Origin of the sequence: Janthinobacterium sp. JC611, from assembly GCF_018682595.1 — a bacterium.
Lineage (GTDB): Bacteria > Pseudomonadota > Gammaproteobacteria > Burkholderiales > Burkholderiaceae_D > Janthinobacterium.
In genome coordinates this window covers 1-55,817 of record NZ_JAFLJN010000085.1, presented here as the reverse complement: position 1 = coordinate 55,817, position 55,817 = coordinate 1, and the positions used below count along the sequence as shown (strand labels likewise).

Genomic DNA, 55,817 nt, shown 5'->3' with positions numbered 1-55,817 from the left:
GGCCTTTTGCAGGCGCTCGCCATGGCGCACGGCGTCATACGGATAGGCCGTGTAGCCGACTTGCCGCACGGCTTGCAGGATGTCGCCCGGCTCGCACTGGGCGCGGCTCCAGCGCACGTACAGGCGTTCCGTGGCGACGTTCAGGCTGGCCGCCTGCACGCCGGGCAGGCGCGTCAGTTGGCGCTCGATCAGCCAGACGCAGGCGGCGCAGCGGATGCCTTCGACGGAGAGCGTTGCTTCGCAACTGCTGGCGTCGCGCGCGAATTGCGCATCGTCATTGCTGTACAGGCGCAGCTCGGGCGGCACCATGGTGGCGCCGGCCGCGTTGACGGCATACTCATCGCGCTCGCGGTAGTAGGCGCTCTGGCCGATGTCGACGATGGTTTGCGCCACCGCTTCGCAGCCGGGGCAGCACATGGCGCGCGGCACGTCGTCGATGGTGACGTGCCAGCTGGAGCCGCCGGGGACGGGCAAGCCGCAATGGAAGCAGGCGGAGGGTTGTAAAACAGCATTCATAGGTTTGATTTCATGCGTCTTTTCATGGATGGCCCGTGACGCACAGGGCGTCGAGCCAGCCCAGCGACACGCCATTGGCGGCACGCAGCAGGCCCAGCAGGCCAAAGCCCAGCACCAGCAAGCCGCTGGCGATGCGCACGGGACGACGCTGCATCTGCGCGCGCAGGCGCGTGCCCAGCAAGCCCATGCCCAGCAGGGTGGGCAGGGTGCCCAGGCCGAAGGCGCCCATGGCGGCCGCGCCGTGCAGGGCCGAACCTTGCATCATGGCCGTCAGCAGCGCGCTGTAGACCATGCCGCACGGCACCCAGCCCCACAGGCCGCCCACGGCCAGCGCCTTGAACGGCGTATCCATCGGCATCAGCGGTTTCAACAGGGGGCGCACGCGGCGCCAGACGACGTTGCCGGCCGCTTCCAGGCGGGCCAGGCCGCGCCAGGCATCCATCAGGTACAGGCCCAGGGCGACGAGCATCAGGTTGGCCAGCCAGTAGCCGGCCACTTGCAGGGACGCCAGGTGCAGCATGCCGGCGCCCGCCAGGCTGCCGGCCAGGGCGCCGGCCAGCATGTAGCTGGCGATGCGCCCGCCGTTGTAGGCCAGCACGCGCAGCACGTTCGATTGCACGCTTGTCTGCAATGCGGGGCGCGCCACGGCGATGGCGATCACGGGGCGGGCGGGCGCAGTGCCGCCGCTGATCGACAGGGCGCCGACGATGCCGCCGCACATGCCGATGCAGTGCACGCTGCCGGCCAGGCCGACCAGGAACATGGGCACGAGGCTGAGGGCGTTCATCGGGCGCGATTACACCGTTTTCGAGTAGCGCAGCGGCTGCACGGCGTCCGGCGCCGCATTGGCGCGGGCCATGGTCAGGTAGCGGTCGAAAACCATGCAGATATTGCGGATCAGCAAGCGCCCTTTCGGCGTCACCGTCAGCCAGTCTTCCTCGATGACGAGCAAGCCATCGCGCGCCAGTTCGCGCAGCTTTTCCAGCTCGGCGGCGAAATAGCTGCGGAATTTGACGGGGTGCGCCTGCTCGATGGTGGCGATCGACAATTCGAAATTGCACATCAACATCTGGATGATGATACGGCGCAACAAATCATCGGTATCGAGCTTGATGCCGCGCGCGATCGGCAGCACGCCTTCGTCGAGCTTTTCGTAGTAGGCGTCGAGCGTCTTTTCATTCTGGCTGTAGACGGCGCCGACGGAACTGATGGCCGACACGCCGCAGGCGATCAGGTCCGCCTCCGCGCGCGTCGAATAGCCCTGGAAGTTGCGGTGCAAACGGCCTTGCCGCTGCGCCACGGCCAGGTCGTCCGTGGGCTTGGCGAAATGGTCCATGCCGATGTAGACGTAGCCGGCGGCCGTCAGGCGCGCGATGCACAGGCCCAGCATGGCCAGCTTGCTGGCGCTGTCGGGCATGTCGGCGTCGAGGATGCGGCGCTGCGGCTTGAACAGGTGCGGCATGTGCGCGTAGTGGTACAGGGCGATGCGGTCCGGGCTGGCGGAAATCACCTTGCGCAGGGTTTCCGTCATCGTGTCCAGGCTTTGCTTGGGCAAGCCATAGATCAGGTCGATGCTGATCGAGCGGAAACCGGCGTCGCGCGCCGCCTGCATGATGGCCACCGTTTCCGCTTCCGGCTGGATGCGGTTGACGGCCTTCTGTACGTCGGCGTCGAAATCCTGCACGCCCAGGCTGATGCGATTAAACCCTTGCGCGCGCAGCGAAAACACGCGTTCGCGCGACACGGTGCGCGGGTCGATCTCGATCGAATATTCGCCGTCTTCATCGGCCGCGAACTCGAAATGCTGGCGCAGGTGCGCCATCAGTTCGTCCATCTGCTTTTCGCTCAGGTAAGTCGGCGTGCCGCCGCCGAAATGCAGCTGCTCGATCTGGTTCATGCCGGCAAACAGCTTGCCCTGCATGGCGATTTCCTGTTTCAGATAGCTGAGATAGGTGGCGGCCTTGCTGCGGTCTTTCGTGATGATCTTGTTGCAGGCGCAGTAGTAGCACAGGGTGTCGCAGAACGGCACGTGCACGTACAGCGACAGCGGACGACGGCCGCCGCGCATGCGCAATGCGGCCAGCGCTTCGAGGAAGTTGCCATAGCCAAAGTCGGCATTGAAACGGTCGGCGGTCGGATAGGACGTGTAGCGGGGGCCGGACTGGCTCATCTTGCCGATGATGACCGGGTCGAATTCGACGACGGCGTCCAGGTCGGCGGAAGCACTGCTGAGTAGTGTAGGCATGATGTGTGTAAAGTCTTGAAAGGTGTTAGGCGGCCAGGCGTTTCAGAGCGGGCTTACCGGCGTTCGCGGCGCCCGCAGCGCCTGATTTGCCGCCGGGCATGGCGACGCGGCGCGGTGGCGGCATCTTGCCGAAATTGAACAGGCTCACGGCCTGCGACAGGCTGGCCGCTTCTTCCGCCAGGCGCGTGGCGGCCGCGGCCGCTTCTTCCACCAGGGCCGCGTTCTGCTGCGTCACCTGGTCCATGTGGGCGATGGCCTGGTTGACCTGGTCGACGCCGATGCTCTGTTCGCGCGAGGCGATGGAAATTTCCTGCATGATGGCCGTCACCTGCTTGACCGAGCTGACCACCTGTTCCATGGTGGCGCCGGCGCGGTTCACCTGCAGCATGCCGGCGCCCACCTTGCCGACGGAAATTTCAATCAGTTGCTTGATATCCTTGGCCGCCACGGACGAGCGCTGCGCCAGGTTGCGCACCTCGCCCGCCACGACGGCGAAGCCGCGGCCCTGCTCGCCGGCGCGCGCCGCCTCCACGGCCGCGTTCAGGGCCAGGATGTTGGTCTGGAAGGCGATGCCTTCGATCAGGCCGATGATGTCGACGATCTTCTTCGACGAGGTGTTGATGTCATCCATGGTGGTGATCACGTCGGCGACGATCTCGCCGCCCTGCACGGCCACTTTCGAGGCGGCCACGGCCAGTTCGTTCGCCTGCACCGAATTGTCCGCGTTCTGTTTCACGGTCGACGAGAATTCCTCGATGCTCGAGGCCGTTTCTTCCAGGCTGGCCGCCTGCGATTCCGTGCGGCCCGACAGGTCCATATTGCCGACGGCGATTTGCTTGGTGGCCACGGCCATGGTTTCCACGTTGATGCGCACGTCGCGGATGGTGGCGATCAGGTTGCTGTTCATCTGTTGCAGCGCGCGCAGCAATTGCCCCACTTCATCCGTGCTGTCCGTCTCAAAACTGCCCGACAGGTCGCCGGCGGCAATCGCGCGCGCGCCGTTCAGGGCCTTGCCCAGCGGCTTGAGCACGGACATGCGCAAGGTGTACCAGAGGAAAACGTTGATCAGGAAGCCGAACAGGGTGGCGCCGAAGATGGCGTAGTTGGTGATCTTGCCGCCGCTGGCGAACAGGCTGATGATGCACACCAGCAGTTGCAAACAGTTGACGATGGAGGTGGCGGCCCAGATGCGCAGGTTGAGCGACATGTGCGTCAGGTTGTGCAGCAGGTGCGCCAGGCCCGGGCGCACGATCTGCCCGTTCTTGATGACGATGTTGCCGCCTTCCTTGTTGCGGATGGCCGCGTAGGCTTCCTCGGCCGCTTTCACTTGATCCTTGTCGGCCTTCACGCGCACCGACATGTAGCCGATGGTCTTGCCCGCTTCGCGGATGGGCGTGACGTTGGCGCGCACCCAGTAAAAGTCGCCGTTCTTGCAGCGGTTCTTGACCAGGCCCGTCCACGGCGTGCCGGCCTGGATCGAGGCCCACAGGTCGGCGAACGCTTCGGCCGGCATGTCCGGGTGGCGCACGATGTTCTGGGGCGAACCGAGCAGCTCTGCCTCGCTGAAGCCGCTGACCTGGCTGAAGTAGGGGTTCACATACACGATATTGCCGTTCATATCCGTTTTCGACACGATGGCCTGATCGTCCAAGACGAGGACTTCACGGTTAGTCACTGGCAAATTTTGGCGCATGGTCGCGGCTTCCTGATCGGTTAAATGAGCAATTGGTGGGTAAGACTTGCACGATTGCAAGAATGGAGATCAGTGTAAGGATTCGCCTGCGCAAATTTATTGATGTAGATCAAAATCCTCCAGATTGGTCGTGCTTGCACGCATTTAATCCACGCCCGCCGTCAGCGGACGCAGCTTGCCCACGGCGTAGCCTTGCGCGTAGTCGATGCCCAGTTCGCGGATGACGGCCAGGGTGGCGTCGTCTTCCACGTATTCGGCCACCGTTTTCAAGCCCATCACGTGGCCCACTTCATTGATGGCCTTGACCATGGCGCGGTTGATGGCGTTGCTGGCGATGTCGCGCACGAAGACGCCGTCGATTTTCAGGTAGTCGACGGGCAGCGCTTTCAGGTAGCCGAACGAGGAAAAGCCGCTGCCGAAGTCGTCGAGCGAGAAGCGGCAGCCCATGGTCTTGAGCTGGCGCATGAACACTTGCGCCTTCGGCAGGTTGGCGATGACGGCCGTTTCCGTGATTTCAAAGCAGATTTGCTCGGGCGCGATGGCAAATTGCACGAACTGTTCGGTGATGTAGTCGTGCAAGCCGGCATCGGCCAGCGACAGGCCCGACAGGTTGACGGAATACAGGGCCGGTGTGCGGCGCCGGCTTTCCGCCAGCGCTTCGATTGGCGGCAGGCTGTCGCGCACGCTCTGGATATGCGCGCAGACGGCGCGGATGACCCAGCGGTCGATGGACAGCATCATGTCGTAGCGTTCGGCGGCCGGGATGAAGGCGCCGGGCAGTATCAGATCGCCCTTGCTGTTGCGGATGCGGATCAGCACTTCGTCGTGGTGTTCCGGGCCGTCGTGCAGGTGCACGATGGGCATGGCGTACAGGCGGAAATAGTCGTGTGTGAACGCTTCGTTCAGGCGCGAGATCCACAGCATTTCGCCATGCCGCTGCGCCAGCATGACGTCGGACTCCTGATACACGTGCAGGCGGTTGCGGCCCTGTTCCTTGGCCAGGTAGCAGGCCTGGTCGGCGGCGCTCAGCAGCTCGCTCATGGACTTGCTGTCCTGGTTGATTTCCACGATGCCGATGCTCACGCCCAGCTCGAAGCTGCGTTCGTCCCAGGCGAAACGGAATTCGCGCACGGACTGGCGCAGCTGGTCGCCGATCTGGCGCGCATGCTCGAGCGCACAGTGGGGCAGCAGCACGCCCAGTTCGTCGCCGCCGAGGCGCGCCAGGATGTCGCTGTCGCGCATCCGCCCCTGCAGCATCTTGGCCAGCAGCTGCAGCAGCACGTCGCCGGCGCCGTGGCCGCAGGTGTCGTTGATGACCTTGAACTGGTCCAGGTCCAGGTACAGCAGCGCATGGACGTGGCCGGCCTGCTTGGCCGTGTGCAGGGCGCCGGCCACCAGGTGTTCGAATTCGCGCCGGTTGATCAGGCCCGTCAGGGTGTCGTGCGTGGCTTGCCACGACAATTGCTGGCTCAGCTTGCGTTCATGGCTGACGTCGCGGAACACGACGACGGCGCCGAGGATGTCGCCGTCGCGCGACCAGATGGGCGCGGCCGATTCCTCGATGGCGATGCGCCGCCCTTCGCGCGTGAGCAGTTGCGAGTGGGGGGAAATGCCGATGGCCTGGCGCTGTTGCAGGCAGCGCATGGCCACGTGTTCAAGCGCTGCGCCCGTGCGTTCATCGGCCAGCGGCATGGTCAGGCCGATGTCCAGGCCTTGCGCCATGTCGTTGCTCCAGCCCGTCAATTGCTCGGCCACCCGGTTCAGGTAGCGCGTCTTGCCGTGCGGATCGGTGGTGATGACGCCGTCGGCGATGGAGCTGAGCGTCACTTCGGCCAGTTCCTTGCGCTCGGCGATCATGAGCTCGCGCGCCATGTGCTCGGTCACATCCCAGATCACGCCCAGGGTCCGCTCGGGGCGGCCGGCCGCGTCCGTGAAGACCTGCGCCTTGGCCGACAGCCAGTGCTCGCTGCCGTCGGGCCAGACGACGCGGTATTGCAGCGCATAGCCGTCGCCGTGCCGCATGCCTTCCTGCAGCACGGCCACCACCTTGTCGCGGTCATCCGCATGCACGCAGTCGAGAAAACTGTGGAACGGCTGCGTCAGGGCGCGTTCTTCCAGGCCCAGCAGGGCGGCGCCCTTGGCCGACCAGCTGACGCTGCCGTCGATGACCTGGCCATCGACGATGCGCGAATCCCAGATCGCCATGTGCGCCGCTTCCAGCGCCATCTGTAACCGTCTCTGCAGATCGCTCATCGCCGTTCCCCCGCACGCATACTCGGATAGACACGCGCCCAGCGCTTAGGTTCCCGGCGCCTCGGCAGGCGTGGCGGCCGTGGCGCGCGCCACGTCGCGCACGTTCTTTTGCACGGCCACGGCGGCGAACAGGCTGAGCAAGAACGCCATGGCATAAAACCCTTTCTCGCTGTTTTGCAGGGTGGCGTTCCACAGGCCGACCGTCAGCAGCAGCAAGGCCAGCAGCACGGAGATCCAGCACAGGCCGAAATAGATGCCGGTGACGGCGATGCCCTCGCTGCGGTCGCGCACGGACTTCTGCAGCGAGATGGCGGCGAACAGGCCATACATGAGGATGGTGAAGTAATAGCCCTTCTCGTTGAGCGCCATGGTGGCGTTCCACAGGCCGGACAGGTAAGTAAGGATGCCGATAAGCAATGCCGCCCAGGAAGCGCCGATGAAGGCGCTGCTGGGGCGTGGGGCGGGGGAAGTCTGCATAGGGTCTCCATGGACAGCGGGCGCCGCCGGCATGGCCGGGGCGGCAGGCACGGATGCGCCTGCCGCCCCATCAGACCAGAAAGCTTATTTGGGTGATTTGACCATGCGCAATAAAGCCGACACGGCCGTGACGCCGGCCAGCACCAGGCCACCGGCGATGAGGCCGGCCACCGCGTTGATCAGGCTGGGCGTGACGGCCGCCAGCACGGGGCCGATGGCGGCCACGCCGCCGACGGCTGCTACCGCGTGGTGCAGCATGGCGCTGGCCCATGGCCAGCCATGCGTCAAGATGCCGCCGCCGACCATGAACATGGCCAGGGTGCCGACCACGGAGAGAAACTTCATCAGTTTCGGCGCCGCCGAGACGAGCATGCGGCCAAAGCCGCGCACGCCGTCCATCAGCGCGCCCGCGCCCTTGCGCGCCGCCAGATAAAAGCCCGCGTCATCGAGCTTGACGATGCCGGCCACCAGGCCGTACACGCCCACCGTCATGATGAGGGCGATGCCGACCACGACGGCCACCTGCTCGGCAAAGGTGGCCGTGGCCACCGTGCCCAGGGCGATGACGATGATTTCCGCCGACAGGATGAAATCGGTGCGGATGGCGCCCTTGATCTTGTCCTTTTCCAGCGCCACCAGGTCGACCTGCGGGTCGCGCAGCGCCTGCGCCAGCTCGGCCTTGTGGCTGTCGTCGGGGTGCAGGTATTTGTGGGCGATCTTTTCGAAGCCCTCGAAGCACAGGTAGGCGCCGCCCACCATCAGCAGCGGCGTGATGGCCCACGGCGCAAACGCGCTGATGGCCAGCGCGGCGGGCACGAGGATGGCCTTGTTCTTCAGCGAACCGACGGCGACGGCCCACACGACGGGCAGTTCGCGCTCGGCGCGCACGCCGGCCACCTGCTGCGCGTTCAGGGCCAGGTCGTCACCGAGCACGCCGGCCGTCTTCTTGGCGGCCACCTTGGTCATCAGGGAAACGTCGTCGAGGATGCTGGCGATGTCGTCGAGCAGGGCCAGCAGGCTGGAGCCGGCCATCTCAGCGCGCTCCCGCGGTGGTGGCAGGGAATCGTGGAACGAGGAAAGTGTTGTTTTTCATGATGTTATTCTTGGTTGTACGGCAAGGGGTGACGTGGGTCAGGCATGACCGCGATCTTACCTCAGGCGGGGCCGGCAGGGCCGCACGGGCCGGGTTAAAATTGCCTCTCGTCCCCATTTTTGGAAACCGCATGCCCTTTGCCACCTGGATCACCTTTGTCGTCGCCGCCTCCATCATCGCCGTCTCGCCCGGCTCGGGCGCCGTGCTGTCGATGTCGCATGGCCTGTCGTACGGGGTGAAAAAGGCCAGCGCCACCATTCTCGGCCTGCAACTGGGCCTGCTGGTGGTGCTGGGCATCGCCGGCGCCGGCGTCGGGTCCCTGCTGCTCGCCTCCGAAGTGGCCTTCAGTATCGTCAAGACGGTGGGCGCGCTGTACCTGATCTACCTGGGCCTGTCGCAATGGCGCGCCAAGGTGGCCGTGGCGGGCGACCTGCATGCCGACGCCGTGGCGCCGTCCATGGGCCGGCGCGTGCTGACGGGTTTTCTCACCAATGTGACGAATCCGAAGGGCATCATCTTCATGGTGGCGGTGTTGCCGCAATTCATCAGCCCGACGTCTCCGCTGCTGCCGCAATTGCTGATCCTGGCCGTCACCATGTGCACGATCGACCAGATCGTCATGCACGGCTACGCTTTTCTCGCTTCCTCGATGCAGCGCTTCTTCCGCGACGCGCGCGCCGTGAAAAAGCAGAACCGCTTCTTTGGCGGCTTGCTGATGGCCGTCGGCGCCGCCCTGTTCTTCGTCAAGCGCGGCGGCCAGGCGGCCTCCTGAAAGAAGTCAATATGCAAACATTTGTAAGCCCGCTTGCGATGTCCGCACTATGCGGATGTAATCGATAGCAATCATTGTTGTCAGTCCTGCCTGGAGCGCTGCCATGCGTCCGACCCTGTCCTCCCCTTTTCTCAACACCGTGTGCGCCGTGCTGCTGTCGTCGGCCTGCTCCCTGGCCCTGGCGCAGGATCCGCCCGCCCGCGTGGGGCGCATTTCCACCGTCGAAGGGCAGGTGCTGGTGCGCGCCGGCGATGGCGACGCGCAAAACGCGCTGCTGAACTGGCCCGTCACGACGGATAACCGCCTGACTACCCGGCGCGGCGCGCTGGCGGAGTTGCGCGTGGGCGCGGCCGCCGTGCGCCTCGATGGCGATTCCGAGCTGGAAGTGAGCGAGCTCGATGACGACAGTTTCAAATTGCACCTCGGCTATGGCACGGTCAGCGTGCGCGTGCGCAATCCCGATGCGCTGCGCGGCGTCGAGCTGACCACCGCCCAGGCCCGCGTGATTCTGACCCAGCCGGGCTGGGTGCGCATCGAGGCGGGGCGCCAGCCCGGCACCAGCGTCGTCAGCGTGCTCGACGGCGCGGCCGCCGTGGATGGCGCGACGGGCAGCGTGACCTTGCGCGCCGGCAAGCGCGCCGAGTTGACGGACGAGCAATTGCGCACGGGCGCCTTGCAGAGGATCGCCTTCGACAACTGGCCCGAAGCCTTGCCCGCCGCCGCGCCGGCCTTGCGCTATGTCACGGACGATACCACCGGCTATGAAGAGCTGGACCGCTACGGCGCCTGGCAGGACGATGCGGAATATGGCCCCCTGTGGCTGCCCGCCAGCGTGCCGCCGGGCTGGGCGCCGTACAGCGACGGGCGCTGGACGTGGATCGCGCCGTGGGGCTGGACCTGGGTCGACAATGCGCCGTGGGGCTATGCGCCCTCGCATTACGGCCGCTGGGTGCTGCTGGGCCAGCGCTGGGGCTGGGCCCCGGGCCGTGAGCGCGGCCGCGTGCCCTGGGCGCCGGCGCTGGTGGGCTGGGTGGGCGGCAATCACGGGACTGGCCACGGCCAGCATCCCGGCGTGGGCTGGTTCCCCCTGTCGCCGCACGAGCGCTACGTGCCTGGCTACCGCGCCAGCGCGGACTATGAGCGCCGCATCAACCGCGTGGCCGAAGGGCACCGCCCCGTGGCGGGCGAGCGCGAGCGCCGCAACCGCACCATCATGCCGGCCCCCGTGCTGCAAAGCATGCCCTTGAGCACGCCACCTGCGCCGGCGGGCAACTGGCAGCGTCCCGTTGATGCGCCGCGCCAGCAAGATGGTTTCCGGCGCGACTGGGGCAACCGCCCTGGCCGCTTGCAGACGGACGATGGCCAGACGCACCTGGCGCCGCGTCCCATGCAGCCGAACCGGCCGCCCGTGCCTGCCCAGCCGCAACAGCCGCCGATGCCGCCGATGCCGGCTCAGCCCCGGATGCCGGCGGTGCCGGCCTTGCCGCCCGTGCAAGACCAGGTGGCCCGTCCCGGCTGGCGCGGCGAGGAGCGTTCCCGCGCCGAGCGGCCAATGCCGCGCGAGCGCAACAACGAGCGCGGCGCTCCCGGGCGCAATGGCCGGATGCAGGAAGCGGAGCGCTGACGGCCGTGCCGTCTGTCGCGCCGTATCGACGTTCAAGCCGCAAAATGCGCAGTTCGTCACATACGGGAGGTAAAACTGCCGTGGTTTGTCTACAGTACGACCACTGCTTATCCTCCAAGTGACAGCATCGACTTTTCCGGCTATTTTGTCTCAACGAAATAGTTTTCCGCCAGCTTACCCAGCTGGCTTTTTTTTTGCCTTGCCGCCTGCGCCATGGCGGCGGGCGCGCCCGCCCTTAAAGTTGGCTACAATACGCTTTTATGCAGCCGTCGCGCGATGTACGCTGCGCCGCCTGTTCTGACCGGCACTGATTGGATTTCCCATGCAAACCACCCCTCCAAGCGAACACATCATTCCACCCAGCGAATCGCTGATCGAATATCCGAGCGATTTTCCCATCAAGATCATGGGTCCGACGCACGTCGATTTCGCCCCGACCATGCTGGAACTGGTGATCAGCCACGATCCGACCTTTCACGCGGGCCGCATGGAAGAGCGCCCGTCGGGCAAGGGCAACTACACGGGCCTGACCGTCACCGTGCGCGCCATCAGCCGCGAGCAGCTCGACGCCCTGTACACGGCGCTGTCGGGCCATCCGATGGTGAAGATCGTCATGTAAGCAATGTGGGCGCTTCGCGTGCCTGGAAGGCGGCGATTTCTTCGCCCAGCCAGGCACGGAAGGCGCGCACGGGCTCGCGCTGCGCCGCAGCGGGCGGGCTGACCAGGTAATACGAGTCGGCGCAGGGCACGGCCGTATCGAACAGGCGCACCAGCCGCCCCGCAGCCACCTCCTGCAGCGCCACCACATGGCGCACCAGCGCCACGCCGTCGCCGTCGATGGCCGAGCGGATCAGCATCGACAAATCCTCGTACAGTACGCCGCCCACTGGCTCGGCCAATGGCAAGCCAGCCGCCGCCAGCCACGGCCGCCACGGTTCGAGCGAGCGCAGCAAGGTCGCTTGCGCCAGTTCGTCCGGCGTGGCCGGCAAGCTGCCGCCCCGGTAGCGGGGACTGCAGACGGGGTAATACACATCGCCCATCAGCGGCTCTACCAGCAGGCCCGGATAATGGCCGCGGCCGAAGCGGATGCCCACGTCGATGCCTTCACCTTCCAGGTCCTGCAAGGCGCCGCTCGTCTGCAGCACCACTTCGATGCCGGGGTGGCGTTCGATGAAATGCCCGAGGCGCGGCGCCAGCCAGCGCGCCGCAAACGAGGGAATCGCCGTGATCGTCAGCCGCGCATTGGCGGGCGCAGGCCGCAGGGCTTGCGCCGCCGTGGCGATCTCGCTAAACGCCTTGCCCAGCACCAACGCAAATTGCCGCCCCTGCGGCGTGACTGTCACATGGCGGCCGTTGCGCAGGAACAGCAGCAAGCCCAGTTCTTCTTCCAGCTTGCGCACCTGGTGGCTGATGGCGCCGTGCGTCAGGTGCAGCTCCTCGGCCGCGCGCGAGAAATTGTCGTGGCGGGCCGCCGCCTCGAAGGCGCGCAGTGCTGAGAAATTCGGCAATCTGGACATGAGATTTAATGTGAATAAAAGTAACCAAAAAGCCGAATATAACTCGTTTTGACGGCAGTGAGCTGCACTTTATGATGAATCCTGTTCACTTATCCACAGAAAGGCCCGCCATGTCCCTCATTTTGTATGTCGACCGTAACCGCATCAGCCCATACACCCTGTCCGCCTTTGTCGCCTTGAGCGAAAAGCAGCTGCCCTTCGCCGTGCGGGACGTCGACCTGGACGCGGGCGCGGCGCGCCGGCCGCCGTTCGGTACCCTGAGCCTGACGCAGCGCGTGCCGGCCATCGAGCATGCCGGCTTTATCCTGACGGAATCGAATGCCATCGCCGACTACCTCGACGACGCCTTTGCCGCGCCCGATTATCCGTCCGTCCTGCCGCGCGACATGCGCCAGCGGGCGCGGGCGCGGCAGGTACAGGCGTGGCTGCGCAGCGATTTGCTGGCGCTGCGCAACGAGCGCGATTCCACCGTCGTGTTCCACCCGCCCCGCGCGGCGCCTGCGCCGCTGTCGCCGGCGGCGCAGGCCGCTGCCGCCAAGCTGCTGCAGATCGCGGGCGAACTGGTGCACGGTGAGCACCTGTTTGGCGCCTGGAGCATCGCCGACACGGATCTGGCCCTGATGTTGTTGCGTTTGATCAAGAGCGGCGCGCCGGTGCCGCCTGCCTTGCGCGACTATGCGCTGGCCCAGTGGCAACGCCCTGCCGTGCAGCAGTGGCTGGCGAAGGTGCCGCAGCCGTCCTAGTCAGCCGCCACACGAGGGCAAAGGCCGCGCTGGCCGCCGCCGTCACCCACAGCAACGGCTTTGCGCTGCCGTCCGTGATGGCCGCGATGACGGCGCCGCAGGCGGCCGTGATGAGCATTTGCACGAAGAAGAACAGGCCCGAGGCGCTGCCCGCTTGGTCGCCATACGGCTGCAGCACAGCCAGCTGGCAGGCGGGGATGGCCATGCCCACCGACACCATCACCAGCAGCATGGGCGCCACCAGCGACGCCACGTGTTGCGGCGCCAAACTCCCCGCCAGCAACAGGCTGGCCGCCCCCGCCACATTGATCAGCACCGCCACGCCCAGCATGTGATCGGCGCCCAGGCGCGGTCCCAGCGCGCGGAACAGGCTCGATCCCGCCACATAGCCGCTGACCGTCAGCGCGAACACCAGCGCATACGCGTGCGGCGACAGATGCATGCCCCTTTGCAATAGCACGGACGATTCCGCGATGAAGGGGAAATACGTGCAATACACGCAGCCGATGGCCAGCGCATAGCGCAGGAAATACGCGTCGCCCAGCAGGCGGCGGTACAGGGCCAGGGTATTTCCCTGTGGTATGACGCTGGCCGGTCTGGTTTCCGGCACCCAGGCGGCGATCAGCCCCAGCGACAGCGCGCCCAGCGCACACAGCACGCCAAACACGGCGCGCCAGCCGAACGCCGCGTCAATCATGCTGCCCGCCAGCGGCGCCAGGATGGGCGACAGGCCCATCACCATCGAGATTTTCCCCAGCATGCGCGCCTGCGTGGCGGGATCGAAGCGGTCGCGCACCATGACGCGGCCGATGATGGTGCCGCTGCAACCGCCGAACGCCTGCAGCACGCGCGCGGCGATCAGCACGTGGACGTCGCAGGTCACGGCGCAGACGATGCTGGCGAGCACATAAATGCCCGTGCCGGCCAGCAGCACGGGCCGGCGTCCGTAACGGTCGGCCAGCGGCCCGCAGGCGAGCATCGAGGCGGCCGAGCCGGCCATGAACAGGCTCAGGGTCAGTTGCAACTGTGCATCGCTGGCATGCAGGGCATCGGCCATGGCCGGCAGCGAAGGCAAATAGATGTCGATGCTGATGCGCGACAGGCAGACCAGCAGCAGCACGATGCCGCCCCAGGCCCATAAAGCGAGTTGTTTCTGCATGGTTTGACACGATCTCTGCAAGCGTGCGCCCCGCTGGCGCACCGGAACGGTAAGAGTAGGACGGTTGTGGTGTAATGCGAAGTGCCAGTCATCAGAAAACTCATTGGACCACTTGGACGATTATCATGCCGCGAGGAAAATCACCGCACGCCCTGGACTTGCCTCGCCCCACCAGCTGGCTAGCCAAGGCGGGCGTCAACAAGCAGGATGGCGCGTATGAAGCGCTGCGCTCGGCCATCCTGACGAAGATGCTGCCGGCGGGCAGCCGCTTGCCGTCCAGCCGCACCCTGGCCGAACGGTGGGAGCTGTCGCGCGGCACCATCGAAACCGTGTTCGACCGCCTGCACGCGGAAGCGTACGTGACGCGCGTGCCCGGTTCCGGCACGCGCGTGTGCGCCGTCGTGCCGGAGCGCTTCCTGATGGCGGGATTTGCAGATGCCACCCCGGTCGGGTCATTTTCCGAGCCGGTAGCTGTGTCCGATACGGGCGTGCGCGACGGCTTGCCGTTCGTGGCGCGGCGCGCCGACGCCAGCCTGTTTCCCATGGCCGCCTGGTCCAAGTGCGCCACGCGGGCACTGGCGGCCGCCACGCCGGAGCAGCTGTGCAGCGCCGATCCGGCCGGCTTGCCCCAGCTGCGCCAGCAGATCGCCGATTTTCTCGCCAAGTACCGCGGCATCCGCTGCGACCCGCACGACATCGTCGTCACGACCGGCATCCGTCACGCGATCGACTTGCTGGCGCGCAGCATCGTGCGCGATGGCGACAAGGTCTGCCTGGAAGAGCCCGGCTACCCGGCCGCGCGCGCCCTGTTCGCCCTGGCGGGCGCCGTGCCGGTCGACATCGCCGTCGACGCCGAGGGCATCGATTGCGCCGCCCTGGCCGCGCACGCCAACGCCTGCCTCGCCTATGTGACGCCGGCGCACCAGTCGCCGCTGGGCGTGACCATGTCCGTCACGCGCCGCCTGGCCCTGCTGGAGTGGGCGAGCGACCACGGCGCGTGGGTGGTGGAAGACGATTACGATAGCGAATTCAATTACCAGAGCGCGCCGCTGGCGGCCCTGAAGGCGCTGGACCAGTGCCAGCGCGTGATTTATTGCGGCAGCTTTAACAAGACCCTGTTTGCCGGCCTGCGCGTGGGCTTCATGGTGCTGCCGCCCGCCTTGCGTCCGCAGTTGCTGCGCACCCTGCAGTTGACGGGCCGCTCCGTGGGCGTGACGGAGCAGCTGGCGCTGTCCGCCTGGATGGAGGATGGCGCCTTCGTGCGCCATTTGCGCCAGGCGCGGCAGGCCTACAAGGAGCGGCGCGACCTGCTGCTGGCCTGCCTCGAGCAGACGGCGCCCGGACGCTATACGCTCACCGGCCAGCAGGCGGGTTTCCATTGCGTGCTGTGGCTGCCGCCGGACAGCGACGAGCGGGCGTTTTGCGCGCGCGCGGCGCAAGAGGGGCTGGCGCTGCAGCCGCTCGGCGACTTTTGTCACAGCGTAAGATTGGCGCCGGCCGTGCTGCTGGGCTACACGGCCCTGAGCCTGGCCCAGGTGCGCCATGCTGCACAAAAATTGGGCAGGCTGCTGCTGCCTGCCGACAACGACGAGGCCGCCCCGGCTGAATGAAACGCCGGTCTGGCTTATAATCACGGCTTCGCCGCAGCGTCCCCAGGGCGCCGGCAGCTGATTACAGAATCTGTCATGACCACCACCCGAACCGAAGCGGCGCTGATCCGCGAGCTGGGCCGCGTCGATTACGAGCCGACCTTTGCCGCCATGCGCGCCTTCACCGACGCGCGCGCGACGGACACGCGCGACGAACTGTGGATCGTCGAGCATCCGCCCGTGTTCACCCTGGGCCTGGCGGCCGACCGCGGCCACCTGCTGGCCGGCGCGGAGAACGTGCCCGTGGTGCAGACGGACCGTGGCGGCGAAGTGACGTTCCACGGCCCCGGCCAGGTGGTGATTTACCTGTTGATGGACTTGCGCCGCAACAAGCCGGGCGGCAAGCTGTATGCGCGCCAGTTCGTGCATAAAATCGAGCAAGCCATCATCAACGTGCTGGCGGCGTATAATCTCGCTGGCGAGCGCATCGATGGCGCGCCCGGCATCTATATTGCCGGTGGGCCAGACAAGGGTGCGAAGATCGCCGCGCTGGGCTTGAAAGTGCGCGGCAACGGCTGCACCTACCATGGCGTGTCGCTCAACGTGGCGATGGACCTGGCGCCGTTTTCCTGGATTAACCCCTGCGGCTATTCCGGACTGAAGACGGTGGACATGCGCAGCATGGGCGTGTCGGCGCCGCTGGCCGAGGTGCAGCGTGCCCTGGCCCATGAATTGACCGTATTACTCGATGTAAGCGAAGTACACAGCGCCGCAGGCGCGCCTCAGGCAGCGGATGCCTGAGCAAACAAACCAACATGCCCCTCAAGGGCTTGCAGCCATGACTTCTGAGACCATTTCCAGCACCGCCCCCGCCGCTCCCGCCTACAACCCGAGCGAAAAGCAAAAAGGCGCCAGCAAGACTTCGCGCATCCCGATCAAGATCGTGCCGATCGAACAGATCGAGCGCCTGAAAAAGCCGGACTGGATCCGCGTCAAGGCCGCCTCGGCATCGACCCGTTTCTATGAAATCAAGGACATCCTGCGCGAAAACAAGCTCGTGACCGTGTGCGAGGAAGCCAGCTGCCCGAACATCGGCGAATGCTTCGGCAAGGGTACGGCCACCTTCATGATCATGGGCGACAAGTGCACGCGCCGCTGCCCGTTCTGCGACGTCGGCCATGGCCGTCCTGATCCGCTGGACAAGGAAGAGCCAGCCAACCTGTCGAAAACCATCGCCAAGCTGCGTTTGAACTACGTCGTCATCACTTCCGTCGACCGCGATGACTTGCGCGACGGCGGCGCCGGCCATTTCGTCGAGTGCATCCAGCAAACGCGCGCGCTGTCGCCGAACACCCGCATCGAAGTGCTGGTGCCCGATTTCCGCGGCCGCCTGGAAAAAGCGTTGCTGTTGTTCAAGGATGGCTTGCCTGACGTCATGAACCACAATCTGGAAACGGCGCCGCGCCTGTACAAGGAAGCCCGTCCCGGCTCCGACTACCTGCACTCGCTGAAATTGCTGAAAGACTTCAAGGCCATGTACCCGGACGTGAAAACCAAGTCCGGCATCATGGTGGGCCTGGGCGAGACGGACGAGGAAATCCTGCAAGTGATGCGCGACATGCGCGAACACGACATCGACATGCTGACCATCGGCCAGTACCTGGCGCCGTCGAACAGCCACCTGCCGGTGCGCCGCTACGTGCACCCGGACGTGTTCAAAATGTTCGAAGAGGAAGCGTATAAAATGGGCTTCACCCACGCCGCCGTGGGCGCCATGGTGCGCAGCTCGTACCACGCGGATGAACAGGCGCACAGCGCCGGCGTGGAATCGGCGCTGAATTTCTAAGTACCTTGCGCCGTATCAAAAACCGTCCGCTTTAGCCGGACGGTTTTTTTTGCCTGATTGAGGTGATGTACAACATCCTGTACAATTATCCGCATGTACTTTCAATGCGGGCGGTGGCACGGCATGAATATCCTGACTTTCAGCGAGGCGCGCGCGGGCCTGAAAAGCGTGATGGACGACGTCTGCAACGACCACACGCCCACGGTGATCACGCGCGTGAATGGCGAACACGTGGTGATGTTGTCCTTGTCCGACTACAACAGCATCGAGGAAACCCTGTACTTGCTGGGCACGGCCAAGAATGCCAGCCGGCTGATGGCGTCCGTGGCGCAGATCAAGGCGGGCAAGGCCAAGCCCAGGGAATTGGCGCAACATGAAAAACCGGAAGGCTGAAAACAATCAGCAGGCGCGCGCCGCCGTGCTGGCCTGGACCGATCATGCCTGGGAAGATTATCTGTTCTGGCAAGAGAACGATCTGAAATTCCTGCAAAAAATCAATGACTTGCTCGATGAATGCCTGGCTGACCCGTTCAAGGGCACGGGCAAGCCGGAACCGCTGAAAGGCGAGCTGACGGGTTTCTGGTCGCGCCGCATCGACCGCCAGCACCGGCTCGTCTACCTTCCTGACGGGGGCTGCATCTATGTGGCCGCGTGCCGCTATCACTACGACGACAAATAGGCATTGCCCGGCCGTACCGTAACGCGGTGCGGGCCATGACGCGGCTATACTGATCGATGATGTTTTAAAAACATGATTGACGGAGAAGCCATGGACGTACGCATCGACGCATCGTGGAAGGCGCGGCTGGAGGGGGAATTCGCCGCACCCTACTGGGAACGCCTGGCCGCCTTCGTGAAGGCGGAATATGCGGCGGGGCCGTGTTGTCCACCCGGTAAAACTATCTTCCGCGCCTTCGACCTGACGCCGTTCGGGCAGGTGAAAGTCGTGATCCTGGGGCAAGACCCGTATCACACGCCGGGCGCGGCCATGGGCCTGTGTTTTTCCATGCCCGAAGGCACGCCACCGCAGCCGAGCCTGCAGAATATCTTCAAGGAATTACAGAGCGACGTGGGCGTGATGCGCACGCGCACGGATTTGACCGACTGGGCGCAGCAAGGGGTATTTTTGCTCAACAGCGTGCTGACCGTGCGCGCCGGCGCCGCCGGTTCGCACGCGGCCAAGGGCTGGGAGACGTTGACGGACAGTGCGATCCGCCACCTGTCGGCCGAGCGCGAACACCTCGTGTTCATCCTGTGGGGCGGCTACGCGCAAGCCAAGCGCACCTTGATCGACCCCGGCAAGCACCTGGTGCTGACGGCGCCGCATCCGTCCCCCTTGTCTGCCAGCAAAGGTTTCTTCGGCAGCAAGCCGTTCAGCCTGGCGAATGCGTATTTGCAGGCGCATGGCCAGGCGCCCATCGCCTGGGGCGATACTTGATACATGACGGCAACCGACAGCGGCAGGCGTTGCACCCTGCCGCTGTCTTCGCGCGTAACTCTTAAAAACTCGTCGACAGGCCGGCATAGAGGCTGCGGCGGGCGCCATACTGCGGCGCCCCCACACCGACGCCGGAACCGTCGCGCAGCAGATACGACTTGTCGAACAGGTTGATCAGGGCCAAGCGTCCTTCCACTTTGCCGACGGGCGTGTTCTTCCACGTGTGCGTGAGCGCCGTGTTGACGGTGAAGTAACTCGGCAAATGGCCGGAATTGGGCGCGCCGCCGTCCGGTGTCATGCGCAGGCCGCTGCCGTAGAGGAAGTCAGCGCTCACTTGCGAATCGCCGAAGTGATAATGGCCGCCGCCCGACAGCGTGTACTTCTGGTCATGATCGAGGTAGACATAGTGGCTGCTGATGTAGTTCAACTCATCGGCGCCAAACAGGGCCTGGCCCGAGTTGATGTTGCGCCCTTGCGCCTTTTGCGTGCTGGCGTTGAGGAACAGGCCCCAGTTTTTCTCGCTGTAGATGGCGGACAATTCCAGGCCCTTGGCGTAGCCGTCCGCATAGTTGAACGGCGTCAAAATCAATGCCTGGCCGAACTGGCCTTCGTCGAGCAGGTTGCTGATTTTTTTATAATACACGTCCGCCGTCACGGTCAGCTTCGGACTCACCTGGTGGCTGATGCCCACGTCGTAGTAATGCGTGCGTTCGGCCTTGACGTTGTCCGACTGGCCGATTTCCGGCGCGTTCGTCGTGTTCGCGTACAGGTCGATGCTGGCCTGCGCCGCCAGTTCCTGCGGCGGCGGCGTGAAGTAGCGCGAATAGCCCGCGTGCAGGGCCGTGCCCGGCGCCAGCTGGTACGCCAGGTTGATGCGCGGACTCCATTGCTGCTCGCTCGTGTAGGCGGACACCTTGTCGAAGCGCGCGCCATAGTTCAGGGTCAGCGGCTTGCTGATATGCCATTCATCCTGCAGGTAGACACTGGCCAGGGTGCCCGTCTTGCCGCTGTTGTCGATGATGGAAACCGGCGTGGTGGCGCTTTGCACCCCGTCAATACTTGGGAAGACGGCCACCGTGTTGTCGCTGGTCGTCTTTTGCCGCGTGTAGGCCAGGCCGGCGCGCAGCGTGTGGTCCGGGTGCAGCTTGTAGCTGATGTCGAACTGGGCACCGGAAGCGCTGTTCGCGCGGCGCGAATCCGAGGCCACGCCGTTGTAGATCAGGTCGCCGATGGCGTCCGGCGTGAAGTGCAATTCCGAATACTGGTGGAAGGCGGACACCTGGTAATTGACGTCGCCCAGGCTTTTTTGCAGCGACAGCACGAGGAAGCGGTTCACTTCGCGCTGGTTTTCATTCAGCTGCGACGACGGCAGACTGGACGTGCCCGCCTGCGCATCGCTGTGGCCGGCCAGCGAGAAGGCGGGCGCCTGCTCCGGGTTGTTCGGGATCTGGAAGCGGCCGTTATACGTGCCGAACATGGCGCCCAGGCGCGTGTTGTCATCGAGGAAATACGACAGGCTGCCGAACGATTTGTTCTGGCGCGTCTTGTCGTGCAGGGCGCTGCGCGTATCCTGCGGGTTTTCCACGCCCAGCGAGTTGCCCAGGTAGCTGCCGGACAGGTAGTAATTGAACTTGCCGACGCTGCCGAAAAATTCGGCGCTTGGCTCCACGTGGTCGTGGCTGCCGACCATGACGCCGATGCGCCCACCCGGCGTCAAGCCGCCCTCCTTCGTTTCGATGTCGACGATGCCGGCCGTGCGCAGGCCGAACTGGGCCGGCAAGGCGCCCGTCATGAAATCCGTCTTGTCGATCAGGCGCGTGTCGATGGACTGGCCGAAGCCGCTGATGCTTTCCGGCAGCTGCACGCCATTGATGCGGTATTGCACGTTGGCATGATCATCGCGCACGTGTAGGGCGCCCGAGCCTTTCGAATCCTGCGACACGCCCGGCAGGCGCAGCAGCACTTCATTGAAGGGCGTGTTGTCGCCCTGGCCCAGCATGTCGACCATGTGGCTGTCGATGCTGTAGATGGTGGTGCCGACTTTGGGCGACAGCTCGATGCGCGCGCTTTTCAGGTGGGCGGACGTGACTTCCACCTTTTGCATCTCTTGTGGTGGGGCGTCCGTCGCAGCGGCGGCGTCGGCGGCATGCGCGGAAGCGGTAAACAGGCTGGCAAGGGCGAGCGACAGCGCGCTCAGGCGTGGAGTGTGTTGCATGATAAACCTCGAAAATAGTCAACGCCAGGCGGCCCGGCGCGCATGAAAGCGCGGCAAGGGGCAGCCTGAAAAAGGAAAAACGGCGTGGGAACTACAGCGAGGCGGCAGGCGGTCCGCGCACGGGCGGCAGGACGAGGGCGGCGACGGGCGCCAAGGTGGCGGGCGCCATGGCCAGCAGGCGGTACGGCAATAACTGGGGCGGCGGCTCGGTGATGGCCGGTGGCACGGCGATGTCGGCCACCTTGTCGATGACGGTGGCGCACAGCGCGCACTCTTCCGCGTCGAGCGTGGTCTTGTGCAGGTGCGAAGCGGCCGTCGACAGCAGGAGCACGAGGGCCAGCGCACTGAACAGCGCCACGCACAGGCGCCACGGCGTGCGCGCGAGGGCGGACACCGGGTGGTGGGCAGGCTTGCCGTAAGGCTTGCCATAAGGCTTGCGGGTGGGCTGGCGAAAAGACATGGGCGCATAGTAGCAAGAAAATCGCCCCGCTGTCAGCGCTTGTTGCGTCATTTGCGCTACGCCGGCCTGGCAGGATGCCAGTTGATAATGATTTTCACTCCGCCTCTTTCATGCTATCGTTCCGCAGCCCAATTTCCCCGAGTTTCCATGTCTCCACGCCCGATCAAGTGGTTGTTTGCCAAGCTGCACCTGTATGCGGGCCTGTGGTTCGGCGCCCTGTTCGTCTTGCTGGGCTTGACGGGGTCCGCCATCGCCTGGATGCCGGAACTCGACGCCTACCTGAATCCCAACCTGTTGCAGGCCAGCGCACCCGCGCCTGGCCAGGTGTTCCAGGTGACGCCGCGCACGCTGCAAGCGGTGGTGGACCAGCTGACTGCCGACCCCGCTTATGGCAAGCCGAACCAGCTCAATCCGCCCGCCGACGCGCGCGACGTGTACGTGGCCTCGTACCGCCAGGCCGGCAAGCCGTCCGCCTTCAGCCAGTCCATCGTGCGCCAGGTGATGGTCGACCCTTACACCTTGCAAGTGAAGGGCGAGCGCGACTGGGGACGCTTCGGCTTCTCGCGCCCCCTGTTGATGTCGGGCATGTTTCATTTGCACCGCTATCTGCTGTCGGGCGACGTGGGCAAGACCATTACCGGCATTTCCGGCGTGATGCTGCTGCTGATGGCGCTCACCGGCATCTATCTGTGGTGGCCGCGCCTGCAATGGATGGCGATCAGGCGCGCCCTGACGGTGTCGCACGGCGGCTCCTGGCCGCGTTTTAATTATACGTTGCACAAGGCGGCCGGCTTCCTGGCCGCCCCCGTGCTGGCGGTGCTCGCCTTTTCCGGCATCTATTTCAATTTACCGCAATTGATCGTGCCGCTGGTGGAGCTCGTATCGACGGTGCCGGACACGGCAAAATTGAAAAATGTGGCGCGGGATGGCGCCGTGCTCGACGCGGGCCAGGCCATGGCCGCCGCGCAACGGCTGTATCCGCAGGCGCGCGTGTCGCGCATCGTGCTGCCGGCGAAACCGGAGCAGCCGTATGACATCCGCGTACGCCAGCCGGATGAAATCGCCGACGGCGACGGCGCCACGCGCATCACCCTGGACGCGCGCAGCGGCTTGCCCCTGCGCATACGCGACCCGCTGACGGCGCCATCTGGCGAGCGTTTCCTGGGCTGGCAATTCCCCCTGCATTCGGGCCAGGCGTTCGGCGTGGCCGGGCGCGCCTTCATCACGGCCTTCGGCTTGATGCCCTTGCTGTTCCTGCTGACGGGCAGTTTGGTGTGGTGGAAACGGCGGCGCGGCCGGAAATAGGCGGCCGTCAAACCGCTGCGGGGAAAGTTGCTATCATCATAGTATTTTCCGGCGTATCCCGGATTCACCCGCACAAGGACCCGCATGAGCCATCCCGAGATTACCGTAGCAATGTTGAATGAACGCGGCACCGGCCGCCTGCCTGGCCACCTGGGCATCGTCATCACGGCAGTGGGCGACGGCCAGCTGACGGCGGAATTGCCCGTGCTGCCGCACCTGCTGGCGCCGAATGGCTATCTGCACGCGGGCAGCGTGGTGACCCTGGCCGACACGGCGTCCGGCTACGGCTGCATCGTCAACCTGCCCGCAGGCGCGACGAACTTCACCACCATCGAGCTGAAATCGAACCACCTGGGCACGGCCCGCGAAGGCACGCTCACCTGCACGGCGAAAGTCGAGCACAAGGGCCGCAACACGCAAGTGTGGGATGCCGTGGTGAAAAGCAAGGAAACGGGCAAGACGATTGCCCTGTTCCGCTGCACGCAGATGATTCTGTATCCCAAGTAAGACTATATTTTTACCCAGTTACCCTTGTACAAGATTGGTCCCGTCGGTCCGTTCGGATTCGGCGAACCGCCTTTCGGTTCCAGGGTGACGGCCAGCAGGGCCACGTCGCTGCCGATGGCGCGCTGCGACAACGCCAGTTTCACGTTGCCCTTGTCTGCCAGCAAGCCAAGTGAACGGGGGTTGCCGCTCTTCGGCACGGCCCACAGTTCCAGATCGCGATCAGCAGGCACGGGCGCGTTGCCCACCATGCGCACCTCGAGCGCGCCGTGGCGGCTGTCGGCCGTCAGCAGCAGCGCCGTTTGCGCTTTCTCGTCCGTCAGGCTGGCGACATAGCTGATCTGCGGCGCATCCAGCACGCGCGTGGCCACGACGATCACCAGCAAGGCGGCGATGGCGCTCGAAGCCATGCCCAGGCCACGCCAGAACGACAGCGAATCGCGCAACCAGGACCAGCCGCCCTGCGGCGCCAGGTGCAGGCGTTGCTCGATCTGCTGCCACACGCGCTTGGGCGGCGCCACGGGCGTGGCGAATTCGGCCATCGGTTCCAGCCGCTGGCGCCATTCGGCCGTGATATTGCGCAAGTCGGCATCGCTGTGCAGCCAGCCTTCGAAACGCCGTCGCGCGCCGCCTTTCAGGGTGCCCAGCACGTATTCGGACGCCAGCTTCTGGCGCAGCGCGTCATTGCCGCGGATATTCATGATGCCTCCCGTTTCGCCAGGCACGTGCGCAGCCGTTCCAGGCTGCGGCGTATCCACGTCTTCACGGTGCCGATCGGCAGCGACATCTGCTGCGCCACTTCGCTGTGCGACAGGTCGTGATAAAACGCCAGGGCGACCACCTGCCGGTGCAGCCCTTCCAGGGCCGACATGCAAAACGCCAGCGCCTTGGCGTCACCGCTCAGCTGCAGTGATTCGATCGGCGTGGCCTGGGGGTCTCGGAGTGCATTCATGACTTCGCTATCAAACTGTTCGGCATCGATTTCCACGGTATCGTCGCTGCGCCGCAGCACGTCGAACGCCTTGTTGCGCACGATGGTGGCCATCCAGGTCATCGGCGCGGCCAGATGGCTCTGGTAAGCGGCGGCGTTGTTCCAGATGGCGACGAAACCCTCTTGCAAGGCTTCTTCAGCGAGCTCTTGCTTATGCAATATACGCAGCGCAAAGCCAAACAGTTTCGATGAGGTGGCGTTATAGAGCTGGCGGAACGCCGTGGCGTCCTTGTTCCCGGCGGCAAGCAGCCAGGTTTTCAGTTGTTGCGGGTCGAGCGACTGGGCGGCTGGGGACACGGCTGGCCTTCACAAGGTGAGTGGGATCACGCCTGTAAAGGTTATAACAAGTTGGCAACCTTTAGCAACCAGCTTTTGTACGGTGTCAACCGGCGATAGCAGATTCGAGCAGCTTGTGCAGTTCCGCGAATTCCGGCTTGCCCACGTAGCGCTTGAGGATCTTGCCCTGCTTGTCGAGCACGAAGGTGGTGGGCGTGAGGGCCACGTCGCCGTAGGCCTTGGCCGCCTCGCCCGTCACGTCGAGCGCCACCTTGAACGGCAGCTGGCGCGTCTCGGCGAAGTTCAGCACGTAGTTGGCCGGATCGTATTTCATGGCCACGGCCACGAATTCCAGTCCCTGCCCCTTGTACTTGTTGTAGGTGTCGACCATGTCCGGCATTTCCGCCACGCAGGTCGTGCACGAGGTGGCCCAGAAATTGACCATCACCACCTTGCCGCGCAGGCTGTTTGACGTGATTTTCTCGCCATGGATGCCGTGGAACGTCACATCCGGCGCGCTTTGCTTGTCATTCAGCGACAGATAGCCTGCCGCCGCCACGCCCGCCACGAAGACGGCGATCAGGGCTGGCTTGATCCAGGACTTGCTTGCGGAGGGCGAAGTTGACATGGCGAAGTTGAAATGAGTCGCTTGAAAAGCGCGACGATGCGTCCATTATAGACGCATCGTCAGTCCGGCGCCGTAGGCCGGATGGGGGAGAACGCCTACTGCTGTACCGTGTCGCTGACCGTGTTTGTGGTGCGCTGCTGCGGCGGATCGGGCTGCAATTGCTTCAGTTCCGCTTCCGAGATGTAGTCGAACAGCTTGACCACTTTCTGCACGCCGCCCACGCCGCGCGCCACGTCGGCCGCGACCGTGCCTTCGCGCTGGGTCACGCGCCCCATCAGGAAGACGGTGGCGTTTTCCGTGACGACCTTGAACGAGGCCGCCGAGATGGTTTTCATGTCGACCAGGCTGGCCTTGACCTTGGTGGTGATCAGCGCGTCGTTCGAGCGCGAGGTGTAGCTGGCCGGGCCGGCGATGATCAATTCATTGGCCACAGATTCCACGCCTTCGATATTGCGCACTTCGCGCTCGACGGCATTTTTCATCGCCTCGTCGCGCACTTCGCCCGTCAGCAGGACGCGGCGGTTGAAGCTGGTGACGTTCACGTGGCCCACGTCGCCGACGATGGAGGGGATGCGCGACTCGCCTTTCAGGGCGATCGACTTGTCTTCGGTCTGGGCGCCCAGGGTGCGGCGGTCCGCCGCGGCAACACCGCCCATCACGGCGCCGCCGACCATCAATTCGATGCAGCCGGTGAGCGAAGTGAGCATGGCGCCGCACAGGAGTGCGGTGGCCAGCGGGCGTTGTACGCGTTTCCAGCCTGGGCCAGTACCGAATTTAGTCATTCACGTCTCCTCCGAATAGCGCGACGTCGATGCCGTCGCAGATGCAATGTATGGTGGTCAGATGGACTTCCTGGATGCGCGCCGTGCGCTCGGCCGGCACGCAGATATGCACGTCGGCGTCCGTCAGCATCTTGCCGATGGCGCCGCCGTCCTTGCCCGTCAGCGCCACGACGCGCATTTCGCGCTCGAGCGCCGCTTCCACGGCGGCCATCACGTTGGCCGAATTGCCCGACGTGGAGATGGCCAGCAGGATGTCGCCGGCCTGGCCGAAGGCCTGCACCTGCTTCGAGAAGATCTCGCGGTAGCTGTAGTCGTTCGCCACGGCCGTCAGGATGGACGTATCCGTCGTCAGCGCCAGGGCCGGCAGCGGAAAGCGCTCGCGTTCGAAGCGCCCGACCAGCTCGGCTGCGAAATGCTGGCAGTCGGCGGCGGAACCGCCATTGCCGCAGGCGAGGATCTTGTTGCCGTTGGACAATGCATAAAACATCAGGTCGATCGCCTGCGCAATCGGTTGCGCCAGTACGGTGGCGGCCTGGATCTTGAGTTCGGCACTTTCGTGGAAGTGCGAGAGGATGCGTTGATTATTCATAGTCTGCCGATTATAGTGCAGGCGCGCGGCATGGCGGACAAGCACTGTTAAAAATGCTTACATATCGAGGATGTTCTTCAGCCAGCTGATGCGCCCGCCATCGATGGCCAGTGCGTCGAAGCGGCATGGCGGCAGCGTTTTTTGCCCCAGCAGCCAGGTTTGCGCCGCCACCGCCATGCGCCGCTGCTTGGCTGGCGTGATGCTGGCCAGGGCGCCGCCGAACGCGGCGCTGCTGCGTAGCCGCACTTCCACGAAGACGACCGAGGTGCCATCGCGCATGATCAGGTCCAGCTCGCCGCCCTTGCACAGGTAATTGCGTTCCAGCAGCACCAGGCCTTGCAGCAGCAGATACGCGAGCGCATCGTCTTCCCCCTGCCGTCCCCGTTCCCGTTTGTTCCAGAAAGCGAAGGGCGGCATGGCCGTTCCTTATTGTAGCGGCGGCGTGGCCGGCGCGGCCGGCGGCCAGGTGCCCAGCACGCCCTGCTGGTAGGTGGCGGCTTGTTCCGTGCGTTCGAACACGCTTTGATCGTCGTCGAAGCGCACGGCCAGGCGGCCCGTCACGCCATCGAGGGTGAATGGCGCGTTCGGCCGCAGCGCCACTTCGCGCGCCACGCGGAAGGCATCGATGCCCAGCGCGTACAGGCGTTCCATGTCGGGCGTCAGGCGGACGTCGCCCGGCTGCGGCGGCTGCGGATACACCATCACTTGCGGATGGTCGCGCTGCACCTGCCACGGCAAGTCCAGCAGGCGCGCGCCGTCGAGCTCGGGGCCGCTGGCGCCGCGCCCGGCGCCGGGATTCAATGACGAGGTGCCATACAGCGGTAAATCGCTGCCGATGGCCACGCGCAGCTGGCGCGCCTGGTCGGCGTCGAGCGCGGCGAACAGCAGGCCTGGCGGCGTGGCGGCCAGGCGCGCGCGCAGCTGCACCAGCTCGGCGTCGCTCAGGTAGCCATTCGTGGCCGTCAAGTCCATCGTCTCGATCTTGCCGCCCTGGCGCAGCCATTCTTGCTTGAAGGCGGCGCTGATGCGGCGCTGCGAAGGCGAACCGGCCGACAGCACCAGCGCGCTGGCGCCCGGCTGTTCGCTGGCGGCCCAGGCGGCGACCTGGCGCGCTTCCGCCTCGATCGACAGGCCCATCACCAGCAGCTTGGCCGGCAAGCGCGCTTCGCCGCGGTTGTCCGGGTGGTTCAGGGCGATCGTTGGCTTACGCACCAGGTCGCTGTTCGCCACGGCCGTCACGGCCGAGCGCGACAACGGCCCCACGACGACATCCTGTTCCTCTTGTGCTTGCGCAAACTTGTTCAGCACGTCGCCGCTGCCGTCGCCCGTGTCGATCACCGTCACTTCGAAGCCGCTGCGGTCGCGTTCGTATGCGGCCATGAAGCCGGCGCGCAGCAGTTCGGCGGCCGGACCCAGGGACGCCGAGCGCAGCGGCAGCAGCAGGCCGATGTGGTGGACCTTGCCGTCGGACGGCGCCGGCGCCGTGGCGGCCGGCATGTCGAGTGGCGTGCCCGTCGCCTGCTTGGTGTTGATGGGCGCCAGCGGGGCGCCGTTCCCGTCGTATGCGGTGATATCGGGTACGGCCACGGCAAAGGTCACCGGTTCGGGCGCGGGCGGTTTCGGCGGCACGGGCGGTGGCAGCGGCTTCGGTGGCGGCAGCGCCCTTGTGTTAGATTCAATAGGCGCGCACAATTGCCCGGGCGCGTCGCAAGGCGTGCTGCAAGCGCTCAGCATGCCGGTCGCGGCACAAACAAGCAGTAACTTCACACTATTAGCAAGCATTTAACCTCCAAAATGACCGTACAAGAAATCAGTTCCATCGCCAGCCTGCCCATCATGACAGAGGCGGCGCACCAGGTCTATCCTATCGCAACATTGTATATAGTGGCCACGCCGATCGGTAATGTGACCGATATCAGCCTGCGCGCGCTGCATTTGCTGAGCCTTGCCGATGCCGTCGCCTGTGAAGATACGCGCAACACGGCGCACCTGCTGACGCGCTTTGGCTTGAACAAGCCATTGATTGCGGCGCATCAACATAATGAGCGCGAAGTGGCGCAAACCCTGATTGCCCGCCTGCACGCCGGCGAGCGCATCGCCCTCGTCTCCGACGCCGGCACGCCCGCCGTGTCCGACCCGGGCGCGCGCATCGTCGACGCCGTGCGCGCGGCCGGCCTGCGCGTGCTGCCCCTGCCCGGCCCGTCGGCGGCGATCACGGCCATTTCCGCCAGCGGCCTGCTGAATGACCAGTTTTATTTCGTCGGCTTCCTGCCGGCCAAGGCCAAGCAGCGCGAAAACATGCTGCACAGCCTGCGCGGCGTGACGGCCACCATGGTGTTTTACGAGGCGCCACACCGCATCCTCGATTGCGCCACGGCCCTGGCGGCAGCGTTCGAGCCCACGCGCCAGGTGGTGTTCGCGCGCGAACTGACGAAACTGTTCGAGGAAATCCACCGCTGCCCCCTGTCCGAAGCGGAAAGCTGGATCCGTGCCGACGCGCACCGCGAAAAGGGAGAATTCGTCGTCCTGCTCGAAGGCGCCACGGAAGCGCAGGATGCGGAAGAGGTGGAAGCGGAACGCATCCTGAACATTCTATTGGCCGAATGCAGCGTCAAGCAGGCGGCGAATTTGACGGCGCAGATCACGGGCCGCAAGAAGAACGCCCTGTATGAGCGGGCGTTGCAGTTGAAGGGGCAGGAATAAGGAAATCAGGAGGGCGGCTGGATATCCAGCGCCTGTGCCGCCGCGAGCAGCTGTTGCACATGCTCGATCAATTCGTCGACAAAGCCTGCCGTGACATCGAGCTCGCCCTCGTATTCGGCCAGGTTGCGCTTCTTGTGCGCCTGGTTGAACAGCAGCCATTGCTGCGGCGTGAAACCCAGCGTGTGTTCCAGGCTTTGGAAGACGAGATAGCGATTGTCGCTGCGATAACCATGTTGACGCAGCGCGGACAAGGCGGCCGCATGCGCCGCGTTATACGCCTGGTCGAAGCGGCTTTCCAGCGACAGTATCGCCTGCCTGGCATCGTGCAGGCGCACGGTGGCCGAACGCAGCAAGCCGGCCCGTTCGCGCGCGTCCGGTGGCTCAGCTTTGAGCTGGCCGATGCGTGCCAGGTTCGCCAGCGCCGGTGAGCTTGATGAGGTCATCATTGGCTCCTTTGACAAAAATCTTGGGCTGGTCGAGGATGCGCACGGCGAATGACTTGCCCTCGTCTATTCTGTGCCGCCATTCTTCTGGCGTGTACAAGGTTGGGTTGATGCTGCGTCCCAGTTGCTGCTGCGCTGGCTGCAGTGCTGCCAGCAACTGAGTGTTCGATGCCATGCTGCCGATCACCATCAGGTCGATATCGCTGTGCCCCTGTTCCGTTCCCTTGGCCATCGAACCGTACACGAAGGCCAGGTCGATTTCCTGCCAATGCGGTTGCAGCGCGACGCGCAGCACGTCGGCCACGCCAAAGGTTTTCAGCACGATGCTGCGCAGCTCGTCGAATATCGGCGCAGCGTGATTTGCCTGGTAATGTTTTTGATTGCCCACTTTTTTGACGGTTACGAGGGCCGATTTCACCAGCTTGGCCAGTTCGCGTTGCACGGCGCCGGAGCCGATGGCCGCGAAGGCGATGATTTCATTCGCATAGAAAGACCGTTGCGCTTGGCCAAAGAGCAAGGCCAGCACGCGTTGCTGTGTCTTGGAAAACAATGTGTCCGCATAAATACCCATATTGGGCATCTTAGTACCCAATATGGGTATAGTCAAGCATGCCCTCACCACTTGCAGCCGCTATCCTTCTTGTCGAGCAGCATCAGCACGGGCGCCAGCAAGCCTGCGCCGGCATAGGCGGTGCGGCAATCGCCGCGTTTGCCCTGCGCGATGTCGCGCGCCAGCTGGCTTTCCGTTTGCAGCGGCTTGTCGGGGATTTGCCCCACGGCCGTGCCCACCCTGGACGGATCGCGCTCGCCAGCCATCTTGCGCGCCGTCTTCCTGGCCGCTTCCATGTCGAATGTCGGTGTTTCCGGGTTTTCTTGCCTGAAGGTATCGGCACTGGCCGCCGGCGTGGCCGGTGCTGCCGGCACGACCGTGATGGCTTGCGGACCTGGCACGGGCGCCGTGGCCGCCGCCGGCGTTTCCCGGGCCGCGGCGAGTTTCGGCTTGCTGATGGGCTTGGGTTCGCGTTTCGGCTTGACGGCGTCGACGGGCGGCGGTGGCGGGGGAGGCTTGGCGGCCAGCGGACGTATCCACACGGCGATCGATTCCACGCGCGGTGCCGTGTCTGGCCGTGCGGCTGGCTGCACATGGCGCCACAGAGTGATCAAGGCGCCATGCAGCAGCAGGGACACGGCGATGCCCAGCACCATGCCGCGGCCCTTCGGCAGGGGCCGGCCGCCGTCGCTTTTTTCTATCCTGAACTCCATTGCCGTCGTCGCCTTCATGTCTGATCGGGAAAACTTGCCAGGCCAGTGTCGCATATTTCTTGCATGTTGAAAAATACATGAGCCACTATGTCGCGCGTAAATAATTTACACAGAGTTTCACCTGACCCTTGACCGAAGTCGATACGGCCTGTATTATCTTGGTCTTCGGAGTGTGGCGCAGCCCGGTAGCGCACCTGGTTTGGGACCAGGGGGTCCAAGGTTCGAATCCTTGTACTCCGACCAAATTTGTAGAAAAAAACCCAAGAGTTCAGGCTCTTGGGTTTTTTTTCGTCCGTAGCGCCTGCAGCAAAAAGGGGCCGCAGCCCCTTTGCATTTACCCCAGGCGTTTCGCCGCGATGGCGTTGCCGGCGCGGCTGGAACCCTTGCGCCCCAGTTGCTGCGCAATGAACTGCCCCGCGTCCACCACCAGGTCCAGGTCGATGCCGGTGGCGATGCCCAGTCCCTGCATCATGTACAGCACGTCCTCGGTGGCCACGTTGCCGGTGGCGCCCTTGGCGTAGGGGCAGCCGCCCAGGCCGGAGACGGACGAGTGATAGATCGCGATGCCCGTTTCCAGGCTGGCGTAGATGTTCGCCAGCGCCTGTCCATACGTGTCGTGGAAGTGGCCGGACAGGCCTTGCACATGGAAGGCCGCAATCGCGCGCTGCATCACCGCCTGCGTCTTGCGCGGCGTGGCCACGCCGATGGTGTCGGCGATGTCGATCTCGTCGCAACCGAGGTCGCGCATGCGGCCCACCACGTCGGCCACGGCGTCCAGCGGCACTTCTCCCTGGTAGGGACAGCCGAAGGCGCAGCTGATGCTGCCGCGCAGGCGCAGGCCATGTTCCTTGGCCGCCTTGGCCACGCCTTCGAAGCGGGCGATCGATTCGGCGATCGAGCAGTTGATGTTCTTTTGCGAGAACGCCTCGGACGCGGAGCCGAAGATCACCACTTCGTCGGCCTGCGCCGCCAGGGCCGCCTCGAAACCCTGCATGTTCGGCGTCAGCGCTGAATATATCGTGCCGGGGCGGCGCGCGATTTTCTCCATCACTTCCGCGCTGGTGGCCATTTGCGGCACCCATTTCGGCGACACGAACGACGCCGCCTCGATGTTGGCGAAGCCGGCCAGGGTCAGGCGGTCGACCAGTTCGATCTTGACGGCGGCGCTGATGGTGTCCTTCTCGTTTTGCAGGCCGTCGCGCGGACCCACTTCGACGATCTTGACCTGCTTGGGCAGACTGGTAGTAGGGTTCATTTCAATATCCTTGCGAACGGTTGACGATGCCGGCGACCACTTCTCCGGCGTGCAGGCGGCGCATCTTGGCGGCGATCTGCGCCACGCTTTCGCGGCGCAGGGTGGCCGCCGAAATATGCGGCGTGATGGTGATGCGCGGTTCTTGCCAGAACGGGTGCTGCAGCGGCAGCGGCTCGTTGCGGAACACGTCCAGTGTCGCTCCGGCGATATGCCCGGAGCGGATCAGGGTCAGCAGATCCGGTTCGGCGATATGCGCGCCGCGCGCCACGTTGATGACGTAGGCGCCCGGCAGCAGCATGGACAGGCGCGCGCGGTCGAGCAGGTTGTGCGTGTCGGGCGTCAGCGGCAGCATGCACACCAGCAGGCGCGTGCCGCGCAGGAATGCTTCGAGTTCCTCCTCGCCCGCGTAGCATTGCACGCCGTCGAGCTGCTTGCGGCCGCGGCTCCAGCCGCGCAGCGGGAATTCAAACTGCGCCAGCGCCTGCAGCACGCGCGTGCCCAGCACTCCCATGCCCAGCACGCCGACGGGAAAATCCGCCTTGTCGAACGCGGGCAGCGGCTGCCAGATGCCGGCCCTTCCCTGCGCCTCGTAGTCGTCGAAACGGCGGAAGTGGCGCAGCACTGCATGGCTCACATACTCGGCCATCTGCACGCCCATGCCCGCGTCGTCCAGGCGCACCAGCGGCACGTGCGCGGGCAGCGCCTCGCCGAATTTCAATAGCGCGTCGACGCCGGCGCCCGTGTTGAAGATGGCGTTGACCTTGGCCAGTTCGGGCAGCATGGCGGCGGGCGGCTGCCACACGACGGCGTAGTCGCATGGCGCCACGGTGTCGCCTTCGCGCCAGAAATGGATGTCGGCTTCGGGCAGCAAGTCGCGGAAGTCGCTGATCCACGCCGCTTCCTTGCCGTCCGAACGTTGTAAAAGGATGCGCATCGTGCCAGCCTCTATGCGGCAGCCTTGAAGGCCAGCAGCGGCGCGCCATCGGCCACCTGGTCGCCGACCGCGTACAGCACGTCTTCCACCAGGCCGTCGTGTGGCGCGGCGATCGTGTGCTCCATCTTCATCGCTTCCATGATGACCAGAGGCTCGCCCTTCTTGACGTCCTGGCCCTTGTTGACCAGCACGGCGACAACCTTGCCCGGCATCGGCGCCGTCAGGCGCCCGCCTTCCGCTTCCACCTCGCCCGCATGCGCCATCGGGTCGCTGTAATGCAGCGTATGATGCAAGCCCTTGCTGAACACGTGGAACTGTTCGCCATCGCGCAGCACCGTGCCGTGCACGGCACGTTCGCCCAGCTTGATGTGCAGCTCTCCGTCCTTGCGCGCCGTCAGGCTCAAGGGCTGGCCGTTGAACAGCCAGCCATCGGTCTGGTAGGCGATGCGCGCGGCATAGGCCCCGCTGTCGCCAGCCTGCGTAAATTCGTCGGCAAACGCCAGCGTGCGTCCCAGGGTGCTGTTCAAGCGCCAGCCCAGGGCGTTGCCCCACGGGTCGGCGCGGTGGGCCGACTGCGTTTCGGCCGCCGTTTTTTCTTCCAGCAGCAGGGCGACGGACGCCAGCGCCAGGGCCGTGTCGGGCGCCGCCTGCAAGGCGGGAAACAGCGACGCTTGATTGCGCTCGATCAGACCCGTGTCGAGGTCCGCGCTGGCGAATGCCTGGCCTTCGACCAGGCGTTTCAGGAAGGCGATATTGCTGGCCAGGCCCACGATCTGGTATTCCGCCAGCGCTTGCGCCATGCGCGCCAGCGCTTCGCGGCGATCCGCGCCCCAGACGATCAGCTTGGCGATCATCGGGTCGTAGAACGGCGAGATGGCGTCGCCTTCGCGCACGCCCGAATCGATGCGTACGGCGGCGGGCACCACCGCACCGCCCAGCTCGAACGTGACGGCCGACGGCGACTGCATGTGGCGCAGGGTGCCGATCGACGGCAGGAAGCCCTTTTCCGGATTTTCCGCGTAGATGCGCGCTTCGATGGCGTGGCCATGGATGGTCAATTCGCTCTGTTTTTTCGGCAGCGGCTCGCCAAAGGCGACGCGCAACTGCCATTCCACCAGGTCGGTGCCCGTGATCATTTCTGTCACCGGGTGCTCGACCTGCAGGCGCGTGTTCATCTCCATGAAGTAGAACGAACCATCCTGGTTGGCGATGAATTCCACCGTGCCCGCGCCCACGTAGCCGACGGCCTTGGCGGCGGCGACGGCCGCCTCGCCCATGGCCGCGCGGCGCTCCGCAGGCATGCCCGGCGCCGGCGCTTCTTCCAGCACCTTCTGGTGGCGTCGCTGCACCGAGCAATCGCGCTCGAACAGATAAATGCAGTTGCCGAGCGTGTCGGCGAACACCTGGATTTCGATATGCCGCGGGCGTGACAGGTATTTTTCCGCCAGCACCTTGTCGTCGCCGAAAGAGCTGATCGCTTCCCGTTTGCACGAGGCCAGCGCGGCCTTGAAGTCGGCGCTGTTGTCGATGACGCGCATGCCCTTGCCGCCGCCGCCGGCGGAGGCCTTCAGCAGGACGGGGTAGCCGATCTTGTCGGCCTGTCCGTGCAAAAAGTCCGCATCCTGATTCTCGCCGTGGTAGCCGGGCACCAGCGGCACGTTGGCCTTTTCCATCAGCGACTTGGCGGCCGACTTGGAGCCCATGGCGCGCATGGCGGACGCCGGCGGGCCGATGAAGACCAGGCCCGCATTGGCGCAGGCGTCGGCGAAGTCGGCGTTTTCGGACAGGAAGCCGTAGCCGGGGTGGATCGCCTGCGCGCCAGTGGCCAGCGCCACGGCGATGATCTTGTCGCCGCACAGATAGCTTTCCTTGGCCGGCGCGGGGCCGATCAGGACGGCTTCGTCGCATACGGCGACGTGCTTGGCGTTGGCGTCCGCTTCCGAATACACGGCGACGGTCTGGATGCCCATGCGGCGCGCGGTAGCGGCGACACGGCAAGCGATTTCGCCGCGGTTGGCGATCAGGATTTTAGTGAACATGGTCTCTCTCTTTGCAGCTCGTGGCTGGAAGTTTTTTTTGGGGGTCTGACCCGACAGGTCAGACCCCAGCCTTCTTTTGTGTAAGCTGCGGCTATTGCTGGATCAGCAGCCGCACTTCTCTTTCTGCACCGATTCCAGCATGGCGCCGCGCGTCTGCAAGCCCAGTTTGCCCAGCAAGGTACGGTCGTCTTCCGCTTCCGGATTGTCGGTGGTGAGCAGCTTGTCGCCGTAGAAGATGGAATTGGCGCCCGCCAGGAAGCACATCGCTTGCACGGCTTCGCCCATCTGGCGCCGGCCCGCCGACAAGCGCACGCGCGCCTTCGGCATGGTGATGCGGGCCACGGCGATGGTGCGCACGAATTCGAACGGGTCCAGCGCTTCCAGGCCATACAAAGGCGTGCCTTCCACCTGCACCAGGTGGTTGACGGGCACCGATTCCGGATACGGATTCAAATTGGCCAGCTGGGCGATCAGGCCCGCGCGCTGCAATCGCGTCTCGCCCATGCCGACGATGCCGCCGCAGCATACTTTCAAGCCCGCTTCGCGCACGCGGCCCAGGGTGTCCAGGCGGTCCTGGTATTCGCGCGTCGAGATGACGTTGTCGTAGAACTCGGGCGCTGTATCGAGATTATGGTTGTAGAAGTCGAGGCCCGCGTTTTTCAGGCGGTCCGCTTGTCCCTCTTCCAGCATGCCCAGGGTGGCGCAGGTTTCCAGGCCCAGCGCTTTTACTTTGCTGACCATTTCTTCGACTTTGTCCATGTCGCGGTCCTTCGGGCCGCGCCAGGCGGCGCCCATGCAGAAGCGCGTGGCGCCGTTGGCTTTCGCCTGGCGCGCCGCATCGAGCACCGTGTCGATGTCGAGGATTTTTTTCGCTTCCACGCCCGTGTCGTAGCGGGCCGCCTGCGGGCAGTAGCCGCAGTCTTCCTCGCAGCCGCCCGTCTTGATCGACAACAGGGTCGCCAGTTCCACGTCGCCATCGGGGAAGTTGGCGCGGTGGGTTTGCTGGGCCTGGAACATCAGGTCATTGAACGGCAGGTCGAACAGGGCCAGCACATCGGCGACGGGCCAGGTGGCCGCTTCCGGCACGGTGATGCGCGCCGCAGGGCGGTGCAGTTCGACGGTTTTTGCTGCTTCTTGGACGTGAGACATGTGATTCCTTCGTTTCTATTTTTGAGTTCGTTTAATTGTTTGGTTTATGTGTTCGATTGCTGCGCCGGCCAGTTGGGCAAGCCGGTGAAATCGAGATACGCCGCCGCCGCTGCGGCAGTGGGCTGCGCCAGGCGCGGCACCCTGCCCAGCAGCGGCGCCGGGATACGCTCGATCAGCGCATCGATATTTTCGTCGAGGAAGCGCATTTCCACTTCCAGCGTGTTGGCGACCCAGCCGATCACCGTCAGGCCGCGCGCTTCGATCGCTTCCACCGTCAGCAAGGCCTGGCTGATGCAGCCCAGGCGCATGCCGACCACCAGGATCACGGGCAGATCGAGCTGCTGCGCCAGGTCGGCCGAATCGAAACCGGGCGACAGCGGCACGCGAAATCCGCCCACGCCTTCGACCACGACGGCGTCCGAGGCGGCGGCGATTTCCAGGTAGGCGGCCAGGATGGGCACCGACTCGATGCTGACGCCTTCGAGGGCGGCGGCGATGTGCGGCGCGGCCGGCTCCTTCAGCATGTAGGGCGTCGTCAGGCTGCGCAGCATGGTGACGTTGCCGGCGGCGATCAGGCTGTCGGCGTCTTCATTATGCAGTTCGCCGTCGCGCATCTCGGCGCCGGCGGCGACAGGCTTCATGCCGCAGGCGCGCACGCCGCGCGCGACCAGCGCGTGCAGCAGGGCCGACGAGGTCAAGGTCTTGCCGATTTCCGTGTCGGTGCCGGTGACGAAACAGGCAAAGCGCGATGGCAGGGCTGCGATGGCCGGAGCCGGCTGCACGGCCGGCGCCAGGTCCGCCAGCACTTCCGCCACGATAGGGTCATCAAGGCTCATGGCGTGTCCTTTCCAGGGTGTTGACTGCGTTGATCAATTGCGCCACTTCCTGCGCCGTATGGCCGGCCGACAGGGTCACGCGCAGGCGCGCCGTGCCCACAGGCACGGTGGGCGGGCGGATGGCGCCGACCCACAGGCCCTGTTCGTACAGGGTGGCGGCGATGGCCAGCATGTCCGCGTTTTCGCCGATGATGACGGGCTGGATGGCGGAGAGCGAAGGCAAGGCTTGCCAGCGTTGCAGCTGCAGCCCGTCGTTCCATTGCGCCACCAGCGCCGCCAGGTGGGCGCGGCGCTGCCGGCCTTCGTCGCCGGCGATGATGTCCAGGCTGGCCAGCAGCGCATGCGCGAGCGCGGGCGCGGCGGCCGTGGTGAAGATGTAGGGGCGCGCCTTCTGGATCAGGGTCTCGATCACGGCTTCGTGCGCGCAAACAAAGGCGCCGCCCACGCCGGCCGATTTGCCCAGGGTGCCCACGTACACGAGGTGCGGCGAATGCAGGTCGAAGTGTTCCAGCGCGCCACGGCCATAGTCTCCCAGCGCGCCGAAACCGTGTGCGTCGTCGACCACCAGCCAGGCGCCGTGCCGCTCGCACAGGGCCAGCAGCGCGGGCAGCGGCGCCAGGTCGCCATCCATGCTGAAGACGCTGTCGGTGACGACGATTTTCGTTTGTGCCGTGCTGGCCGCCAGCAGGGCCGCCAGGGCATCGAGGTCGGCGTGCGGATATACGCGCGTCCTGACGCGGGCCAGGCGCGTGCCGTCGATCAGCGAGGCGTGGTTCAGCGCTTCCGAAAAAATCTCCGCGTCCGCATCGCCCGCCGACAGGGCCGTCAACACGGCCAGGTTGGCCATGTAGCCGGTGCAAAAATACAGGGCGCGCGCCGCTTCCAGGTTGGCGCCAACGAAAGTCGCCAGGCGTTCTTCCAGCTGCGCGTGGGCGCGGCTGTGACCGCTGATCAGGTGCGAGGCGCCGCTGCCGGCGCCATACAGGTCGGCGCCCTCTTGCAGTGCGGCGACGATGCGCGGATGTGACGCCAGGCCCAGGTAGTCATTGCTGCAAAAGGCCAGCATGGCGCGGCCATCGACCGTCAGGCGCGGCGCGCATGGCGTGTCGACGGTGCGGCGGCGGCGGATCAGGCTGCGTTCTTCGAGTCCCTGCAACTGCTGTTGTAAGCGCGCGATCAGTTCCATCTCAGGCCCCGATCACATGATTGAAGACGGCCAGGGTCTGCTGGCCCAGGCCCGCGATTTCCGCGTCGTCGAGGATGTACGGCGGCATCAGGTAGACGGTGGAACCGATGGGGCGCATCAATAGTTCATGTTCCAGCGCCGTGCTGAAGAAGCGGCGCGAGAAGTCGGGCGCCGCGTCGACGGCGTCAAACGCCCAGATCATGCCCTGCTGGCGGAAGTGCGTGACTTTGCCATGCTGCGCCAGCGGCGCCAGCGCTTGCGTGATCTTCGCGGCGCGCACGCGGTTGGCCGCCAGCACGTCGTCTTCCTCGAAGATGGCCAGGGTCGCCAGCGCGGCGCGGCAGGCCAGCGGGTTGCCCGTGTACGAGTGCGAATGCAAAAAGCCGCGGCGCACGTCGGTGCTGTAGAAGGCTTGGTAGATGTCATCGCGCGTCATCACCAGCGATAAAGGCAGGTAGCCGCCGCTGATGCCCTTCGACAGGCAGACGAAGTCGGGCCAGACGCCGGCCTGTTCGCAGGCAAAGAAAGTGCCCGTGCGGCCGCAGCCGACGGCGATTTCGTCGAGGATCAGGTGCACCTGGTAGCGGTCGCACAGGGCGCGCACCAGCGACAGGTACAGCGGGTCGTGCATGGCCATGCCGGTGGCGCATTGGACCAATGGTTCGATGATGATGGCGGCAATCTTGTCGGCCTTCTGCTGGAACAGCTGTTCCACTTCAAAGGCGGCGCGGCGCGCCACGTCCTGGGCGGACTCGCCCTCGGCCGCCTGGCGGAAGTCGGGCGACATCACCGTCGTTGATGCGCGCAGCAAGGGGCCGTAGGCGTCCTTGAACAGGGCGACGTCGGTGACGGCCAGCGCGCCGATGGTTTCGCCGTGGTAGCTGCCCTTCAGGCAGACGAATTCCTGCTTGTCACTCTTGCCGCTGTTGCGCCAGGCGTGAAAACTCATTTTCAGGGCGATTTCCACGGCCGACGCCCCGTCGGACGCGTAAAAGCTGTGACCGAGCACGCCGCCCGTCAAGGCGGAGAGTTTTTCCGACAGTTCGATCACCGGTTCATGCGTGAAACCGGCCAGCATCGCGTGTTCCAGGCGGTCCAGCTGGTCCTTGAGTTCCGCGTTGATGCGCGGATTGGCGTGGCCGAACAGGTTCACCCACCAGGAGCTGATGGCGTCCAGGTAGCGTCGGCCTTCGTGGTCATACAGCCAGGCGCCGCGGCCGTGGCTGACGGGGATGAGGGGAACCGTCTCGTGATGCTGCATCTGTGTGCAAGGGTGCCACACGCTGCGCAGACTGCGTTCGACCCAGCCCGATTGTTTTTCTGCTTTCAAAACTGCTCCAATGATATTCTTAGTCCATGAGCTGTGGACTATTAACTAGCCCATGAGCCAACCCGGCTTGCGCTTGTCGAGGAAGGATTGCACGCCTTCGCGTCCCTGCTCCGAGGCGCGGATCTGCGCGATGCGCTCGGCGGTGTCCGCCAGCAGCGCATCGTCAACCGGCTGGCCAACGATGTCGCGCACCAGCGTTTTCGCTTGCGCCACGGCGTGCGGGCTGTTGCCCGTCAGCGCTTTCAGTACCTCGGCCGTTTTCGCGTCCAGCGCGCTTGCCTCGACTACCTCGTGGGCAAAGCCGATGCGTAGCGCTTCCCGGGCGGAGAATCGCTCCGCGGTCAGGAAATAGCGGCGTGCCGCGTTTTCGCCCATGGCCTTGATGACATATGGTGAAATGGTGGCGGGAATCAGTCCCAGCCGCACTTCGCTCAGGCAGAAATGCACGTCTTCCGCAACCAGAATGATATCGCATGCGGCGACCAGGCCCATGCCGCCCGCATAACAGTCGCCCTGGATCTTCGCCACCACGGGCTTGGGGCACAGGTAAATCGTGCGCAGCATCTGCGCCAGCTGCAGCGCGTCGGCCTGGTTTTCGGCATGCGTGTAGCCGGCCATCTTCTTCATCCAGTTCAGGTCCGCGCCGGCGCAAAAGGCGGCGCCATTGGCCGCCAGCACGATGGCGCGCACCATGTCGCTGCGCCCCAGGCCTTCGAAGGCGCGCGCCAGTTCGGCGATCGTCGTCTCGTTGAAGGCGTTGCGCACGTCGGGGCGGTTCAGGGTCACGGTGGCGACATTGCCCTCGATGACCAGCTTCAGGGTTTCAAATTCCATTTTCTTTTCTCCCTTGGCCGCTTACATGCGGAACACGCCGAACTTCGTGTCCGGGATTTCCGCGTTGAGGGCGGCCGACAGGCCCAGGCCCAGCACCATGCGCGTGTCGGCCGGGTCGATCACGCCATCGTCCCACAGGCGCGCGGTGGCGTAATACGGGTGGCCCTGGTGTTCGTATTGCTCCTTGATCGGCTGCTTGAAGGCCGCTTCCTCGTCCGCGCTCCACTGCCCGCCCTTGCCCTCGATGCCGTCGCGCTTGACGGTCGCCAGCACGGATGCCGCCTGGTCGCCGCCCATGACGGAGATGCGCGCATTCGGCCACATCCACATGAAGCGGGGAGAAAAGGCGCGGCCGCACATGCCGTAATTGCCGGCGCCGAAGCTGCCGCCGATGATGACGGTGAACTTCGGCACGCTAGCCGTGGCCACGGCCGTGACCATCTTGGCGCCATTGCGGGCGATGCCCTCGTTTTCGTACTTGCGGCCCACCATGAAGCCCGTGATGTTTTGCAGGAAGACGAGCGGGATCTTGCGCTGGCAGCACAGTTCAATGAAGTGCGTGCCTTTCAGGGCCGATTCGGAGAACAAAATGCCGTTGTTGGCGATAATGCCGACCTTCACGCCATAGATGTGCGCGAAGCCGCAGATCAGGGTGGTGCCGTAGCGGGCCTTGAATTCGTCGAAATCGCTGCCGTCGACGATGCGCGCGATCACCTCGCGCACGTCGAACGGTTTGCGCGTGTCGACGGGGATCACGCCATACAATTCCTGCGTCGGGTATTTCGGCTCGACGGATGCGCGCAAGTCCATCTGTTGCGGTTTTGTACGGTTCAGGTTCGAGACGATGGTGCGCGCCAGCGACAGCGCGTGCAGGTCGTTCTGCGCCAGGTGGTCGACCACGCCGGACAAGCGCGTGTGCACGTCGCCGCCGCCCAGGTCTTCCGCCGTCACCACTTCGCCGGTCGCCGCTTTGACCAGCGGCGGGCCGCCGAGGAAGATCGTGCCCTGCTCCTTGACGATGATCGATTCGTCGCTCATGGCCGGCACGTAGGCGCCGCCCGCCGTGCAAGAGCCCATCACGACGGCGATCTGCGGGATGCCCTTGGCCGACAGGTTCGCCTGGTTGTAGAAGATGCGGCCGAAATGGTCGCGGTCGGGGAAAACGTCGTCCTGGTTCGGCAGGTTGGCGCCGCCCGAGTCGACCAGGTAGATGCAGGGCAGGTTGTTCTGGTCGGCGATTTCCTGGGCGCGCAAATGCTTTTTCACCGTCATCGGGTAATACGTGCCGCCCTTGACGGTGGCATCGTTGCAGACGATGACGCATTCCTGGCCCGAGACCCTGCCGATGCCCGTGATGATGCCGGCGGCGGGCGCCGCGTCGACGCCCTTGGCATCCTGGTACATGGCGTAGGCCGCCATCTGGGAAAACTCGAGGAAGGGCGTACCGGGATCGAGCAGCATCTGCACGCGGTCGCGCGGCAGCAGTTTTCCGCGCGCCAGGTGCTTGGCGGCCGCCGCCTCGCCGCCGCCGGCCGCGATTTTCTCGACCTTGTCGCGCAGATCGTCGACGATGGCTTGCATGGCCGCGGCATTGGCCTTGAAATCTTCACTGCGCGGATTGAGTTTGCTTTCGATGTGCGGCATTGCGGTTCCTTTTTATTATCGCCCGGTCTCTCGGGTCGCGCTATTCGGGAAAACTGCCGTCGAGATAAAACCAGCGCAGCGCGCCCTCGCCACCCTCGCCCGCCTCGCGCACGAAGCGGCTCACTTCATGCAGGCGGTGCGCGCGGCCGTTGACCTTGTAGCGGGCCACGAATTCGACGGTGTCGCGGTTCATCTCTTCGGCTTGATCTGCTGATTCTGCTTTACGTTGACGTAAACGTAAAGCAGATTTTACCTCAAGTCCCAGCCAGTGGACTTTTTCTTCTTCGGCAAACAGGGCATCGGTGGGACGGGTGCTGGCATGCCAGGTGGCGCGCAGATACGGTTCGTTACGCAAGGTGAACGCCGTGTAGCGCGAGCGCATCAGGGCTTCGGCCGTGGGCGGCAAGGCGTCGCCCGCGATGTACGGGCCGCAGCAACTGGCGTAGGAGGCGCCGCCACAGGGGCAGGCGGCAGGTGTCGAGGGTGTGTGCATGCGCTGGAAGATACGAGAACTGAAAAGTTCCGCAATTATCCGCCATATCGGCGGCGGCGCGTGCGCGCCGCCTTGGCCTGCTATGTTTTCGGGCTGAGGAAGTCCAGCGCGAACGGCGGCGCCTTGCCCGCCATGAGGTCGGCGAGGATGCGCGCCGTGCCGGCGGCAAAGGTAAAGCCCAGCGGACCATGGCCCACGTTGAGCCACAGATTGGCGACTTTGCTGGCGCCCACCAGCGGGGCGCTGTTCGGCGTGGCGGGGCGCAGGCCGGCCCAGGCCGTGGCCTGGTCGTAATCGGCGCCGTGCGGCATGGCTTCGCGCGCCAGCCGCGTCAGGCCGGCGATGCGGCCCCAGTCGATGCTGTTGTCGGCGCCCACCATGTCGACCATGGCGGCCACGCGCAGGTCGCCTTTGATGCGCGCATACAGCACCTTGCGCTCGAAATCCGTGATGCTGATCTCGGGCGCCCGGTCTTGCGCGCGGATGGGCGCCGTCAGGCTGTAGCCTTTCAGCGGGTACAGGGGCAGGTAGACGCCCGCTGTGGCGGCCAGGTCGCGGCTCTGGATGCCGGCCGCCAGCACATAGTGATCCGCTTGCAGCAGGCCCAGGCTGGTGTCGACGCCCGTGATCCTGCCCTTGTGCGTGACGAGGCGGCGCGCCTCGCCTTTCAACAGCAGCGAACAATTCGGGTGCTGCAGCAGGCGCGCTTCCAGGGCCAGGCAAAAGGCGTGGCAATCGGCCACCGCCTCGCCCTGCGTGAAAATGCCGCCCGCCAGGGCGCCCTGCAAGGCGGCCAGCGCCGGTTCGCGCTGCACGGCTTCTGTTGGCGACAGCACGATGCGCGCCTCTTCCGATTCCGGGCGCGCCACGGCGCGCTGAAAGATGGCGGGGGAACGGTAGACGATGAGTTTGCCCGCGTCGCGCCAGGCATACGCTTCCGGCGGCACGCTCAATTCCAGCTGGGCCATGCCGGCGCGGCTCCATTCTCCCAATTGCAGCAGCTTGGCCGTCGTGCGGGCATTGCTGGCGGCATTGCAATTACGCAAGAAACTGGCCATCCAGCGCCATTGGCGCCAGTCCGCTTCGGGCCGGAAGCGCAGCGGACCATCTTTCTGCAGCAGCCATTGCAGGGCCTTGAAGGGCACGCCCGCATCGGCCAGCGGCGCCACATAGCGATAGCTGAGCTGGCCGCCATTGCGGTAGCTGGCGGCGATCGCCACTTGTTCATTGCGTTCCAGTAAGGTGACCTTGTAGCCGGCCTCGGCCAGCCACCAGGCCGATGTCAGACCGACGACGCCGCCGCCGATGATGATGACTTGTTGCTGCATGTTGCCTCGCTGCGTTGCGCTCCCATGGCGCGGGAGCATTCGGGAAGAGCTTAGAGGCTGGCCGGTCAGGGAGCCAATGAAACATCATGGTGCAGCCATAACTTTCAGGAATGCACTGTTTCAGTGCAAACTATTCATGCTTGTCAATCGCACCACGGTATAGCGCGGTGAGTATCAATTCCTCGCTGCGCCCCATGGCGGAATAGGTGCCCGGATAGCGTTCGGGATCGCTGCCCGTGCCGCCCACCAGCATCACCATGCCGTTCTTGTTCTTCACATCGAGCACGAAGGCGGAGACGAGGCCATACGCGTCGCCCAGGTGGCCGACGGCCGTGAAGCTGGCGCCCTCGACCAGGCCGTTGCCCTGCCCCGCCAGCGCATCGAATTGCTGGTTGCCCAGGCCCCAGGCGCGATACAGGCCCCGCTCGCTGTCGCCATTGTGGGCATCGGGCGCCAACTGCCATTGGCGGCCAAACATCAGCGCGATGCTGGCCGGCTGCAATAGTTGCCTGCCCTGGTGGCGGCCACCGTCGAGCAGCATCTGCATGATAGTGCCCAGTCCCGCGGCGGAAATGCGCAAGCCGCCCGTGGGACTGAAGACGGTGGCGTTGCTGCCGATCACATAGCTGGCCAGGCCTGCCGGTGGGTGCTGGTGAAAATCGTCGGCCTGGGCAATCCAGGGCCCTGCTGGCTGCCACTGTTCCGTCTCCAGCGTGCGCTTGCGGTACAGCGTGGCCGTGTTCGCCACCTCGTCCCTGGAAAATGTCGCCGGATGGTAGCCGCCGCGCACGTCGAGGGGATCGAGCAGCAACCGGCGCATCAGCAGGTCGAAGCGCTCGCCCGTGACTTTTTCCATCACGGTGCCGATCACGCCCCAGTTCAGGTTGGAATATGTAAAGTAACTGCCTGGCGCCGCGGCGCGATCCCACATGCTGTCGCCGCCGGCCGTAAACACGTCGCGCAGGCTGCGCTCCGGTCCCCAGGCGTAGCCGCCCGCGTCGCGCAGCGAGGACGTGTGGCTGAGCAGGCTGCGCAGGGTCACGGCTTGCTGGGGAAAGTGCGGGTTGCGCAGGGAAAAGCCCAGATAGATGCCCACGTCCTGGTCCAGGCTCAGCTTGCCCTGCTCGACCAGCCGCATCAGGCCCAGGGTGGTCATCATCTTCGAGACGGAAGCAATGCGGAACAGGGTGGCCGGCGTCACGGGCAAGCTGTCCGCCGGCGTGGCGGCTATGTGCCGGTAGCCAAATTGTTGCTGATATGACACCTTGCCGTGGCGAATGGCCAGCACGGACAGGCTGGCCAGCGGATGCACGGGGTCGTCGACGATGGCGGCCAGCGCCGCATCGAGCGCGCGCTGCCGGTCGTGTTGCACGAGCTGTTCAGTGCCGCTGCCGGGCGGGGTGGCCAGCGCGGTCCAGGTCGTGCCCAGCAACAGCCAGCCCAGTAATCCCGTCATTTTGTTGATCATGCTTTCCCTGTGTCATGGTGGATGGACGCCTTGCCAGCATAGGGCGGGATGGTTGACGACGCTAATGAAAATTGCTTATTTATCTATAATGCAAAGCTATACGTACGGTAAAACATTGTTTTTTTAAGTGTATAACCGTTATTTATGGTCATTTTCCATTTATTCATGGGTGGGCGGGCTACGCGCAAGCGCCATCGCTATTACACTAGGAGGACAAGGAGAACTGTATGAGCCAGACCAGCGTAGAACTCAAGGTCGATTTAAATGACAATTCGCCTTTATATATGCAGATCGCCCGCAAGCTGAGCGATGACGTACGCAACGGCCGCTACCAGGTAGACCAGGCCCTGCCCTCTGAACGTACCCTGTCCGAACTGCTTGACGTATCGCGCGTGACTGCCCGCAAGGCCATTGACCAGCTCGTCGAGCAAGGCCTCGTCGTGCGCCGCCGTGGTTCGGGCAACTATATTGCCCCGCGCATCGAGCAGCCGCTGTCGAACCTGTCGAGCTTTTCCGAGCAGTTGCAGCAGCGCGGCTACCGCCCTGGCTCGCGTTGGCTCAAGCGCGAAGTCGTCATCGCCAGCAGCGATGAACAGCTGAGCCTGGGCCTGGCGCAGAATACGAAAGTGGCCCGTCTGGAGCGCTTGCGCCTGGCCGACGACGTGGTGATGGCGTATGAAGTGAGCGTGCTGCCCTTCAGCGTGGTGCCGGACCCGGCCGCCATGGGCGATTCGCTGTATGAATACTTGAGCAGCATCAAGAAGGCCCCCGTGCGCGCCTTGCAGCACATCCGCGCCATGAATGCGACGGACGTGCTGGCCAAGCAGCTGGGCATCCCCGATGGTCAGGCCGTGCTGTTCATCACGCGCATCGCCTACCTGGAGTCGGGCGAAGCGGTGGAACTGACGCATTCGTATTGCCGCAGCGATCATTACGACTTCGTGGCCGAAATGCGCCGCGCGCCATAACGAGGTTGCTTGTCACGATTCTGTTACCACCCATAAACTCCCGTTATGCCCGCCCGCCATCCTTTCATGGTTGATCCCGCTCGTTGGTATTAAACTGGTTTCATCTTCAACCATGCTCTGAAATCATGTTGAAAACTGAAACCCCGAGCCGGCGGCATCCGGATCTGGACCTGTATCCGGTGGCGCAACTGGTGGCGGCGCTGGTCGATGACCAGTTCTGGGCCGTCGAAGCCGTGCGGCTGGCGTCGCCCGACATCGCCGCCGCCATTACGGCCGCCCTGCCCCGTATCGCCGCTGGCGGACGCCTGCTGTATGTGGGCGCCGGCACGTCGGGACGCCTGGGCGTACTCGACAGTGTTGAATTGAACCCCACGTTTTCCTGGCCGCCCGAGCGGGCCGTCGCCATCCTGGCCGGCGGCGCGGGCGCCATGTTTGCGGCCGTCGAAGGTGCGGAAGATGATTTACAGCAAGGCGAGGCGGACTTGCTGGTCCTGCGGCCGCAAGAAAATGACGTGGTGATCCTGCTGGCCGCTTCCGGCGCCACGCCCTATGTGCTGGGCGCGCTGCTGGCCGCGCGCGCGGCCGGCGCCTTGACCATCGGCATCGCCAACAATGTGGACGCGCCCGTGGCGCGCGAGGCGCAATGCGGCATCGTGCTCGACACGGGCGCGGAAGTCATTTCCGGCAGCACGCGTTTGAAAGCGGGCACGGCGCAGAAAATCACGCTGAACACGATTTCCAGCGCCCTGATGGTCGGTTTGCACAAGACTTACGGAAACTTGATGGTAGACTTGAAGCCGACCAACGCCAAGCTGATCTGGCGGGCGGTGCGTCTGACCATGCACGCCACCGGCGCCAGCGAGGCGCAGGCCAGGGCCGTGCTGGAGCAATGCCACTATCACGTCAAGGTGGCGATTGTTGCCTTGATCAAAAAAATCAACACAAACCAGGCACAGGCATTGTTGGCCGGCGCGGACGGCAGTGTGCGGGCGGCACTGGCGGCGTGATCCGATGGCGCGGCATTCTTCTGTCTGGGAGACAATGAAGGATGTATGGAGCTAGTGAAACAAAGCGCTGCGGCGCGCGCGAAAACCCCGTGGCTGTGGATCCCTTCCCTGTATTTCGGCCAGGGCATCCCCTATGTCGTGGTCATGACCCTGTCCGTGATCATGTACAAGAACTACGGTTTTTCCAATACGGATATTGCCCTGTACACGAGCTGGCTGTATTTGCCGTGGGTTATCAAGCCCCTGTGGTCGCCCTTCATCGACATGTACCGCACCAAGCGCTTCTGGATCGTCGGCTTGCAGCTGGTGATCGGCGCCGCGCTGGCGCTGGTGGCCCTGACGACGTCCCTGCCCCACTTTTTCCAGATCAGCCTGGCCATCTTCTGGCTGATGGCCTTCAGTTCCGCCACGCATGACATCGCCGCCGACGGCTTTTATATGCTGGGCCTGGAAGAGCACCAGCAGGCGGCCTTCGTTGGCGTGCGCAGCACGTTTTACCGCCTGGCGATGATCGCCGGCCAGGGCGGTCTCGTGTACCTGGCCGGCTACCTGACGCATGCGACGGGCAATGTGCAGCTGGCCTGGTCCGTCGTGTTCGCCATTTTGGCGGGCCTGTTCATCGTCCTCTTCCTGTATCACTATTTTGTCTTGCCCAAGCCTGCGGAGGACCGCCCCAGCATCCAGGGCGCCGGTATTTCTCCATTGCAAGAATTCATCGCCACCTTTGCCGCCTTCTTCAAGAAGAAGGATATTTTCGTCATCCTGGGCTTTTTGCTGCTGTTCCGCCTGGGTGAAGCGCAACTGTTGAAGCTGGCCGCGCCCTTCCTGCTCGACCCCGTCGCCAAGGGCGGCCTGGGCCTGAGCACGGAACAGGTGGGCCTCGTCTACGGCACCATCGGCGTGATCGCCCTGACCCTGGGCGGCTTGCTGGGCGGATTCATCATTTCCCGCTTCGGCTTGAAGCGCTGTTTGTGGATCATGGTGCTGTCCGTGCACTTGCCCGACCTGGTCTTCGTCTACCTGGCCAGCGCCTTGCCCAGCAATATCTATGTGATCGCGGGCGGCATTGCGCTGGAGCAATTCGGTTATGGCTTCGGCTTCGCGTCCTATATGTTGTACATGATCATGGTGTCCGATGGCGCGCACAAAACGGCCCATTACGCCATTTGCACGGGTTTCATGGCCCTGGGTATGATGCTGCCGGGCATGGCCAGCGGCTGGATCCAGCAAATGCTCGGCTACCAGCACTTCTTCATCTGGGTGTGCATCGCCACCATTCCTGCCTTCATCATGGCCGCGCTGGTCAAGATCGATCCCGAATTCGGCAAGAAGGCCGAGGCCTGATTCTTTTGAACCGTGCGCCCGCAAGGATGGCGGGCGCACAGTAAAATGCCCCACCGATAGACCTGCGCTCCACCACTGCAAGGAATTGTTTTGTTGTCTACTTTCAAAAAACGCCTGGGCGCCAGCGCCGGCGTGCTGGCCGCGCTGGCCACCGCCACATTGCTCAGCAGCTGTACCAGCACCAAACTGCCTTCCGCGGTGACGCCGGGCGAAGCGGGTTTGCCGGCCGTGCCGCCCGTGCAGCACATCACGGGCGAAGTGCCGCCGGCGGCGCCGCGCGAATTCCGCGCCGCCTGGGTGTCGACGGTCGCCAATATCGATTGGCCCAGCCGCAGCAATTTGCCGGTCGCCAAGCAGCAAGCGGAAGCACTGGCCATCCTCGACCGCGCCAAGTCCCTGAATCTGAACGCGATCGTGCTGCAGGTACGGCCCAGCGCCGATACGATTTACCCGTCGCAACTGGAGCCGTGGTCGGAATACCTGACGGGCAAGCAAGGCCAGCCGCCGTTGCCCCTGTATGACCCGCTGGCGTTCTGGGTGGCGCAGGCGCATGCGCGCGGCCTGGAATTGCACGCCTGGTTCAACCCGTACCGGGCCCGTCACGCGACGGCCAAGTCGCCGCTGGCGCGCGACAGTTTTGCTTCCACCAATCCGGCATCCGTCAAGCAATACGGCCGCTACCTGTGGATGGATCCGGGCGACGCCGCCGCGTCCAGGCACACGACGGACGTGGTGCTCGACGTGGTGCGCCGCTACGATATCGATGGCGTGCACATCGACGATTACTTTTATCCGTATCCGATCGATGCACCTGGCGCCGGCGCCGGCGCGGAAACAGCCGCGCTGGACGCGGGCAATGGCGGCGCCAAGCGCGAACTGCCGTTTCCCGATGAGCCTTCCTGGCAGCAATATCTGCTGGCCGGCGGCCAGCTGGACCGTGCTTCCTGGCGCCGCCAGAACGTCAACCAGCTGATCGAAGCTTTATACACCGGCATCCACCGCGAAAAGAGCTGGGTGCGCTTCGGCATCAGCCCGTTCGGCATTGGCCGTCCTGACCGCCGCCCTGCCGGCATCGTCGGCTTCAGCCAGTACGATAAATTGTATGCGGATGCGGAACTGTGGCTGGCCAAGGGCTGGCTCGATTATCTGTCGCCGCAGCTGTACTGGCCCGTGGCGCAGGCGCCGCAAGCGTTTGGCGTGCTGCTCGACTACTGGCTGGCGCAAAACCCGTATGGCCGCCACGTGTGGCCGGGTCTATATACGAGCCGCATCGACAATTCCGCCAAGTCCTTCACGCCGCAAGAGATCATCAAGCAGATCGAAGTGACGCGCACGCGCCCCGGCGCGAATGGCCAGGTGCATTTCAGCATGGTGCCCCTGATGCAGAACCGCAAGGGTGTCAGCGAGCAACTCAAGGCGACCGTGTATCAAAGCCCTGCCCTGATTCCCGCCACGCCGTGGCTGGGCAAGGAAGCGCCCGGTACGCCCGTGCTGGCCTTGCGCCGCGATTCCACCAGCCTGAACGTCAAATTGACGGCGGGCGGCGGCAAAGCCGTGGCGCAATATGCCGTCTGGGCCCGCTACGGCGAAGACTGGCGCTTTAGCGTGGTCACGGGCGTGCAAGGCGAGCTGACCTTGGTTGATGATGCCGTTGGTAAAGTCAACGCGGTGGTGGTCAGCGCCGTGGACCGCCTCGGCAATGAAAGCCCCCGCGTCACCGTGCGCGCACCGTTTACGGCCCCCGCCCAGTAATGGTTCACCGCTAGTCCATAACCTGCAGGCATGAAACATGCGCAAGCTTTCATGCCTGCTAGTTCAGCTTGGCTTTACACTCATGCCATGATTTCCATCCCTGCAAGCAATACTGACACCGCCGTGCTCGGACTGGGCATCGACGCGGGCGGCACGCAGACGCGCTGGGCCCTGGCCACCGTCGACGGCGCCATCGTGGCCGACGGTGCCGTGGAAGGCTTGTCTGCCTTGCAATTGGGCAGCGATGCGGGCCGCGCCGCCATGCACGCCACGTTTACCCGGCTGTGCCAGGCCGTGCTGGCCGTCGGCCGGCCGCGCGCCGTGGTGGCGGGCTTGACGGGCTTTGGCGGCGACGATGTGGTCTTGGCGCAAACGCTGGCTGCCCTGCTGGGGCTGGACGCCGCCGACGTCAGTGTCGGCAACGATATCGAGATCGCCTATCGCGACAGCTTTGAACCAGGCCAGGGTTATCTGGTCTACGCTGGCACGGGCTCGATCGCCGCCTGGATCGATGCGGATGGCGGCTTTCACCGCGCAGGCGGGCGCGGCGTGCTGCTGGACGATGGCGGCGGCGGTTACTGGATCGCGCGCGAAGCCTTGCGCCACATCTGGCGCCGCGAAGACGAGGCGCCCGGCAGCTGGCAGGCGTCACCCATGGCCCAGGCCGTGTTTGCGCAACTGGGCGGCAGCGACTGGTCGCTGTCGCGTGCCTTCATGTATGGCCAGGACCGGGGCGCCATCGGCCGGCTGGCGCTGGCCGTGGCCGCCAGTGCGGATGCCGATCCGCTGGCGCTGGACATCTTGCGGCGCGCGGGGCAGGAACTGGCAAGATTGGCGCTGGCCCTGACAGCGCGTTACGGGTCCCGTCCCGTGGTGCTGGCGGGCCGCGCGGCCCAATTGCACCCGGCCATCGCTGTAGCCATGCGCGCCGCTTTGCCGGTATCGTTGATGATGGAGCAAAAAGTTGCCCGTTCGCATGAGGCCGCAGCCAAGCTGGCAGCCCGGGCAGCCAGCCAGGACACCGGCAAAGACTGACTATTTTATTAACCCGAACATGGATCTTTCATGAAAAAAATCGCCCTCGCCCTGCTGGTGGCCCTGCTCTCCGCCTGTACCACGCCCGCGCCGCACCTCGACCACAGTTTGACGGCGCGCAGCCAGAGCCCGCGCGTGAAATTCATCGTCATCCATTACACGGTCAGCGACCTGCCCCGCTCGATCAAGATCCTGACGGAACAAGTGGTCAGCAGCCATTACTTGCTGACCGATACGGACAAGCCGAAGTTTTACGTGCTGGTCGACGAATCGCGCCAGGCCAATCACGCGGGTGTGAGTAACTGGAAGACTTATACACAGTTGAATGTCAGCTCGATCGGCATCGAGATCGTCAACCCTGGCTACAAGGACACGCCGGAAGGCCGCCTCTGGTATCCATTTTCGCAGGCGCAGATCGATGAGCTCATTCCCCTGTTGAAAGATATCCAGGCGCGCTACAACATCGCGCCGGAAAATATCCTCGGCCATAACGAGATCGCGCCGCAGCGCAAGCAGGATCCGGGCCCCCTGTTCCCGTGGCGCCAGCTGGCCGATGCGGGCCTGATCGTCTGGCCGGACGCGAATCGTGTTGCCGCGCAGCGCATCATTTTTGAGCAGCAAGTGCCGGACGCCGTCTGGTTCCAGAAAAAACTGGCCCAGCATGGCTATGCCACGCCGACTACGGGCGTGTTCGACGAAGCGACGCGCAATGTGCTGATTGCTTTTCAGATGAAATACCGCAACAAGTTGTTCGATGGCACGCCCGATGGCGAAACGGCGGCCCTGCTGGAAGTGCTGACGACGCCGGCGCCTGCAGCACCTGCTGTTGCAACAAAGTAGCATGACCGTTCCAGCCCATGACTTTTTCTTATATGCTGAACGTTGACGGCCCAGGCGGCCACGGCAAGGTAAAGGAATAGCTCATGCGGCTGCGTCATATCGAAGTGTTTCACGCCATCATGCAAGTTGGCACCATCAGCGGCGCGGCTCAAGTGCTGCATATCTCGCAACCTGCCGTGACCAAGGTCTTGCAGCATTGCGAGTTGCAACTGGGCATGCCGCTGTTCGAGCGCGTGCGGGGCAAGCTGTATCCGAAGCCCGAAGCACACCGTCTGTTTGTCGAGACGGAAAAGCTCAACCGCGATTTACTGGGCATCCGCCGCCTGGCGGCCAGCCTGAAAGGCCACGCGGTGGAAACCATCCGCCTGGTGTCCACGCCGACGCTCGCCATCAGCGTCTTGCCATTCGCCATGACGGAGTGGCGGCGCGACTTTCCCCACACGCGTTGCCAGCTGGCCACCCACCACACGGGCGAGATCGTCAATACCTTGCGCCTGGGCGAAGCGGACCTGGCCGTGTCGCTGCAAGACCCGCGCCATCCGGGCATCGTGGCCGAACCGCTCGCGCAGGGCGTCATGACGGTGATCGCCCCGACCGGCACCTGGCATGCGGCCGATTGCGGCACGCCCTTGACGGCGCATGGGCTGTCTGGCGAGCTGATCGGCCATGCGGACAACGATCCGCTGGGCGAACTGGTGGTGGCCGCTTGCGAGGCGCAGGGCATCCACCCCGTCTTCAGTACCGTGGTGCAGACCTATCAAATCGCCCGTTCCCTGGTGGAAGCGGGCGCGGGCATGGCCGTGGTCGACCCGTTTACGGCTGCCTCCGGCTCGCCCTTGCGCTTGCAGCGCCGTCCCTGGGCGCCCGCGATACCGATCCAACTGTATTTATTGACGGCGAGCCACTCGCCGCTGTCGCATGGCGCGCGGCGCCTGGCCGACAGCATAGGCGTGGCGGCGCGTAACTGCCTGGAAAGAGGAGTCTGATGTCTGTTGCAAGTTTGCAATTGGAGGCGGTCGGCAACGATCCGCAATTTCGGCATTTGAATAGCATCGCCGGCATCGCCGTCGACTTGCGCTATGCCACGCCCGACAATTTCGTCGGCCGCGATTTATACAGCCCCATCGATTGCGCCTGGCTGCACCGCGATGCGGCCACCGCCCTGGAACGGGCCGTGGCCTGGCTGGCCGTGCAGCGCCCCGATCATCATCTATTGGTGCTCGATGCGCTGCGTCCGCAGCGGGTGCAGCAGCAATTGTGGGACGCGCTGCAGGGAACGGAGTTGCTCGGTTATATCGCGGAACCGTCGCGCGGCTCCATTCACTCGTTCGGCATGGCGCTCGACATCACCATCGTGGGGCCGGATGGGCGGGAACTGGATATGGGCACGGGTTTTGATGACTTGAGTGAGCGCTCGCATCCGGCGCTGGAACTGGTCTTGCTGGAAAAGGGAGAAATTACCGAGGAGCAAGTGGAACACCGCCGCTTGTTGCGCGACGCCATGTTTCAGGCGGGTTTCTTCGGCATCAACAGCGAATGGTGGCATTTCGATTGCGGCGACCGGGTGCTGGTGCGCCAGACCTACACCCGGGTGCTCTGATTACAAGACTTTCAATCCCTTCAGCATCACGATCAAGATCAGCACGGGCGAGACAAAGCGCAGCAGGAAGAGCAACACATGCGCCAAGGTTTTATTGTGCAACTGGCCGTGATTGCTGATCGCCTCGATGAAATGGTCCTTGCCCCAGGCCCAGCCTGTAAACAAGGCAATCGCGATGCCGCCCACGGGCAGGAAGATATTCGACGAGACGAAGTCGAACAGATCAAACATATTCAAGTTAAACAGCTTGAAATCGGCCAGGCTGCTGTTACTCAGGGCGCATACGGAGCCGAGCACGGCCAGCAGCAGCATGGTCACGATGGTGGACTTGGTGCGCGTCCAGCCAAAGCGTTCATGGAGAATCACGACCGGCACTTCCATCAGCGACAGCATCGCGCCCGTGGCGGCCACGGCGGCCAGGATGAAGAACACCACCATCAGGGCTTGTCCCATGGGAATTTGCGAAAACACGGCCGGAATCGTGATGAACACCAGCGACGGTCCCGCGCTGGGGGCGAAGCCAAACGTGAACACGGCGGGGAAGATGGCGATGCCGGCCAGCATCGATACGCCGAGGTCGGCCGCCATCACGCGCAAGGTCGTCACGGGGATATTCTGGTCGTCGCGGAAATAACTGCCGTAGGTCATCATCGTGCCCATGCCGACGGACAGTTTAAAAAAGGCCAGGCCCATGGCCGTCAGCACGACGGACGCCGTCAGCTTGGAAAAATCAGGACGGAACAGGAAGGCCAGGCCTTCGCCGGCCTTGTCCAGCGACAGGCTGACTGCGCACAGCAGCAGCAACAGCAGGAATAGCAGCGGCATGAGTTTCTTGGCGATCGCCTCGATGCCCTTGGTCACGCCCAGCATCAATATGCCGCCGATAAACAGCAGCACGCCCCATTGCCACAGCAGCGATTGCAAAGGATTGCTGATGAGGGAGGCGAAGGCCGCTTCCGTCACCAGCTTGTCGCTGCTGAGGATGGAGCCGTCGATAGCCTTGGCGATATACGCAAACACCCAGCCCACCACTTCCGAATAAAACGCGACGATCAGGAAGGCGGCGATCATGCCGATGAGGCCGACCAGCCACCAGGGCTTGCCCTTGGGTGCCAGCTGTTCCATGGTGGAAATCGGATTGACCTTGGCCCGGCGTCCTAGGGTGATTTCCGCGATCATCACGGGCAGTCCTACCAACAAGGTGGCGAGCAGATAGATGAGCAGGAAGCCGGCGCCGCCATTGGCGCCCGTCAGGTAGGGGAATTTCCAGATGTTGCCGAGACCGACTGCGGAACCGAGGGTGGCGGCGAGCACGCCGAAGCCAGTGGTAAAGCCAGCTCGTTTCAGGGTCAGGCCTGATCCTTGAGCTTGTTGTTTCATGGTGAATCTTCTATGGATGGACGCGGATGTGCGCTGAGGGGGCGAAATTGTAGCAGCTGGCCGCAAATACCCCGGAAAAGCCTTGCTTCTACAGGGGCGCTTTGCTATAGTTCGCCTCCCCAATGAGACGCACTAGTTTGCGGCACAAAAGGGACAGTCTTCCGGGGCTGGGTATAAAAAGAAGGTGTTGACGGATTTGGCGAAATGCCTCATACTCTTCCTTCTTCGCAGTTGACAAACACAACGCTTTGTCGATAGCGCGAGAGCAGTA

Annotated in this window: 55 protein-coding genes and 1 tRNA gene (1 of these 56 running past the window's edge); 22 read left to right on the top strand and 34 right to left on the bottom strand. The window is 64.4% G+C overall.

Annotation, left to right across the window (positions count from 1 at the left end; translation table 11 throughout):
* The 7 genes from J0O65_RS27025 to J0O65_RS26995 form a co-directional block, all read right to left on the bottom strand.
* Window positions 1–516, bottom strand: the start of a protein-coding gene (locus tag J0O65_RS27025; RefSeq protein ID WP_215410206.1) for a heavy metal translocating P-type ATPase. It extends 1,914 nt beyond the left edge of the window; 516 of the gene's 2,430 nt are visible here — the first part of the coding sequence; the start codon lies at window positions 514–516; its stop codon lies beyond the left edge, outside the window.
* Between the two features lie 22 nt (window positions 517–538).
* On the bottom strand, window positions 539–1,303 hold the full coding sequence (locus J0O65_RS27020) for a sulfite exporter TauE/SafE family protein (protein ID WP_215410205.1): 765 nt from the start codon (window positions 1,301–1,303) through the stop codon (window positions 539–541).
* A gap of 9 nt (window positions 1,304–1,312) precedes the next feature.
* Entirely contained in the window at window positions 1,313–2,761 is a 1,449-nt protein-coding gene (gene hemN / locus J0O65_RS27015) for an oxygen-independent coproporphyrinogen III oxidase (RefSeq protein ID WP_215410204.1), read from the bottom strand.
* A 25-nt stretch (window positions 2,762–2,786) separates the two neighbouring features.
* Window positions 2,787–4,454, bottom strand: a complete 1,668-nt coding sequence (locus J0O65_RS27010) for a methyl-accepting chemotaxis protein (RefSeq protein ID WP_215410203.1) — start codon at window positions 4,452–4,454, stop codon at window positions 2,787–2,789.
* A 144-nt stretch (window positions 4,455–4,598) separates the two neighbouring features.
* A complete protein-coding gene (locus J0O65_RS27005) occupies window positions 4,599–6,707 on the bottom strand; it encodes an EAL domain-containing protein (RefSeq protein ID WP_215410202.1) in 2,109 nt (702 codons plus the stop codon).
* A 45-nt stretch (window positions 6,708–6,752) separates the two neighbouring features.
* On the bottom strand, window positions 6,753–7,184 hold the full coding sequence (yiaA, locus tag J0O65_RS27000) for an inner membrane protein YiaA (RefSeq protein ID WP_215410201.1): 432 nt from the start codon (window positions 7,182–7,184) through the stop codon (window positions 6,753–6,755).
* Between the two features lie 84 nt (window positions 7,185–7,268).
* Window positions 7,269–8,216: a DUF808 domain-containing protein gene (locus J0O65_RS26995; RefSeq protein WP_215410200.1), complete on the bottom strand. Its 948-nt coding sequence runs from the start codon at window positions 8,214–8,216 to the stop codon at window positions 7,269–7,271.
* 191 nt (window positions 8,217–8,407) lie between these two features.
* Here J0O65_RS26995 and J0O65_RS26990 point away from each other — a divergent pair, with 191 nt between their 5' ends.
* From J0O65_RS26990 to J0O65_RS26980, 3 genes are all read left to right on the top strand, one after another.
* Window positions 8,408–9,049 (top strand): LysE family transporter, encoded by a 642-nt coding sequence (locus J0O65_RS26990; RefSeq protein ID WP_215410199.1) that lies wholly within the window; start codon window positions 8,408–8,410, stop codon window positions 9,047–9,049.
* Window positions 9,050–9,152: 103 nt separating this feature from the next.
* A complete protein-coding gene (locus tag J0O65_RS26985; RefSeq protein WP_215410198.1) occupies window positions 9,153–10,673 on the top strand; it encodes a DUF6600 domain-containing protein in 1,521 nt (506 codons plus the stop codon).
* Between the two features lie 322 nt (window positions 10,674–10,995).
* The gene (locus J0O65_RS26980; protein ID WP_152258927.1) at window positions 10,996–11,292 is read left to right on the top strand and encodes a DUF493 family protein; all 297 of its coding nucleotides are present in this window, start codon (window positions 10,996–10,998) and stop codon (window positions 11,290–11,292) included.
* Here J0O65_RS26980 and gcvA read toward each other — a convergent pair.
* Complete coding sequence (gene gcvA / locus J0O65_RS26975; RefSeq protein ID WP_215410197.1) at window positions 11,285–12,190, bottom strand: transcriptional regulator GcvA; 906 nt, start codon at window positions 12,188–12,190, stop codon at window positions 11,285–11,287. The two genes, J0O65_RS26980 and gcvA, sit on opposite strands and share 8 nt — an antisense overlap.
* A 110-nt stretch (window positions 12,191–12,300) precedes the next feature.
* On the opposite strand from gcvA, the gene yfcF reads away from it, so the two are divergent.
* Window positions 12,301–12,933, top strand: a complete 633-nt coding sequence (gene yfcF, locus J0O65_RS26970; RefSeq protein ID WP_215410196.1) for a glutathione transferase — start codon at window positions 12,301–12,303, stop codon at window positions 12,931–12,933.
* On the opposite strand, the gene J0O65_RS26965 is transcribed toward yfcF, so the two are convergent.
* A complete protein-coding gene (locus tag J0O65_RS26965) occupies window positions 12,827–14,092 on the bottom strand; it encodes a multidrug effflux MFS transporter (RefSeq protein ID WP_215410195.1) in 1,266 nt (421 codons plus the stop codon). The genes yfcF and J0O65_RS26965 overlap by 107 nt on opposite strands.
* Window positions 14,093–14,217: 125 nt before the next feature.
* Between J0O65_RS26965 and pdxR the strand changes: the two genes are divergently transcribed.
* The 6 genes from pdxR (at window position 14,218) to ung (ending at window position 18,965) form a co-directional block, all read left to right on the top strand.
* Window positions 14,218–15,702: a MocR-like pyridoxine biosynthesis transcription factor PdxR gene (pdxR, locus tag J0O65_RS26960; protein WP_215410194.1), complete on the top strand. Its 1,485-nt coding sequence runs from the start codon at window positions 14,218–14,220 to the stop codon at window positions 15,700–15,702.
* Window positions 15,703–15,777: 75 nt separating this feature from the next.
* Window positions 15,778–16,482, top strand: coding sequence for a lipoyl(octanoyl) transferase LipB (gene lipB / locus J0O65_RS26955; RefSeq protein WP_215410193.1), 705 nt, complete (start codon window positions 15,778–15,780; stop codon window positions 16,480–16,482).
* A gap of 37 nt (window positions 16,483–16,519) precedes the next feature.
* Entirely contained in the window at window positions 16,520–17,527 is a 1,008-nt protein-coding gene (lipA, locus tag J0O65_RS26950) for a lipoyl synthase (protein ID WP_215410192.1), read from the top strand.
* Between the two features lie 123 nt (window positions 17,528–17,650).
* Window positions 17,651–17,920 (top strand): type II toxin-antitoxin system Phd/YefM family antitoxin, encoded by a 270-nt coding sequence (locus J0O65_RS26945; protein ID WP_215410191.1) that lies wholly within the window; start codon window positions 17,651–17,653, stop codon window positions 17,918–17,920.
* Window positions 17,901–18,206 (top strand): Txe/YoeB family addiction module toxin, encoded by a 306-nt coding sequence (locus J0O65_RS26940; RefSeq protein WP_215410190.1) that lies wholly within the window; start codon window positions 17,901–17,903, stop codon window positions 18,204–18,206. The genes J0O65_RS26945 and J0O65_RS26940 overlap by 20 nt, the downstream gene beginning before the upstream one ends.
* Before the next feature lie 90 nt (window positions 18,207–18,296).
* Window positions 18,297–18,965 (top strand): uracil-DNA glycosylase, encoded by a 669-nt coding sequence (gene ung / locus J0O65_RS26935; protein ID WP_215410189.1) that lies wholly within the window; start codon window positions 18,297–18,299, stop codon window positions 18,963–18,965.
* A 61-nt stretch (window positions 18,966–19,026) separates the two neighbouring features.
* Here ung and J0O65_RS26930 read toward each other — a convergent pair whose 3' ends face one another.
* Both J0O65_RS26930 and J0O65_RS26925 read right to left on the bottom strand, forming a co-directional pair.
* Window positions 19,027–21,180 carry a TonB-dependent receptor gene (locus tag J0O65_RS26930; protein ID WP_215410188.1) on the bottom strand — a complete coding sequence of 718 codons (2,154 nt, stop codon included), beginning with the start codon at window positions 21,178–21,180 and terminating at the stop codon, window positions 19,027–19,029.
* 91 nt (window positions 21,181–21,271) lie between these two features.
* The gene (locus J0O65_RS26925) at window positions 21,272–21,640 is read right to left on the bottom strand and encodes a hypothetical protein (protein ID WP_215410187.1); all 369 of its coding nucleotides are present in this window, start codon (window positions 21,638–21,640) and stop codon (window positions 21,272–21,274) included.
* A 147-nt stretch (window positions 21,641–21,787) separates the two neighbouring features.
* Here J0O65_RS26925 and J0O65_RS26920 point away from each other — a divergent pair, with 147 nt between their 5' ends.
* Complete coding sequence (locus J0O65_RS26920) at window positions 21,788–22,945, top strand: PepSY-associated TM helix domain-containing protein (protein ID WP_215410186.1); 1,158 nt, start codon at window positions 21,788–21,790, stop codon at window positions 22,943–22,945.
* An 84-nt stretch (window positions 22,946–23,029) separates the two neighbouring features.
* Window positions 23,030–23,452: a PaaI family thioesterase gene (locus J0O65_RS26915; RefSeq protein WP_215410185.1), complete on the top strand. Its 423-nt coding sequence runs from the start codon at window positions 23,030–23,032 to the stop codon at window positions 23,450–23,452.
* Between the two features lie 2 nt (window positions 23,453–23,454).
* Here J0O65_RS26915 and J0O65_RS26910 read toward each other — a convergent pair whose 3' ends face one another.
* From J0O65_RS26910 to J0O65_RS26880, 7 genes are all read right to left on the bottom strand, one after another.
* Window positions 23,455–24,150, bottom strand: coding sequence for an anti-sigma factor (locus J0O65_RS26910; RefSeq protein WP_215410184.1), 696 nt, complete (start codon window positions 24,148–24,150; stop codon window positions 23,455–23,457).
* Window positions 24,147–24,737 (bottom strand): sigma-70 family RNA polymerase sigma factor, encoded by a 591-nt coding sequence (locus J0O65_RS26905; protein ID WP_152251455.1) that lies wholly within the window; start codon window positions 24,735–24,737, stop codon window positions 24,147–24,149. The genes J0O65_RS26910 and J0O65_RS26905 overlap by 4 nt, the downstream gene beginning before the upstream one ends.
* An 85-nt stretch (window positions 24,738–24,822) precedes the next feature.
* Window positions 24,823–25,344, bottom strand: a complete 522-nt coding sequence (locus J0O65_RS26900) for a peroxiredoxin family protein (protein ID WP_215410183.1) — start codon at window positions 25,342–25,344, stop codon at window positions 24,823–24,825.
* Between the two features lie 95 nt (window positions 25,345–25,439).
* The gene (locus tag J0O65_RS26895; protein ID WP_215410182.1) at window positions 25,440–26,126 is read right to left on the bottom strand and encodes a BON domain-containing protein; all 687 of its coding nucleotides are present in this window, start codon (window positions 26,124–26,126) and stop codon (window positions 25,440–25,442) included.
* Window positions 26,119–26,715, bottom strand: coding sequence for a phosphoheptose isomerase (locus J0O65_RS26890; protein WP_034752465.1), 597 nt, complete (start codon window positions 26,713–26,715; stop codon window positions 26,119–26,121). The genes J0O65_RS26895 and J0O65_RS26890 overlap by 8 nt, the downstream gene beginning before the upstream one ends.
* 57 nt (window positions 26,716–26,772) lie before the next feature.
* Entirely contained in the window at window positions 26,773–27,132 is a 360-nt protein-coding gene (locus J0O65_RS26885; RefSeq protein ID WP_215410181.1) for a YraN family protein, read from the bottom strand.
* A gap of 9 nt (window positions 27,133–27,141) precedes the next feature.
* On the bottom strand, window positions 27,142–28,344 hold the full coding sequence (locus tag J0O65_RS26880) for a penicillin-binding protein activator (protein ID WP_215410180.1): 1,203 nt from the start codon (window positions 28,342–28,344) through the stop codon (window positions 27,142–27,144).
* A 165-nt stretch (window positions 28,345–28,509) separates the two neighbouring features.
* Here J0O65_RS26880 and rsmI point away from each other — a divergent pair, with 165 nt between their 5' ends.
* Complete coding sequence (rsmI, locus tag J0O65_RS26875; RefSeq protein WP_215410179.1) at window positions 28,510–29,418, top strand: 16S rRNA (cytidine(1402)-2'-O)-methyltransferase; 909 nt, start codon at window positions 28,510–28,512, stop codon at window positions 29,416–29,418.
* A 5-nt stretch (window positions 29,419–29,423) separates the two neighbouring features.
* On the opposite strand, the gene J0O65_RS26870 is transcribed toward rsmI, so the two are convergent.
* The 3 genes from J0O65_RS26870 to J0O65_RS26860 are packed head-to-tail and all read right to left on the bottom strand — an operon-like array spanning window position 29,424 to window position 31,142.
* Window positions 29,424–29,861 (bottom strand): hypothetical protein, encoded by a 438-nt coding sequence (locus J0O65_RS26870; protein WP_215410178.1) that lies wholly within the window; start codon window positions 29,859–29,861, stop codon window positions 29,424–29,426.
* Window positions 29,800–30,432 carry a nucleotidyltransferase domain-containing protein gene (locus tag J0O65_RS26865; protein ID WP_215410177.1) on the bottom strand — a complete coding sequence of 211 codons (633 nt, stop codon included), beginning with the start codon at window positions 30,430–30,432 and terminating at the stop codon, window positions 29,800–29,802. Before J0O65_RS26865 ends, J0O65_RS26870 begins: the two co-directional genes overlap by 62 nt.
* 44 nt (window positions 30,433–30,476) lie before the next feature.
* A complete protein-coding gene (locus J0O65_RS26860) occupies window positions 30,477–31,142 on the bottom strand; it encodes a hypothetical protein (protein ID WP_215410176.1) in 666 nt (221 codons plus the stop codon).
* Window positions 31,143–31,290: 148 nt separating this feature from the next.
* On the opposite strand from J0O65_RS26860, the gene J0O65_RS26855 reads away from it, so the two are divergent.
* Window positions 31,291–31,367: transfer RNA gene (locus tag J0O65_RS26855), tRNA-Pro, on the top strand.
* A gap of 91 nt (window positions 31,368–31,458) precedes the next feature.
* Here J0O65_RS26855 and J0O65_RS26850 read toward each other — a convergent pair.
* The 12 genes from J0O65_RS26850 to J0O65_RS26795 all read right to left on the bottom strand — a co-directional run bounded on the left by J0O65_RS26850 (window position 31,459) and on the right by J0O65_RS26795 (window position 45,620).
* Window positions 31,459–32,379 carry a hydroxymethylglutaryl-CoA lyase gene (locus J0O65_RS26850; protein WP_215410175.1) on the bottom strand — a complete coding sequence of 307 codons (921 nt, stop codon included), beginning with the start codon at window positions 32,377–32,379 and terminating at the stop codon, window positions 31,459–31,461.
* 1 nt (window position 32,380) lies between these two features.
* On the bottom strand, window positions 32,381–33,313 hold the full coding sequence (locus tag J0O65_RS26845) for a 2-hydroxyacid dehydrogenase (protein WP_215410174.1): 933 nt from the start codon (window positions 33,311–33,313) through the stop codon (window positions 32,381–32,383).
* Between the two features lie 11 nt (window positions 33,314–33,324).
* Window positions 33,325–35,352, bottom strand: coding sequence for an acetyl/propionyl/methylcrotonyl-CoA carboxylase subunit alpha (locus tag J0O65_RS26840; RefSeq protein ID WP_215410173.1), 2,028 nt, complete (start codon window positions 35,350–35,352; stop codon window positions 33,325–33,327).
* 102 nt (window positions 35,353–35,454) lie between these two features.
* The gene (gene bioB / locus J0O65_RS26835; protein WP_215410172.1) at window positions 35,455–36,501 is read right to left on the bottom strand and encodes a biotin synthase BioB; all 1,047 of its coding nucleotides are present in this window, start codon (window positions 36,499–36,501) and stop codon (window positions 35,455–35,457) included.
* A 44-nt stretch (window positions 36,502–36,545) separates the two neighbouring features.
* Complete coding sequence (gene bioD / locus J0O65_RS26830; protein WP_215410171.1) at window positions 36,546–37,337, bottom strand: dethiobiotin synthase; 792 nt, start codon at window positions 37,335–37,337, stop codon at window positions 36,546–36,548.
* Window positions 37,327–38,523, bottom strand: a complete 1,197-nt coding sequence (gene bioF, locus J0O65_RS26825; protein ID WP_215410170.1) for an 8-amino-7-oxononanoate synthase — start codon at window positions 38,521–38,523, stop codon at window positions 37,327–37,329. Before bioF ends, bioD begins: the two co-directional genes overlap by 11 nt.
* Window position 38,524: 1 nt before the next feature.
* Complete coding sequence (gene bioA / locus J0O65_RS26820; protein WP_215410169.1) at window positions 38,525–39,853, bottom strand: adenosylmethionine--8-amino-7-oxononanoate transaminase; 1,329 nt, start codon at window positions 39,851–39,853, stop codon at window positions 38,525–38,527.
* A 45-nt stretch (window positions 39,854–39,898) separates the two neighbouring features.
* Window positions 39,899–40,687 (bottom strand): enoyl-CoA hydratase/isomerase family protein, encoded by a 789-nt coding sequence (locus tag J0O65_RS26815; RefSeq protein WP_215410168.1) that lies wholly within the window; start codon window positions 40,685–40,687, stop codon window positions 39,899–39,901.
* A gap of 21 nt (window positions 40,688–40,708) precedes the next feature.
* Window positions 40,709–42,331: a carboxyl transferase domain-containing protein gene (locus tag J0O65_RS26810; protein ID WP_215410167.1), complete on the bottom strand. Its 1,623-nt coding sequence runs from the start codon at window positions 42,329–42,331 to the stop codon at window positions 40,709–40,711.
* A 40-nt stretch (window positions 42,332–42,371) separates the two neighbouring features.
* Entirely contained in the window at window positions 42,372–42,824 is a 453-nt protein-coding gene (locus tag J0O65_RS26805; protein ID WP_215410166.1) for a YchJ family protein, read from the bottom strand.
* An 80-nt stretch (window positions 42,825–42,904) separates the two neighbouring features.
* Entirely contained in the window at window positions 42,905–44,191 is a 1,287-nt protein-coding gene (locus J0O65_RS26800) for a D-amino acid dehydrogenase (protein ID WP_215410165.1), read from the bottom strand.
* Window positions 44,192–44,282: 91 nt separating this feature from the next.
* Window positions 44,283–45,620, bottom strand: coding sequence for a serine hydrolase domain-containing protein (locus J0O65_RS26795; protein ID WP_251374022.1), 1,338 nt, complete (start codon window positions 45,618–45,620; stop codon window positions 44,283–44,285).
* 227 nt (window positions 45,621–45,847) lie between these two features.
* Here J0O65_RS26795 and J0O65_RS26790 point away from each other — a divergent pair, with 227 nt between their 5' ends.
* The 8 genes from J0O65_RS26790 (at window position 45,848) to J0O65_RS26755 (ending at window position 54,166) form a co-directional block, all read left to right on the top strand.
* On the top strand, window positions 45,848–46,588 hold the full coding sequence (locus tag J0O65_RS26790; protein ID WP_096232721.1) for a GntR family transcriptional regulator: 741 nt from the start codon (window positions 45,848–45,850) through the stop codon (window positions 46,586–46,588).
* Between the two features lie 125 nt (window positions 46,589–46,713).
* On the top strand, window positions 46,714–47,595 hold the full coding sequence (locus tag J0O65_RS26785) for an N-acetylmuramic acid 6-phosphate etherase (RefSeq protein ID WP_215410164.1): 882 nt from the start codon (window positions 46,714–46,716) through the stop codon (window positions 47,593–47,595).
* Between the two features lie 45 nt (window positions 47,596–47,640).
* Complete coding sequence (locus J0O65_RS26780) at window positions 47,641–48,939, top strand: MFS transporter (RefSeq protein WP_215410163.1); 1,299 nt, start codon at window positions 47,641–47,643, stop codon at window positions 48,937–48,939.
* A gap of 90 nt (window positions 48,940–49,029) precedes the next feature.
* Entirely contained in the window at window positions 49,030–50,691 is a 1,662-nt protein-coding gene (locus J0O65_RS26775) for a glycoside hydrolase family 10-like protein (protein WP_251374021.1), read from the top strand.
* A gap of 87 nt (window positions 50,692–50,778) precedes the next feature.
* Complete coding sequence (locus tag J0O65_RS26770) at window positions 50,779–51,726, top strand: BadF/BadG/BcrA/BcrD ATPase family protein (RefSeq protein WP_251374020.1); 948 nt, start codon at window positions 50,779–50,781, stop codon at window positions 51,724–51,726.
* Window positions 51,727–51,756: 30 nt separating this feature from the next.
* Entirely contained in the window at window positions 51,757–52,566 is an 810-nt protein-coding gene (locus tag J0O65_RS26765) for an N-acetylmuramoyl-L-alanine amidase (RefSeq protein WP_215410161.1), read from the top strand.
* 83 nt (window positions 52,567–52,649) lie between these two features.
* The gene (locus tag J0O65_RS26760; RefSeq protein WP_215410160.1) at window positions 52,650–53,552 is read left to right on the top strand and encodes a LysR family transcriptional regulator; all 903 of its coding nucleotides are present in this window, start codon (window positions 52,650–52,652) and stop codon (window positions 53,550–53,552) included.
* Complete coding sequence (locus tag J0O65_RS26755) at window positions 53,552–54,166, top strand: M15 family metallopeptidase (RefSeq protein WP_215410159.1); 615 nt, start codon at window positions 53,552–53,554, stop codon at window positions 54,164–54,166. Before J0O65_RS26760 ends, J0O65_RS26755 begins: the two co-directional genes overlap by 1 nt.
* Here J0O65_RS26755 and J0O65_RS26750 read toward each other — a convergent pair whose 3' ends face one another.
* Window positions 54,167–55,546 (bottom strand): sodium-dependent transporter, encoded by a 1,380-nt coding sequence (locus J0O65_RS26750; protein WP_215410158.1) that lies wholly within the window; start codon window positions 55,544–55,546, stop codon window positions 54,167–54,169.
* Window positions 55,547–55,817 lie beyond the last annotated feature (271 nt).

Coding starts and splice junctions, on each gene's coding strand:
- gcvA (WP_215410197.1), bottom strand. CDS start 12,190: ATGTCCAGATTGCCGAATTTCTCAGCACTGCGCGCCTTCGAGGCGGCG.
- J0O65_RS26780 (WP_215410163.1), top strand. CDS start 47,641: ATGGAGCTAGTGAAACAAAGCGCTGCGGCGCGCGCGAAAACCCCGTGG.
- J0O65_RS26785 (WP_215410164.1), top strand. CDS start 46,714: ATGTTGAAAACTGAAACCCCGAGCCGGCGGCATCCGGATCTGGACCTG.
- J0O65_RS26930 (WP_215410188.1), bottom strand. CDS start 21,180: ATGCAACACACTCCACGCCTGAGCGCGCTGTCGCTCGCCCTTGCCAGC.
- hemN (WP_215410204.1), bottom strand. CDS start 2,761: ATGCCTACACTACTCAGCAGTGCTTCCGCCGACCTGGACGCCGTCGTC.
- J0O65_RS26965 (WP_215410195.1), bottom strand. CDS start 14,092: ATGCAGAAACAACTCGCTTTATGGGCCTGGGGCGGCATCGTGCTGCTG.
- J0O65_RS26750 (WP_215410158.1), bottom strand. CDS start 55,546: ATGAAACAACAAGCTCAAGGATCAGGCCTGACCCTGAAACGAGCTGGC.
- J0O65_RS26980 (WP_152258927.1), top strand. CDS start 10,996: ATGCAAACCACCCCTCCAAGCGAACACATCATTCCACCCAGCGAATCG.
- J0O65_RS26860 (WP_215410176.1), bottom strand. CDS start 31,142: ATGAAGGCGACGACGGCAATGGAGTTCAGGATAGAAAAAAGCGACGGC.
- J0O65_RS26985 (WP_215410198.1), top strand. CDS start 9,153: ATGCGTCCGACCCTGTCCTCCCCTTTTCTCAACACCGTGTGCGCCGTG.
- yfcF (WP_215410196.1), top strand. CDS start 12,301: ATGTCCCTCATTTTGTATGTCGACCGTAACCGCATCAGCCCATACACC.
- bioD (WP_215410171.1), bottom strand. CDS start 37,337: ATGAGCCTTGATGACCCTATCGTGGCGGAAGTGCTGGCGGACCTGGCG.
- J0O65_RS26945 (WP_215410191.1), top strand. CDS start 17,651: ATGAATATCCTGACTTTCAGCGAGGCGCGCGCGGGCCTGAAAAGCGTG.
- ung (WP_215410189.1), top strand. CDS start 18,297: ATGGACGTACGCATCGACGCATCGTGGAAGGCGCGGCTGGAGGGGGAA.
- J0O65_RS26900 (WP_215410183.1), bottom strand. CDS start 25,344: ATGTCAACTTCGCCCTCCGCAAGCAAGTCCTGGATCAAGCCAGCCCTG.
- J0O65_RS26800 (WP_215410165.1), bottom strand. CDS start 44,191: ATGCTCCCGCGCCATGGGAGCGCAACGCAGCGAGGCAACATGCAGCAA.
- J0O65_RS26915 (WP_215410185.1), top strand. CDS start 23,030: ATGAGCCATCCCGAGATTACCGTAGCAATGTTGAATGAACGCGGCACC.
- J0O65_RS26995 (WP_215410200.1), bottom strand. CDS start 8,216: ATGGCCGGCTCCAGCCTGCTGGCCCTGCTCGACGACATCGCCAGCATC.
- pdxR (WP_215410194.1), top strand. CDS start 14,218: ATGCCGCGAGGAAAATCACCGCACGCCCTGGACTTGCCTCGCCCCACC.
- J0O65_RS26940 (WP_215410190.1), top strand. CDS start 17,901: ATGAAAAACCGGAAGGCTGAAAACAATCAGCAGGCGCGCGCCGCCGTG.
- J0O65_RS26770 (WP_251374020.1), top strand. CDS start 50,779: ATGATTTCCATCCCTGCAAGCAATACTGACACCGCCGTGCTCGGACTG.
- J0O65_RS26790 (WP_096232721.1), top strand. CDS start 45,848: ATGAGCCAGACCAGCGTAGAACTCAAGGTCGATTTAAATGACAATTCG.
- J0O65_RS27010 (WP_215410203.1), bottom strand. CDS start 4,454: ATGCGCCAAAATTTGCCAGTGACTAACCGTGAAGTCCTCGTCTTGGAC.
- J0O65_RS26765 (WP_215410161.1), top strand. CDS start 51,757: ATGAAAAAAATCGCCCTCGCCCTGCTGGTGGCCCTGCTCTCCGCCTGT.
- J0O65_RS26760 (WP_215410160.1), top strand. CDS start 52,650: ATGCGGCTGCGTCATATCGAAGTGTTTCACGCCATCATGCAAGTTGGC.
- J0O65_RS26865 (WP_215410177.1), bottom strand. CDS start 30,432: ATGGGTATTTATGCGGACACATTGTTTTCCAAGACACAGCAACGCGTG.
- lipB (WP_215410193.1), top strand. CDS start 15,778: ATGACCACCACCCGAACCGAAGCGGCGCTGATCCGCGAGCTGGGCCGC.
- J0O65_RS26810 (WP_215410167.1), bottom strand. CDS start 42,331: ATGCCGCACATCGAAAGCAAACTCAATCCGCGCAGTGAAGATTTCAAG.
- J0O65_RS26895 (WP_215410182.1), bottom strand. CDS start 26,126: ATGACTAAATTCGGTACTGGCCCAGGCTGGAAACGCGTACAACGCCCG.
- J0O65_RS26795 (WP_251374022.1), bottom strand. CDS start 45,620: ATGATCAACAAAATGACGGGATTACTGGGCTGGCTGTTGCTGGGCACG.
- J0O65_RS26755 (WP_215410159.1), top strand. CDS start 53,552: ATGTCTGTTGCAAGTTTGCAATTGGAGGCGGTCGGCAACGATCCGCAA.
- J0O65_RS26890 (WP_034752465.1), bottom strand. CDS start 26,715: ATGAATAATCAACGCATCCTCTCGCACTTCCACGAAAGTGCCGAACTC.
- bioF (WP_215410170.1), bottom strand. CDS start 38,523: ATGGAACTGATCGCGCGCTTACAACAGCAGTTGCAGGGACTCGAAGAA.
- J0O65_RS26925 (WP_215410187.1), bottom strand. CDS start 21,640: ATGTCTTTTCGCCAGCCCACCCGCAAGCCTTATGGCAAGCCTTACGGC.
- J0O65_RS26885 (WP_215410181.1), bottom strand. CDS start 27,132: ATGCCGCCCTTCGCTTTCTGGAACAAACGGGAACGGGGACGGCAGGGG.
- J0O65_RS26870 (WP_215410178.1), bottom strand. CDS start 29,861: ATGACCTCATCAAGCTCACCGGCGCTGGCGAACCTGGCACGCATCGGC.
- J0O65_RS27005 (WP_215410202.1), bottom strand. CDS start 6,707: ATGAGCGATCTGCAGAGACGGTTACAGATGGCGCTGGAAGCGGCGCAC.
- yiaA (WP_215410201.1), bottom strand. CDS start 7,184: ATGCAGACTTCCCCCGCCCCACGCCCCAGCAGCGCCTTCATCGGCGCT.
- J0O65_RS26990 (WP_215410199.1), top strand. CDS start 8,408: ATGCCCTTTGCCACCTGGATCACCTTTGTCGTCGCCGCCTCCATCATC.
- J0O65_RS26920 (WP_215410186.1), top strand. CDS start 21,788: ATGTCTCCACGCCCGATCAAGTGGTTGTTTGCCAAGCTGCACCTGTAT.
- bioB (WP_215410172.1), bottom strand. CDS start 36,501: ATGTCTCACGTCCAAGAAGCAGCAAAAACCGTCGAACTGCACCGCCCT.
- J0O65_RS26845 (WP_215410174.1), bottom strand. CDS start 33,313: ATGCGCATCCTTTTACAACGTTCGGACGGCAAGGAAGCGGCGTGGATC.
- J0O65_RS26805 (WP_215410166.1), bottom strand. CDS start 42,824: ATGCACACACCCTCGACACCTGCCGCCTGCCCCTGTGGCGGCGCCTCC.
- J0O65_RS26840 (WP_215410173.1), bottom strand. CDS start 35,352: ATGTTCACTAAAATCCTGATCGCCAACCGCGGCGAAATCGCTTGCCGT.
- J0O65_RS26815 (WP_215410168.1), bottom strand. CDS start 40,687: ATGGAATTTGAAACCCTGAAGCTGGTCATCGAGGGCAATGTCGCCACC.
- J0O65_RS27020 (WP_215410205.1), bottom strand. CDS start 1,303: ATGAACGCCCTCAGCCTCGTGCCCATGTTCCTGGTCGGCCTGGCCGGC.
- rsmI (WP_215410179.1), top strand. CDS start 28,510: ATGACCGTACAAGAAATCAGTTCCATCGCCAGCCTGCCCATCATGACA.
- J0O65_RS26850 (WP_215410175.1), bottom strand. CDS start 32,379: ATGAACCCTACTACCAGTCTGCCCAAGCAGGTCAAGATCGTCGAAGTG.
- lipA (WP_215410192.1), top strand. CDS start 16,520: ATGACTTCTGAGACCATTTCCAGCACCGCCCCCGCCGCTCCCGCCTAC.
- J0O65_RS26910 (WP_215410184.1), bottom strand. CDS start 24,150: ATGAATATCCGCGGCAATGACGCGCTGCGCCAGAAGCTGGCGTCCGAA.